The sequence below is a fragment of the Cryobacterium levicorallinum genome, from assembly GCF_004402405.1.
Classification (GTDB): domain Bacteria; phylum Actinomycetota; class Actinomycetes; order Actinomycetales; family Microbacteriaceae; genus Cryobacterium; species Cryobacterium levicorallinum.
Map to the genome: position 1 here is coordinate 1 of NZ_SOFE01000015.1, position 56,550 is coordinate 56,550.

A 56,550-nucleotide genomic window follows, 5' to 3' on the forward strand; every position below is an offset into this window, starting at 1 on the left:
GCCAGCGCCCTGACGGGGGTGATTCCCGTTCCCGAGCTCATTGCCGCATAATCAAATCAGCTGACCCGCACGGTGACGATGAATTACACCAACCGGCGGGACGTGACCCTCAGCCATCTACTGATCTGACCCGGCGACCATCGTTTCGCAAGTTTCACCGCGACGATGCTTCGAAGAGCTGGGACCTCCTCGAAGATGCGGATCTTCGGCCGCTTGCGCTGCAAATGGGCTTGGTTATGAGCGAACCACGGCTGGTAGGTGCCGTCCGCCTTGCGGTTGCGTGCAATCTCTCGATAGACGCTCTGGAAGCTTTTCCCAATCCGGACAGCGATCCCTTTCACGGCCTCGCCTGCGGCGAGGCCGTCTCCGATTTCGATTCGATCGTCCTGAGAGAAATAGCGAGAACTAATGGGGACGCGTTCGACGACAGTCATACTGCCAGCATCGATGAACCACAACGATCCGCAACTGAGCGACACTCCGACCTGTCGGGCCGCCTCAGACCCCGACAGGCCCTGTCGAATCAATACGAAGTAACGACGCTTAACCGCTGCCGGCATCTTGTTCGGTGCAAATCTGACCATTGGTTTCTCCCTGCTCGGGATTCGCAACGACCCCTAGAAACTGCCCGCTCTCCAGGGGGCGGGACTGCCACGTTTGCATCTCCTCGACCACTTTGTCCGTGATGCGGGAGATGGTCTCTTTCGAGACTTGGGCGCCATAGATCTGGTTGAAGTGCGCGCTGATTTCCCCGGTCGTGAGGCCGCGGGCATACAACGACAGCACGACCTCATCGACCCCGCTCAGGCGGCGATGTCGTTTCGGCACGATCACCGGAGTGAACGTCCCGTCCCGGTCACGAGGCACCTGGATCGTCACCGGCCCGGTCGTGGGGCTGATCACTGTTTTGGTGAGGGTCCCGTTGCGCACATTCGTGTCGTCACGTTCGTGCGGGGCATGATTCTTCTCATGGCCGAGGTGCTTGGTTATTTCCTCGTTCAGCGCGGTCTCGAGAAAGGTTTTGGTGAACTGGCCCAGCAGCCCATTGGGACCATCCAGGGTCAGGCCCTGCTCTTTCGCCGGGCGCACCCATTTCTTCGCCGCCACCGCCTCACGGGTCGGATCAGATTTCGTCTTCTTCGTCACAGCATCAAGAGTCTTCATCACGGCACCTTTCCCGCCAGACCCACGTTAGCGCGTCAGGCCGGAAACACGATTTAAGAGACAGTTCCTCTCAGAGCGCTGGTCGCGAACGAGAGGCCCTGAACTGTGGTGATAAATACACATCCCGGCAGTATGGCCTCAAAGTTCCGGAGCGCGACGGCCCTGGGGGTGAGTTGGTCCCATCGAACTACACGCCCTAGACGGGTTATTTGCTACTCGGTAGAATGGGACAATGGGGATTTTACGGTACGGCTCGTCTGCAACGGATATTGACTTCGATGACCGTGCCCTTCATCACTTACAGATTGTGATTGTGGCGAAGTTGCGCAGGCGAGAGAGTTTCATTTTCAGCTGGGTTGCAGATAAGAATACAGGGAGTGGTCGGACAAGTATTTGGTTGGATCCCAGTAGCACCCTCATTTTTCTTTTTTCTGGTAACCGAGCTTCCACAATAAACCGTGCCTGGATAGATATTCTGATGCTCTCAGCCAATAGCCCAGGTGGCATGTTTTTCAGCGCCGAACCAGACATGGCCAACACGACGCCGTTATCTGCAACTGTCCCGGCTGGACACCGGCGCTAACGGGTATGTTTGCATTTTCAAGCTGCACCAGCTTCAGGTGTTCACGATGTTCTTTGTCATCAACTCTGTGAAGAAATGCTTATGACTGACATGATTTCTGCCCCCTGGGAAGCTTCCCTGACCCAGGCTGAGCACTCGCTCATTTTTTACTTTCTGGCCCTCACCGGATCAGCTCTCTTGTTCGGGCTAGCTCGAACATGGCTAACTCGCGGGGAGGTTGGCGCCCGGTACCGGACCGCGGTGGTGGCGCGATCGGGTATCATGATCGTCGCGACGCTATCGTACGTTTTTATGGTGCTAGCGTTCACTTCCGGATATGACCACGTTGGGTCGTTGTGGGTTCCGAATTCGGAAGCGATCATGACTATCGCTCCCCGATATGTGGAATGGTCCATCGCTGTCCCACTGTTATCAATTGAACTGCTCTCCGTCGCAACTCTCAGTGGCGTATCAGCTCGCCGAACTCGCCTCGCAGCCGTTGCGGGAGCATTTCTCATGATCTTCACCGGATTTCTCGGCGCGGTCGTCATCGGCGACGGTCGCAGCGTGGGCTCTCTCATTATCTGGGGCGCTATCAGCACCGTGTTCTGGATCATCACAGCGGTAATACTCATTCGAGCTATTCGCCATTCGTTGCCTCAGCTCACCCCGGAAGCTGCAGCACTACTCAAAACAGCGACAATCTTCCTCATGTCCGGGTGGGCGGTATACCCGCTGGCCTACCTGATTCAGATTCTCTTTGCCGGCGGACTCTGGACAACGTCGATCCACATTATTCTTTGTACGGCCGATATCGTCGTGAAACTTGGCTTCTGTGGTCTCATCCACCGAATAGCCAAACTACGCACGGCAGAAGATGTCCGAGCGGGCGTAGATATCCACACAGAAGCAATCTGGATCTCGTCCGTCAAACAATCTGACGCCGGTATCCCCACCGTCGTGTATCTGCCCGAAGGCGAAACCATTCATCAGCGTCGCCCAAAACCTTCCGACAGCAATGCCACCGCCAGTTCCTCCGCACGTCAGTGGACTGACGATTTTCCCCCCACAGATCTCTAACCGACGAGGTACTACAGCACCGTCCAATTCAGACCGTCTTATTAGATACCCGCTCATATCGTAAGCACCCGCACTCGGGTAACGACCATTCACGCCCTACTCCGTGCGAACTACGCACGAATAAGCCGGTACGCCTCAGCGGTCATTCGAGAGAACCGTGACGACTCATGAGAAGACTTCACTCTGTCTGCACTACACAAATACGCCGCGCGCAGGGTACGAATAAAATAAATGGGGCATAACGGTAATTCGAACAAGTACCGTTTCGGGATACTCAGTTGCCCAGGAGCGGGACCTCGACACCCTTCTGAGTATTTGCAGGTTTGAGGGCCAGTCAAGATTGCTTCCGGGGGCCTGAGATATTGGCGCCCGGCGCCAGACTGTCGCGCGGTCGGCGGCCGCTGGCGCCCGACCGCGCGAGCGGTTATGCTGTAACCTTGCCGACGGTGTGTTCTCGCATATTGTGGCCGCCGGTCTCAACCCAGATGGTGTTGTGCACGATGTGGTCCATGATCGCATCGGCGTGAACCCCAAAGCCAAGGCGCTGGTGCCAATCCTTCTGGGTGTATCGGGTGCAGAACACCGTTGATGCCGACTGAAAACAGGGCCAAAAAAACGCCCGGTGCAGGGCACGGGTGGCCCGCCTTTTTCACCCAGTCAGGCGATACGGGATACCTCAACTCGGCGCATGCGCCCGTGCAACCGCCTGCTGGCGAGCGGCGTTTAGAAGCCAAGGAATGGTGTGAACCGCTGACTGTCAGGTAGCAATGATCGCAGCGGGGGTTTCTAGTTGCGGATCGTTCACGCACGCACCAATGGCATTAGGCACGGTGCAAGAAGCGTTTACTTCCGCCCCGCCGCCCGTATACGGGACGGCGACCGGGACACCCGCTCGGACGAAAAGCGCCAAAGACAATCCGCGTAGTTCCGCGGGCGCCTAATTCCCGTAAGCCCCGTCCGAGAAAATGCCCGGTGAAGGGGGGCTAAACGGTACACTCCTGAAGCATGACCAGCATGCTTATCGGGTACGCGCGCGTATCCACCAACGACCAAGACCTCACCGCCCAAAAGAACGCCCTCGCCGCCCTCGGAGTCTCGGTCGAGAAAACGTTCACCGATCAAGGCCTGACCGGAACGAATCGGGCCCGACCAGGTCTTCGCGAAGCATTAGCGGCATGCCGGGCCGGCGACACTCTCGTCGTGACCAAGCTCGACCGGCTGGCACGATCGCTTCGCGACGCGAAAGACATCGTCGACGACCTCACCCTTCGTGAAGTGAAACTCAGCATCGGTGGTTCCGTTCATGACCCCACCGACCCGGTCGGAAGGCTCCTCTTTAATGTGCTCGCCATGGTCGCTGAATTCGAAGCCGACCTTATCCGTGCCCGCACCCGGGAAGGCATGCAAGTCGCCAAAGCGGCCGGTCGCCTTAGAGGTAAACAACCGAAACTATCCAAGGCGCAGGAGAAGCACCTGGTCGAGGTCCACCAACGCGGCGAACACACCACCGCGCAAATCGCTGAACTTTTCAGCGTCGGAAGGTCCACGGTCTACCGAGCAATCCAGCGCGCCGGAGACACCGCCGCCTGAATGTGCGTCGTGCAGAGGAGTACGGAAAAGCCAGTGGTTACACTCGCCTGCACAATCCCGACCATGATTCGAAGGTGTCCCGGTCACCGTCCCCCTTACGGGCACCGGAACTGGAATCTCGATCACACAGTGTGGGGACTCAACTAGGCTCGCAGAACATGAGCTCCAATTACTACGTGTACGTCTACATCGATCCGCGCAGCTACGAAGAGTTCTACTACGGAAAAGGCAAGGGGTCTCGCAAAGACGCCCATCTCTCGGATGTCAGTGACTCCGCAAAGGCCGCTCGGATCAAAGACATCCAAAATGAGGGTGAGCGACCCATCATTCGCGTCATTGCTAGCGGCCTGACTGAACACGAGGCCTTGATGGTCGAGACGACCCTCATTTGGAAGCTAGGCCGGACCCTCGACAACATCGCCTCCGGACACTTCGTCTCACGCTTCCGGAAACCGAACACGTATCACAAGGAACTGGCTCACTTCGACTTCGAGAACGGCATCTACTACGTCAACGTTGGAGAGGGTGAGACCCGCAATTGGGATGACTGTCGGAAGTTTGGCTTCCTAACCGCTGGCGGCATTAACCCAACGTGGCGCAAGCAAATCAGTTCGCTTGTAGAGGGTGACATCGTGGCCGCCTACCTGAAGGGGCGTGGATACGTCGGCGTTGGTCGTGTGCGGCATCGCGCAGTTCCCTATTCACAGTTTCTGTACGGTGGCGTTCCCCTTGGAGCCCATGACCTCGTTCAGCCCAACCTTTCTCATGACGCCGCCGATTTGGAGACTTGCGAATACATCGTGTCGGTGGACTGGAGGGTGACTGTCCCACGTGAGGAGGCCAAGCGAATTAGCAAGAAGAAAGGGCACTACGCACCGCAAAGAATCCGCGCCTCGCTCGACGATCAGCCTGTCACCATCGCGTTTGTGGAAGAGACTTTCAACGTGGACCTTAGGAGTCTGGCCGATAACGGCTGACGTCAACTGACCTTCAGATGTACCCCGAGCAGGAATGTCAGACCTCGCGCATAGCGTTCCCCCTACGGGGATGGAGGTTCGTCGGTGGCTGGAGCGAGGCGTGCACGCGAGTACGAACATTTGTGCAGAAGACTTCGAAAAATGACACTGATCAGTTTCGTCATTTCTGCTCCCGGAGTGTCTCATAACCAATGGTGAGTACCACGGTTCAGGCATACGGTTATGCGACGTAGTTATGAGAATCGGCGCCGCCGCACAATTCCGGCGAACGCGCAGGGAGTCGAAACATGGGCGTGAGACGTCTTGTATCCCTAGGGTTTCGAGACAGCCGTTTCGTGGAATGGCGGAGTTTTCCAGGGCAGGGCAGTTGTCGCGACCGCAGTTGATGCCACGGTCGCGTTTACGCCGGCACGACAGTGTGCTTATGGGCCGAGAAATATTTCCGTCGTGAGGGGGGTGTTCGATTAACTGGCTGCGGCCGGTGGCCACTATGCGATCGCGGACATCGCAGGATCGAATAGGCCGCTTTTTGGCCTCCGGGCGAGGCACATCAAGGGCGACTTCTTGGCAGGTTCCTCTGACGAGTCAGACTACGGTGCTGACCAACGGGTGATAGCGGCAGCTAGCATAATTCTGCCGCATCACCGTGGGTCAGCATCCGCAGCCTGACAGGTGTTGTTCGTATCGGGCTAGATGAAGCTGTGTCGCGCGAGGCAGTCGAGGTAGTAGACGAAGGCTTCGTCGTTTACGTCGCCAGTTTTCATCGAGTAGTAATTTTGGTCAGTTTCTGTTCCAGTCTCTCTGTATCCGGTCAGCGCGGTCATGTACGTCGTTAGGTGGTCAGACATCCCATAAACCTTGGCACCAGTGACGAGGCCGTCTTCTTGCTCGAGCACGATGGAGGTGCGTTGGCCCACCAAATGTTGAGTGTTTAGAAGGTTGTATGCCAGCCAAGACGCGTCTCCAAGAGGCGCCGTTCCAAGATCGTCAGTGTCACTGCCCGAAGTTTCTTGAAGGAAGAGTCCCCGCCAGCTTTCATCGTACGTATCAGGACCAACATCTTTCATTTCCTTCTCTTCTGCGCTGTACAGGCGGGATAGGACGTCCGGATGAGTGATCGTGTAGAGCGAGTAGATCAAGTCCTCGCGGACTTCTCCATCGTTCGAATAGTCAGTGCGTGTAATGGCCTCGAGCGGGATTTCATATGCACAAAAACCCTGTTTCAAGTGTTCTTCAACGGCGTCCGTTGTCCATCGCTGAGGATTGGTCTTCTTCCACCGTGCCAGGAGGTCTGAACGGTCGTCAGCTTCGTGATTGTCCATCAATTGGGTAGTCCGAAAAAGGCGTGCATTGCGGGGGTGCGGTTGCTCGGGTGGAAGTGTGCGAATTTTCCGCGACCGCCCGAATCGCGCTCAGGTCCGACTGGGGCCAGGCCGTTTTTGATTCCTTTCGCAACTGCAAGCGCGCCGGCCTGGCTGCGAGACCACGTGTCTTTCCCCCCGCGGCCCCATGTGATGGCCGCGGAAAGCGACATACCATTTGCAAGTACGAGTTTGCCGTTTAGAATCATCGCGCGGAAATGTTGGTAGCTTGATCCCTTTTTATTGAGGGCATCGATTGCGTTAGTGGCTGCGATCCACGTAACACCAGCGACGATGACAACTGCAGAAGCCACCAGGAGTGTTTTCAAGATCTCTAGAGCGATAGGTATTCCCAGAACCAGTACTGGCACGAAGGCGGCATAGCCCACGTCATCGGCATATGATTCTGTCTCACCAGTGGCCAGGTCTGTCATGGTGAACGAGGTGGCTTCGTCGTTCAACTCTTGTATCTGGATGGAGTAGTTGGCGTTGTAGTCGGTGTCGATGCTCCCTAGAGAAAAAAGAGCGCTACTGTCCTCAAACGACAACGTTGTCAGCGCCGTGACAGGTTCGCCAGATCCCAAATCCGATGTCGTCTCGACTGAGATTTTAGTGAGCGAGGCGTCCACGTCTTCCAGTGTCAATCCTGCGTCGTTGAAAGCGGATTCAAGCTTTTCCTCGTCAACCATCCCGCTGCCTGAAGCTTCTACCGGGGCAGAGCTGGTCTCTGCGAACGCGGGCGAGTAAGCGAATCCAGAGAGCAGCAGCGCCGCTACGACTCCGATGGCGATCTTTTTCATTGATTGTCTTCCTTTGATTGGTGAGCGATCAGTGCGGACAGGGTGGAATCGGGTTTAGCTACGCCGAGCAAGCATTTCAAGATTTGATTCGAGGTCATTGCTGCAGCCGCTGACGTCCCGGTGACAAGCTGCCGGACCCCCCGTGCGGTCGACCGCGGGAATGTCTTCACCGGGTGCGAAGTAATTCACATGGTCAATAGCCGAGAAGCTTGATGGATGGCCCGCGGCATCTAATGAGCCGACGGAAATAACTCCCGGGTATCGGGCGGGGTAGCCCGCCCCCATCCCTTGGTTGTTTCCAGCAGCCGCGACCACCACGATTCCCGATTCAACGGCGCGTTTCACCGAGTCACGTAAGGCCCGGGTGTCCGTCCCGATCGCGATGCTGACGTTAATGACGTCCACCTGGTCCCGGATAGCTTGCTCTATAGCGTCCGCAACGTCCTCCGCCGACGCGGTTCCTGCAGTGAAGACGGAGTAACTAATCCAAGTGACTCGATCGGCCCACGCAGGACAGCTATCCTCATCGATTCCTGCTGCGATCGATGCGACTAAAGTGCCGTGCCCTTGGTCGTCGGCGTCAGTATCGAAAACATGAAAACAGCTAAAGTCGACGTTTTCATCGTTGAGGCCGCTATCGACGAGAGCGATCGCGACTGTGTCTCGAACCGCCGGCGTGATCGATGCCGATGAGCAACCTATCAAGAGAAGTGCTGTGACGACAATGATTGACGTCGAAAGGAACGCGGGGCGTCTGCGGGGACCCCCTCGGAGAGAGGTCAAAACATGCGTTGCGTTGACTTCACGCGCGGAACGATTACCCCGGGCAGTGGTTCATTAAATGGCTGGTCTCGCTGGCGATACGATCCACCCGCCCATTTTCGAAACATCATTTTCCCCCCGATGCTCACGAACCAGATGTCGTGTGAAACTCAGATTGGCGGAGATAAAGTGCGGCGTCAACTCCATCCGGAAATAGTCAACGGAATTTTCATGTTGGCGACGATTAAGCGGCTATTTGAGTTCCGTCCTCGCCCAGCATGGGCATCTCTCTTTTTTCGATGTCGGTGAGTACTGAGTATTTGAGGACTTGAGCACCCACTCAATCGTTCGGTTCAGCACCTACCGGTATCAGTCCCTCGACCGTGTGCGACAGTCTGTCATTTACAGCCATGCCGACTTCTACAGATCCGACCATCTCGTCATTCAGTGGGCGAAACCCTGACGCCCGACGAGCGGGTCCAACTACTCCAAATCGTCAAAGGGACGGGGACGAGCAGCTCCGACTGAGAAGGTTCCACTCCGCGCTTGTGGGCACGCCGAGGGGCGCCGTCCCTTGGTTCGTCAGCTCGCGGAGGATCTCGATGTCGCTCCTGGCACCGTCGCTAAGGCGTACAAAGTGCTTGAATCCGAGGGCTACCTCACTGCCCGCACTGGCGGAGTAACCCGGGTCAGCCGGAGCACAACGACGTCGCTCCCAGTGTTGGAAGCCCCTCGCCAACTTGCCAAGACCAGCACCCGTGCAGGCACTGGCCTGGACGGCACCATCCGCATCCTCCGTGCGATCTCGCACGAAGAATACTCCGAACCGGGACCGACCTGATGCGCTCTCAAGGCTGCCCGCACCCATGGAGATCCCCTCTACTCTCGAGTCTTCCACACATAGAAATGCCTGTTCCAGGTCGACCAGGCTGCCCCAGTTCTCACGACTGTGGTGTCTCATAACTGACCTGTTTCGTATCGCATGGGTTTCGAGACGCAGGAGCTCAGACCATGTGCGCTCACGCCAGGCTCCATGTGCGCAAGGATCGCTAGATAATGACTGCGCATTCCAGCCCAATCGACCGAGCACAAATGCCATATTCGCGGGGCCACCGGGAGCTCCGTCGGCGGATTCATTCACCCAACTGCCCGAGGTTAATGAGCGCGGCGACCGCCCACACGCAACCGTTGGAGTTGACGTGTCGGCGCGTGGGCGCAGCCTCCCCGGTTAGCGCTCAACCGACGCATAAGCGTGGGCCGTCTGCGGCACCGGCAAGGCCCGGTGTACGAGGCCTAACACTGGATCGGCCGTGACGGGGATCGGGTCGCTCAAGACGCCGACGAATTCGCCGTCCACGATGTTGATGAAGCCGAGCAGCACCCAACCACCGTCGGTATCCTGCAGCAGTCGGGAGGCGTAGAGGTCGGTTCGGTCAAACAGGACTGCGGCCGAGAAGTCCACGCGTTCGAGTCGGGCATCGACGGGGAGGCTGTATATGCCGCCGAGCTCGCCGGCTGCTCGTCGTTCTGGTGACAGTTCCGCGACCCCGCAACAAAACAGGAGGATCGGTACGCCGTCGACGATCTCGAATTGGAATACTTCTTGTTGTCCGAATCCTTGGTCGGGCTGGCTGAGAGGCGGTTGCACCGTCCAGGTATGAAGGTCCTCGCTGGTGGCGTGGCCCAGCACTCCGCGCACTCGCGGGTCACCGACGTTCGCTCGTGCGGTGATCAGCATCTGCCAAGTTCGCTCCCCGGGGAACCGGAATACCCACGGGTCGCGCCAAGCCTGATCGTGCCAGAGCGTCAGATCCAGTTGCTCGTAATAGGAGGGATCGGCTTCCACGAGCGCGTTGGTGGAGACTTTCGTCCAGGTGAGCAGGTCAGGAGAAGTCGCTGCGCCCACGCGTTGAACCTGCGTATCCTCCGCGCGGGAGGTGCCGGTGTAGAACATCCACCAGAGCCCGTCGTCGGCCTGCACGACGGAGCCTGTCCAGGTGGTGCCGTCGTCGAAGGCGGGGGAGTCGGAGACAATCAGGGCGTCTTGGACGACAGTCCACGTGGTGAGGTCCGTACTGATGGCGTGGCCCACGATTGGGTGCCGGTGCCTTCGGTCGGGATCGCCGAGCGCTTTGCTGGCGTGCAAATAGAAAGCGTGCGTGAGCCCGTTGACCTGCACGTACCAGGAATCCCAGATCCATTTATCGGGTAGTTGGAGCGACATGGAATAGACCTAACCTTTCACACCGCTGGAGGCGATGCTGTTGACGAATGAACGTTGGAAAGCGATGAATAGTGCTACCACGGGCAAGGTGATCAGCGTGGAGTACGCCATCACTTCACCCCAGGACACGTTGAGTTGGAAGAAGTACTGCACGCCGACCATGACCGGGCGTAGTTCCTCGGTTTGCACCACCATGAGCGGCCATAGATAGGAGTTCCAGGCGGGTAGGAAAGTGAGGATCGCGACCGTGGCGATGGCCGGGCCGGAGAGCGGCATGATTACCTGTCGGTAGATGCGGAACCAGCCGGCGCCGTCCATCCGTGCGGCCTCGTCGAGTTCCTTCGGGATGGATTCGAAGTACTGGTGAAACAGGTAGATCGAGAAGGCGTTGGCGATGAAGGGGATGATCTGAACGTGGTAGGTGTCGATCCAGCCCGTGGTGAAGTAAAAGCCCAATTCGCTGAGCTCGAATGAGGGCAGTTGGTTGACCCACCAGACCAGCGGCAGGGCGAGGGTCTCGAAGGGGACAATCAGCGTGGCGATGATAAGCGTGAGGATCACGGATTTGCCTCGCACACGCATCCGGCTCAGCGCGAAGGCCGCCAGGCTGTTCACCAGAATTCCCGCAATTACGGTGATCGCCGAGATGCCAATCGAGTTGACCAGGAATCTGGCTGCTGGTACACGGTCAAAGACGGCAGCATAGTTGTCCATCGAGATGTTGCCGACGGGAAGGAACGCCGCGATAGAGGATAGGTCACCAAATATTTGCTGGTCGGGCTTGAGCGATGACACGAACATGAACAGGATGGGAAAGAGAAACAGGACGGCCAGACCGACCCGCAGGAGCCAGCCGCCGAGGTCGAGCGAGCGTTTCTTCTTTGTCGTGGACCGGCCCAGCACGGCGTGAGGGGTGACCGCCGTGGCCACTTCTGCGATGGCCACGATTAAATCTTCTCTCTGCTTAAGAAGCGCTGCGCGACCGAGATCAGCAGCACGATGATGAAGAATACGAGCGAGATCGCGGATGCATAGCCGGTCTCCTGTTGGGCGAAGCCGGATTCGACGGCTTCGTAGACCACTGTGGTGGTGGAGTTGAGCGGCCCGCCTTGGGTCATCACGCTGATTTGGGTGAAAAGGCTGAGCGCTTGGATGGTGATGGTGACGAGGATGAGGCTACGGGTGGCGGATAGGCCCGGCCAGGTGATGTACCGAAACCGCTGCCACCGAGAGACTCCATCAAGGTCGGCGGCCTCATAGAGGTCGGCGGGAATGGTCTGTAGCCCGGAGAGCCAGATGATCATGTGGAACCCGACGCCCTGCCAGACCGACATCAAAATGATTGCTGGCATCGATGTTGAGGTGTCGTTGAGCCAATCCGGCCCCGTGACCAGCCCGAAGGTGACCCGGTCGAGGATGACGTTGATGAGACCGTCTTGGCGGTACATGAACAGCCAGAGCAGAGAGACGACCACCATCGAGGTGACCACCGGCAGGAAATACACCGTGCGAAAGAAGGTGGTGCCCTTGACTTGCTTATTTATCAGGATCGCCATCACCAGTGCAAGGCCGGCCTGCATAGGCACGACCACGAGGGCGAAGTAGCCCACGTTGAGCAGCGCCCTAAAGAAGGTGGGGTCCGTGAGTAGCCGGGCAAAGTTGTTGAACCCCACGAAGGTGGCCGGGTAGGGCGAGATAAGCCGGGCGTTGGTGAAAGCAAGCCCGAAGGCGAGGATGGCGGGGACGAAGATAAACAGGGCGAGCAGGATGACGGCGGGGGCTAGCATCGCCAGTCCCGCTCGTTCTTCGCTCTTGCTCGTGCGGTCGCGCTTCACGTTTCGTGTTCGCGTCGGTACCGAGACCGCTGTCGCTGGCGGTCGTACGATCGTGGGGGTCATAGGGGGCTTCCTGAGCGAAAGGGGGCGCGTCGAAAGGACGCGCCCCCGCGGTCGACTTACTTCTGCGTGTAACCGCCGTTGGACTTGATGTTGGCGTCGATGGCTTTGACCGCCGCTTCAAGGGTCTGCTGTGGGTCACCGCCGTTGATGATGTCCTGCGTGGCCTTGGTGAATTCCGTCGCTATGAACGGGTATGCCGGGGTTTCTGGACGTAGCACTGCGGACTTCGCCGAGAATTCGCGGAAGATGGCGAGGTTGCCGCCTTCTTCGAATCCGGGCACCAGCGCGGCGGCGGCATCCGTGGCTGGGATGGTGGCTGTGGCCACAGAGATGGCTGCGATGTTCTCGGGGGAGAGCGAGTAGGAGAGATAGTCCATGGCTGCCTCCGGGTTGGCGCAGCCGGTGGTCACGCCCCACTGCCAGGAGCCGCCGCCAACTTTGCTGCCTTCACCCAGGTCAATGGAGGGCATCACGGCTAGGTCGTCGCCGATCGCTTCCGTGTTATTGGTGGCGGCCCAGCTGCCGCCGTACTGGATGGCGGTGACGTTGTTCTGGAAGTCGAGAGCCGGATCCGCTCCGCTCTTGGTGGCGATGTAGTCGTTGGTCGCGAGCGACTGCATCCACTCAGCCCAAGCGAGGGCTTCGGGCCCGTTGAGCACACCGTCGGCGGACTGGTACTCACCGCGGTCGATGAGGTCGCCTCCAAAGGACTGCAGCAGCGGAGAAAACGCGTAGGGGTACCACTCGCCGACGTCGCCGGTGCCAATGTCGAGCGGGTTTTTCCAGTTGCCTGTGGCCTTCAGTGTTTTCAACGCGTCGGAAAACTCTTCCTGAGTCCACGGCTGATCGATCGTAGCCACGCGGATACCGGCATCAGCGAGCACCGACTTACGGGCGAACATCGCCAGAGCCACGTCGTAGTGACCCACCGAATAGGTCTCGCCGTTCCAGATGCCCAGAGTACTGGGCAGATTCTCGCTGAGGTCCACGCTCAAGTCGAGCGGTGTGAGGTATTTGGCCCACGCCCAGTTCGGAACGTTCGGACCGTCGATATCGACGATGCAGGGCAATTTGCTGGCGGCAGCGGCGGCCACCACCGAGTCGTTGTACGACGCCTGCGGGAACGCCTGCAGCTTCACGGTCGTCTCGTCCTGGCTCCCGTTGTAGCCGTCGACGACGGCCTGCACCGCAGCGAGTTCCGCAGTGTTACCGCCGTTGTGGGTCCAGATAGTTAACTCTCCGTTATTACCGTCCGAGCCGCCGGTGGGGCCGCTTGCGCAGCCGGTCAACGCGGCGACGAGACCCGTGACGAGTACACTCGCAACGACCAGGCGCTTCTTTGCGTGTCGCATTTTCATTCCTTCTTGTTGGTGGGTGGGGAGTGCATCGACGCAGGCGCCGATCAACGCGACCGTTACAGCGGCCGCGAAAAATAGGAGGTTGGCTCGCCGCCGCGTTACCGCAGGGGCGGGCCCACCGACTGCCTTAAAACGAGCGGGCAGTGCATACGAATCTGTTCCGGCGGCGAGTCTGCCTCGCCCGCCAGCTCGGCCGCGAGCCGCTCAGCGGCCCAGCGGCCCATCTCGTAATGTGGCAGCGCGATAGACGTGAGGCCGGGCAGGAGAGCATCGGCCAAGACCTCGAAATTGTCGATGCTCACGATGCTCAGGTCGTGGGGGATAGCCAGGCGTGCGAGGTGCGCCGCTTGGTAGGCACCCATGGCGATCCGGTCGTTGAAGCAGAACAGCGCAGTGGGTCGGTCGGGGCGTGCGAGCAGCCGGCTTGCGGCGTCGCGCCCGGGACCCGTCATGGACTCGCTCAAGGCAATCAGAGACTCATCGAACGGGATGCCATGCTTCGCGAGAGCGGCCCGGTATCCAGCCAAGCGACCGCGGGTGGCCGGAATATCGTCAATATTGTTCAAGTAGCCGATACGCCGGTGTCCCGCCTCGATGAGGTGATCCATAGCAGTGAGGGCCGCGCCCTCTTCGTCGGGCACAACCGAGGACAGATCGCTACTCTCGTTCGAGGCGTCAAGAAAAACCGTGGGAACGCCGCTAAGCGCCGCGGGCAGCTCGACGGCTTGGTGATACATGCGGGCATAAATGATGCCGTCCACCCGGTGCTGCAGCAACGCATCAATGCCGCGAGCTTCGAGCTGGGCATTGCGGTTGGAGTTGACGACCATAAGCACCTGATCATGCGCCGCGGCCGCGTCTTGAGCGCCGAGCAGCATATTGCCCGCGTACGGCGTGGTGGAAATCTCATCGCTAACGAAACCAATGATTTGTGAGCGCTTGCTGCGCAGACCGCTGGCGAGGCGGTTGGGCGTGTAGTTGAGGCTCTCAGCCACCGAACGCACGCGCTTGCGGGTAGCGTCACTGAGCTGCCCACCGCCGCTGAGCGAGTGTGACACGGTCGTCACAGAGACACCGGCCGCGGCCGCGACCTCTCGAATACCCACACGTTTGCTCATCGTTGAACCAATCCAAAAAACGTTTTTGTCGACGGTGGATTGAGCTTACATAAACGTTTTTGTTATTGTCAAGTGCTGCGAAAGAACGCATGCGCCTGTAGAAGCGCATGGCGCTCTTGCTCAGATCGGCTGCTGTGCAGAATTTGCCGATCGACTAATTGCGGTTACCGTGGCGACCTCACCAGGGCTCGGGCCATTTGGCCTGACCACGGTCCAAGCTGACATAATCACCACTATCGGCCGTGGTGCAAAGCGCGGACGTGTTCATTGACAGCCACAAGTGAAATACCGCACGGCCTCAAGGGGCAGTCGGTCTCATAACCTATGCGTATTAACTTGCGGGTCGCGAGACGGCAGGATGATGCGCTCGTGACGCCCTATCGCCGCCCGAAAACCGAGGCTGCCCTGCCCACATTTTGCCCACAACTCTCCAAAATCATTGTGATTCTAGAGCCCCGCCGATGATCATAGATCGTTGATTTTATGCGGGAATTGGGCCGTTGCCGGGCGCTGATTGGGACGGAGATTGGGTTCAAATCCCACCGGTACCGCCACGAAAAACCCCCTACATCCCAGTGTTTCACTGGGGAGTAGGGGGTTCAGTTTTGCCCAAATGGCCGTTTGCCCACACGGTGCCCGACGTGCGGCTTAACGGGGTCTTCGAGATGAGTGCGCCCGGATTGGGTAGTCGCTACGCCCGTTACCGTAGCGACTACCTAATCCGGACGCGGGCACCGTGATGCGGCGTGACACAGGGACATCGTCGCGGTCAGTGACCCGGCCGTCGATTTCGTCGTCCATTCCGCGCAGAGCGGCGAACCCTCCGTTTCATGTCGCCACACACTACAGCTCGAACGCTCGCTGACCAGTGTCTTCAAGAGCATGACGGCCTCCAGAAGTTCTGGAACCTTGCTGTTCCATTGCTGAGTTTCTTAGTGCTACGGAACAACTGCATCCCATTCAAAAGGCATGGAACGCCCTTATTCCATTGAGGTCGATATGCTCATCAATGACCTGGTCGAGCTCATCCGCCTGCGCCGAGCCGAACTCAGTCTTTCGCAGACCGACGCTGCCGAGCAGACCGGCACCACCAGGCAGTGGATATCGCGCCTGGAGAAGGGCAAGAACGACATCGGCACCGCCCGCCTGCTCGCGGTCCTCGACGGCTTAGAACTAAACCTCGAGATCCGGCCGCCGCGGCTCGACAGCGCGCCGAAGCTTGTCGGTGAAGGCATCTGGCGGCAGTCGCTGATCGCCTCGGATACGGTCGGCGTGATTCTTCAGATGCGCGAAGACTCCACGGGCGGATTTGCTCGCACAGCCAGCGTCGATCCCGAAGGGTTGGCAGCAGGGCGTCGACGCATCCTCAAGGCAAGCCTGAAACTTACGCAGCGTCGTGCCGCCGCGAACACGATTCCAAATACTCACACCAACACGAAGCCAGACCCCGACAATGCCTAGCCTCGACGTGTATCTTTACGGCGCCCACGTAGCCGAGCTCGAGATGCTCGCCCCCTTGCAGTACCGCCTCACCTACAACGCAGCGTGGCTGGACGACCCAAACACGATGACGGTCAGTCTGTCGCTGCCGGTTGGAGCTGCGCCGTTCTCGGGAGCGACGCTCACGTCGTTCCCGACAACCTGCTCCCCGACAATGCCGACGTTTGTGAGCGGTGGGCTGTCCGGGCAGGGCTGGCCACAGCTGAGCCGTTCGAGCTGCTGCGCGCATATGGCACCGACGTGGCCGGAGCCATCCAATTCGCCGACCCGGGCAGTGATCCAAACCAGAGCAGCACTAGCACCGGTGAACCGATCAGCGATGCCGAGATCGCTGCGCGAATCCGCGCGATCTGAGAGGACGACACCAGCTGGCAAGATCCGGACCGGGATACCGGCTATTTCCCGCTCGGCGGCGCCCAGGGAAAGTTCTCGCTCGGCAACGCCGGGCGGGGCTGGTACGAGCCGACTGGCAGCCACCCGACCACCCACATTTTCAAGCCCCTGGTACGTGGCCAGAAAGAGGGCGAGCTTGTCGAGTTCATCACCATGACAGTCGCCCGGATGGCCGAGATCAACACTGCCACTGTGGAACTCGGCATGTTCGACGGTGAGCACTCCCTCGTCGTTGAACGCTTCGACCGGCTGGCTGTCGATGCTGGTGCTAGCCCGGGCGCAGTCCCGACTATCGTCCGCGTTCATCAGGAGGATCTCGTCCAGGCTACGGGTGTCACCCGACTACAGAAGCACGAGAACCGCGGCGGCCCCGCGTACAGGGACGTGCTGCGTCTCCTTGATGCGCACGTGCCGGACGAACGCAAAGCCGCCTCGAAGCTGACATTCGTCCAAGCCCTCGTGTTCTCCTGGATGGTTTTGAATACCGACGCCCACTCCAAGAACTATTCCGTCTTCATCGGCCCTGACGGTGTCGACCTCACTCCGTTGTACGACGTGAGCAGCTTCATCCCGTATGCCCGGCGAGCAGATGACGGACGCCCCCGGACCGACTCGGCCTTCCGCAACACGAACCTCTCGATGCGCATTGTTGCGGACTATCCCGCTGGTCGGCAATCCTGGTTCGAGTGGGGCTCCGTCGCCCGTGAAGCCGACCTCAGCCGTGTACTGGTTACTGACTGGGCGAGCGCGGTCGCGGATTCCGTACCACAACTGATCGCCGCTGCTGCGTCGTCGTTGCTGTCGCATCTGCAGACCGACATCGTCGCGCGGTTCGTCGAACGCACGCCCATCCGTGCAGCCCAGGTGGTCGCGGCCATCGCTCGCTGAGCCGCCTCTGGGAAAATGAGAGGTCGCGACTGTTATGTTTGCACGCTAAGGCGTGCTGTTTGCCCACAATTCACCGAAATCATGGTGATTGACGGCCAGCCATCGGACCGCGATCCTTCTTCGGGTAGCATCCAAGCGATGGCCATTTGTTGGCACCGCTCGGCTCACGTTCTCGCGGCTCACGTAATCGGCGCGGCGAATCTACATGCCCGATGCTTCGTCCCGGCATCGTCTCTCACCTGCGAGATCGCAGATGGATGTGTCTACCCCTCGATGATGTCGAGCGTGCTACGACGATGCCGGCATTGTGGCGTTCGACGATGAGTTGGCGTTCATGCCTCCGCGTTCATCGTCCGCGACACCCGCGGGTAGCGCCGCAACCGGGAATCTAAGTCGAGTCTCGAAGCCTTCACCGCATCAAACGTTCCTGTATTGCCCGCTGAACCGCGAGATGAGCCTAATCGAGCGGGATGACCGGCGCGCCTCAAACCAGCATCTTCCTTGCTTCGCTCAAACATTCCTCGGCTTGCCCAGTTGACGTGAAGCTCACGCTCCTGTTGAATGACTTCAGAAGAGGAGTAATCCTCGCTTCGCATCGTCAATACGTTCCCGCCGCGGGTTCCGGTGCGCAGGGCCGCAAGGTAGATAAGACCTTCACGAAAATTTCGTGGAGGTCTTTGTCATGACTGTCCCCCTGTGGGCGTGGTTCGCTGTTCTGGGTGTGATCCTGCTGATGCTCGCCGTCGACCTGGTCGCCCACCGCAAAGCTCACGTGATCGGTGTGCGGGAAGCCGCCGTCTGGTCGATCGTGTGGGTGACTCTCGGTGTCGCGTTCGGCGTGCTGGTGTGGATGCTGTGGGGGGCGGAAATCGGGCAGCAGTACTTCGCTGGCTACCTGATCGAGAAATCCCTCGCGGTGGACAACGTGTTCGTCTGGGCGATTATCTTCGCCGCTTTCGCGGTCCCGCGTGAGTACCAGCACCGAGTGCTGTTCCTCGGCGTCCTGGGCGCCCTGATCTTCCGCGGGATTTTCATCGCCGCCGGCGCCGCGCTGATCGAGAACTTCTCTTGGATCCTGTACGTATTCGCCGCGTTCCTGATCTACACCGGGTGGCGGATGTTCCACTCCCGTAACGACCACGTCCACCCCGAGAAATCCCGCATCCTCAAGGTGTTTCGTCGGTTCGTGCCGACGACCGACGCATACCACGGGCAGAAGTTCCTGATCCGCAAGGCAGGAATGCTGGTGGCGACCCCGCTGCTGGCCGTGCTGGTGCTGGTGGAAATCACGGACATCATTTTCGCCGTTGACTCGATCCCGGCTATCTTCGCCGTCACGAGCGAACCCTTCCTGGTCTTCACCGCGAACGCGTTTGCCATCCTGGGCCTTCGGGCTATGTACTTCTTGCTGGCGGACCTGATCCATCGGTTCATTTACCTCAAGATCGGACTGGCGTTCGTTCTGATCTGGGTGGGTATCAAGATGCTGCTCCTGGATGTCTTCTATATCCTGACCACGATGAGCCTGGCAGTGGTCGTGACCATCATTACGGTGTCCATCGTGGCCAGCCTCCGCGCTACCCGCGGTCAAGGCCGACGCGAAGTGCATGCCGAGGCGGCAGGGGTGTTCCGGATCGCCACCGACGAGGAACTTGCCGCGGCCGAGCTGGTCTTCCGCCGCAGTGGACGAGTGCCTGTCGGTAGCACAAAGGATCGCTCCGATGAGTGACGTGGATCCCGCGGTGGGCATGGCCCCTAGCTAGCGATCGCCGGGATGATGGCACCCGAGAAGACTTGCCAGGCCAGCACGGTCTTCGCCACCAGGCTCAAGGTGATGTAAGTGCGTTCGCCTTGGAGGTAACTTTTCCATTTGCCGACCTGCTTGTACTGCAGCCACTGGTTAACAGCGAAGGTATTGAAAAACAGGAACAGCGAAATCACGATGCCGACGACGAAGCCGGGGGCCGCGACGTCACTGACGCTGCCTGGACGCAGGAAGTAGATCAGAATCAGGATCCACGGCACGATGCCGACCATCGACCCGAAGATGAAGGGCAGCCGCCCGCCCGAGCCGGGCTGTTCGTATTTCTCCTGCAGCGCACCGAACAGGATCATGGCCGCGTTGACGGCGAAAACGGCGAACAACGCACCGATGTCGGTGGCCCCGTTGATTGCCAGGATCAGCCAGATCATGATCGACGAGCTGAGGGAGTACTCGACCCATCGAAAGTAGTTGTGGTTGTTCTGCAACCCATTCTTGTAGCGCGCAAAGAACCAGGGACTTGAGATGAGGAAGTGGAAGAAGGCACTGAGGGCCAAGAACGCGACGACGCCGACACCGATGTTCACTTCGAAGAGCGTGACCCGTTCCGGTGGAATCGGAACTCCGGGAGGGCCAGCCAGGTAGTCCGCCGTCACGGCGAACAGAACCTGCGAGCTCAGCATGGTGAGAATCACCGCAAATCCGGCGGCTTGGAGCAGGTGCAGACTTCCGGCAACAACGTTATAGATCCGCAGCCGATCGATTTGCTCGTTCGGTGAGTAGACCCTTTTGGACATGAGACGGCTCCTTCGTTCGTGGGGGCTAGTGCCCTTGAGGACATCTTGGCACCGCCGAATCCACTATCGGGTTCGAAGAGAAAAAACCGGGATGAGGCTGGCCATTTCTCCAGCTGTGGCGTGCGTCCTGTCTCGCGAACGATTGTTCAGAACCACCGAGAGGGATTGCCCATGATTTCAGCATGAGAACGATGTGGCGGCCGCGGAACGCGACGGCGTGCAGCACCTGATCTGCACCAGCGTTGCCACGGACAGGGATCACCTGGGCTTTGCCCTGGCACATCGGTGGACAGATCGACGTATTCAGGGCTACGCACTGCGTTGGACGATTTTGCGCCATGGCCTTTACGCCGAGTTCTTCGGATCGCTGCTGGCGCCGGCCGAAGGTGTGATCACGGCGCCATTTGGTTCCGGTGCCGCGGCTGTGGTGACTCGCGCTGACTTGGCGGAGGCAGCGGCCAATGTGGCATCCGACCCGGATCGCCACATCAATCGTGTGTACAACCTGGTCGGGCCGCGCGACGTCACGGCCGACCAGATCGCCAGGGCGGCCGGTCTGGTCTATAAGCCAGCTTCTCTTGGTCGTTACCGCGCGCTGCTTTTGACGAGAGCGGACTGCGGCCCTTCCAACCGGCGATGCTCCTATCGATCTACTCGAGCGCGGCGTACGGTTTTCTCTCTCGCACGAGCACCGACCTTGGAGGTCTCTTCGGCCGTAGCCCGAGCGACCCCGAACACACCATCGTGCGCGGGCTGGAACAGTCGACTATTGTTTGACGCCCAGTGCGTCCCGCTGAGGGTTCCCCTGACAGGCTGAAGGCGGGCGCTGCAGGCAGTCCGCCACTCTGGTCGCGCGCGATCTGAACATGTCGCGCGCAACTCTGTATCGCAGAATCTCCGAACTCGGAGCGTGAAGTTCGAGCAAACCAGTTGAAATTTGAGAGCGATGGTTGAAAATCAAGCCCACCGGGATGCGGCGTGCGGTGCTACTACAGCAGTAGTGCGGGCAGAATGCACCTCATACATTGCTGCTGTCACACCGCCACGGGCACTGGTCGACTCCGGGGGGGGGGGGGGGGGGGGGGGGGGGGGGGGGGGGGGGGGGGGGGGGGGGGGGGGGGGGGGGGGGGGGGGGGGGGGGGGGGGGGGGGGGGGGGGGGGGGGGGGGGGGGGGGGGGGGGGGGGGGGGGGGGGGGGGGGGGGGGGGGGNGGCATTCGGCTGCCGAAACACGTGTACGCCAACGGGACACCGGAGTGCGCGGGATGTGGCGGAATAATGGACGCTGACGTGGTCACGACTACCACGTTGGAAGGCACCAAGTCCGAGTTGCGGGCTGTCAGCCGGGCCGTCCCTCGTTCATTCGACCCTATGATTCCGCCGGCAGAGACTTCGAGGTGTCCAGGCCTAGAAAAATGAGTCCACGTTCTCACCGCTACTTGCAACTCTTTGCAAGAGGGTAGATGAGCGGACAATTTCAGACTGATTTAGGGCAGTACCTACTGGGGCATTTTTTTTCAAACGATCCACCCATCTGGGTTACAAAATATATGGGCAATTGGGTTCCAAACGGGGCGGCGAACTTTACTATAAACATATGAGCGACCTACCTCTGCGGGGTTTTACGAGATCCTCCGCGCGTATTGCCCTGCCCTTTGGCCTGATCATTGCTCTGGTGAGCCTGCTCGTGTTCGTACCGGTGACGCCGGTCTTTGCAGCCGGGTCGCCCACGGGCGCTGTTGCGGATGCGTGGCCCGCTAGTTGGAACAGCTATCGCTTCAGCGACGGTACGTCTGTTCGCGATACGAACACCGACCAAAACCCTCCTTACACTGATCTTGCCAGCGGAGCGTGCACTGGTGCCTGCGTGGGGTCTGAAGCAACGGTGCAGTATGCCGCGACGGGCACGACAGCTTTCTTTCGCACCCGACTGGCGACCAATCCCGCCGACAACACCAAAGGCGGCCTGTTTGGCGGAGCCTTCCTGACTGTCCTGGCCGTCAACGACGTCGTCAAGGCCGTCGTCGGCGTGAACGGCAAGGAATCAGCAAAGGACTTCGTGTATGTCACGGACTCGGTTGGAGGAACAATCTCGACCATCTACACCTACCCCTTCGACAATGCCGGGGGGCAAACCTCCGGCGGGATGCGCGTGGTCCCGGCGGGAGACGGCTCAGGACAGTATTTCCTCGACTACCAGGTACCGTTGAGCTATATCACGGCGATCTCGGGCAACACCATCACGGCGTCGACGCCGATTAAACTCTTTTACGGCTCCTCGGCGGCAGCAAACCTCTCGGTCATCAATAAGGACTTCATGACCGGAAGTGCAGTCAACTTTGCAAACCTGTCGACGGTGTCGTTTTCGCCCGCTTCACTGGCCGTGTCCGCGGGAGCAGTAATTGCATCTGGCAGCAACCCGCCCACTGAGGGTGCCACCAGCTCATACTCCGTGACCGTGTCCGCCTCGAACCCCGGCGGAGGAGCGCTCAGCAATGCTGCTGTGACGATTCCTGTTCCATCAGGGGTGACCGTGACCTCGCCGTCGACAGGAGTCGGATCAATCACAGGCTCGCCGCTCGTCTGGACGATAGGTAGCCTTCTGCCCGGACAGACCGTCACTGCGACGTTCACCGCATCGGTAACGCCGAGCGCCGGTGACGTTGGAGCAAACTACACACTCGTATCAGCGCAGTCTGGAAGCGGCACCGACACTCCTTTCTCCGCGACCCGCACAGCAACGGGCGGGGCGATTCTGGTGGGTCCTGTCGCAGCTGCGCCGGCTCCGGTGGGCAGCTACACGGTGAGTTTCAGCTCTGCTGTGGGTAGCCCGGTTGCGGATGAGACTGTGGTTGAGGGTGACCTGGCGACGAACCCGGGGGAGCCTTCGCGCGCCGGCTATACCTTCGATGGGTGGTTCACGGCTGCTGCGGGTGGCAGTGAGTGGGATTTCACGACTCCGATCACGGGTGACACCACTCTGTTCGCGCAGTGGACGGTGGTCTCGATCGTCGATCCGCCTGCAACTTTCACCGCAATGTTCAATTCGAACGACGGCATCGGGTCGATGACAGCACAGTCGGGGTCGGCTTCGGGCACGCTCATGCTGAACACGTTCACGCGTGCCGGATACCTTTTTAGCGGCTGGAATACGGCGGCCGACGGGTCTGGTGTCCCCTTCGCCGACGGCACCCACTTCCCCTTCACCTCGAACACCACTTTGTACGCACAGTGGACCCCTGCTTCAGGGCCGGTCGATGAGAGTCCTGATATCAAGATCTCGCTGAATTTGGATCTCGTGGCGGGTGACCGTGTCGGAGGAGCGCCGGCATATGTCTCCGGATACGACTTGCTTGAAGGATCTACGTACACCGTGACTTTGCGGTCAAATCCTGTCGTGCTTCTTCGAGGCACTGTCGGCAGCTCAGGGATGTTCAACACGACCGTGTTTATGCCTGCAGGCGTGACCCCAGGTCAGCACACGCTCACGCTTGACGCAGTTGGTGTCGATGGGGTTGCGCGTAGCCGCGTCGTCTACATCACCGTCGGTGCCGAAGGAACAGCGATCTACGTCTCAACCATCGAGGCCGAGACTGGTGACCTTGCAGCCACTGGTGTGGATGCAGGACCGCTTGGACTTCTCGCACTGATACTGCTTGGGCTCGGTGCCGTCTTGATCCGCCGCCGAAACCGGACCGTCTGCTAGTGGAGGTCCCGCAGCCGCAGACGCGGCTGCGGGACCTCTTCTCGAACAAGACGATTCGAAATCTTGAAACGCGACGCCGGTGCGTGGCAACATAAACGGTCTGCAACGGCGTCAAGGTCGTCATCGAAGAGGTCTGCGGACGTGTCGAGGGTCATCGCCGCGGCGGCATGACCGAGCATTCGTTGCACCGCTTTGATCCGCGTGCCGCGGCTTACCCGGGTGCCCATGAGGTGGAGGAGCTGGAAGACCACCTGCGTGAGCAGATCGAAGACCCGCTAGCCAACGGGCTCGACCACGACCACGACCACGCGTTCCTCGTGGCGATCAAGCGGCTGGGCAACCTCGACGCCATCTCCCGGGAATTCGCCCGGGAACACTCCGATCGGCTCGGGACGCAGCTAGTGCTCGTGCCAGACGACGCCGACGCCACCCGCGCGCCGGCCTGGCGCGAACTTGCCGTGGTGCGCGGCATCGCCCTGGGGTCGGGGCTGGCCGTCAAGGCCGGCCTGACGGTTTACGGGGTGTGGGCTGCTGTCGTCCTGGTGATATTCGCGCCGGTGTTCGGCTTCGCGTGAGCGCTGCAGACTGATCGAAGCGGATGCCCGGGTCAGCCCAGCTTCGTCAGTGCGGTCATTGACATCGACGAGGATTGACCGTTCTGGCAGGTCTGGTACAGCAGGTCGAAGCCGCGCGGCAGATCGGTGGTGGTGGCGGTGGCCTGGTTGAGCATCGCCACGATGCCCTCGACCCGGTAGGTGCCCGCGCGCAGCCCGGTCAGGGTGATGAGTGTGCCCGGCTCTTCGGGAAAGTCGCGCCCGCCGCACGACCAGTGTTCGGCGATCGTAGCCACACCGTAGCTGGCGGTGAGGTCCACGGAGCCGAGGCATGCGTCAAGTTCCGGGTACCAACCGGCGGCGTGCACGTGGTTCGTGTACCGATCGCGGATGATGCGCTCCTGTTCGATGCTCCAGGCTGCGACGGCGTCGGTAACGACCTGCCTGGCTTCGGCCAGGTCCTGGTCGACGCTCGTTAGCGTGTCGGCGGCCGGGAAGCCGAGCGCGGCGAGCCGAGCTGCGGCCTGGCGCAGTGCGATGCCCGCCGACAGCAGGTCGTCGTTCGGAGCGTGAGCCGCAGCATCCGTCGCCACTTTCAGCGCTTCGGTGGTGGGGCGGATGCGCACGGTCGCGTTTTCGATGGCCGTGCGAAGCGCAACGCGCGGCTCCTCGGTGAGTACCTTCCCGGCGCTGTCCGCGAGCAGGCGCCGAGCGTCAACGATCGCCGTCTCGGTCGCGCCAGCCAGGTCAGCGGTGGCCGCCTGGCGGGTGGCGAGGGAGGCAGAGGTCGACGTGTAGTCGGCCCAAGCGGTGGCACGGAGGGTGAACAGCGTGCCGCCGCAAATCAGGAGGGCTGCCGCAGCGAGGCCGGTCGCGCGGAGCATCCGTCGACGAAGCTTGCTGTCGCTGACCGCAGGGTTGGTCGGAGGAGTCCCCATCGCTTACTGCGTGACCATGATTTGTTTGCCGAGGGGCATGAGTGCGACCGGGATGGCGATGATGAGCGCGGCCAGCAGATAACCGAGGAGCAGCCAGATGACTGGGAGCACGAGCCAGACGACGTTGAGGAACATCATAATCGGTCCCCATTCTCGCAGGCTGCGTCTCGGACTCGTTCGACGGCAGGGCCGAGCACGCTCAGCGTTACCAGCGACTCGAACAGCGCATCGAGCATCGGTCCGTCCCTCAGCTCAGCAGGGCCTATATCGGCTCTGCTGACGAGTGCGCCAGCTGAAACGCGCGACCGCGCTCGAAGTGGGTAGCCGCTACGGTAACGCACGGGCGCAGCTGCCACCCGGATCGGGCGCGCTTATATCGTCCTCGTTACCGTGTCTGGAGCTCATACCTTGCTGTTTCGGGTGCGACGCGTTCCGCGGTCGGGTATCAGGAGGGCTCTTCCTTGTTGGTGACCGTCTCGATCCAGTCGACGGCGTCAGCTTGGGCCACCACAGTTCGATATTCATACGGCGCAGTCTGCCATGCTGCCGCCGATGTGCGGTAGGCCGTAGCATCCGCTGGCAGCATCGGTGAATGGTCACGGACCGGCGACCACGCCCGCGCCTGATCGATAAACTTTGGATATGTCAGACCAGCACTACGAGCAGGATGAAACCCTGCGCCTTCCCACCCTTCAGTTTCGCGTCGTTCTCGATCTGGGCGCCCGGCTCGCTGCAGCGATCACGCTGCCGCCGAAGCTGGCCCATCCCGACCTGTTCGCCGACCGCGACGACGAGGGAGAGGCCCTCAACCTGTCGATCGATTACGACAGCGGTCAACTGCACGTGCTGCTCGATGAAGCCGGCCCCAGCTTTCACTATCACGGCACCGCCGACCCGTACGAGAGCCCGTGGCCGGAGGATCAAACCGCCATTCTGCTCGAATGGGCGCTCATTCTGGTGCAGGAGATCGATGGACTCGATGAGCTGCTCGACTCGATCTATGAGGCCGCCGAGTGGTTCGAGCAGGGCTTCACGCTCTATGTTCCCGAGACGGACCCGACCCAGCTCGAACTGATCGAGGTCGACATTATCGGCGAGCTGCTGACCTTGCCGTGGCTGGGGTCCGGGCGGGTCGACCACGAACACATCGACGGCGACAACCACCCGATCGCGCTGCTCTGGAACATGAACAACGCTGACACCGACGTGCCGATCGCGCGCGCCTGGCTCGACCCGCAAACCGGGGAGCCCCGCACCGCGGCGGAGCCCGGGGTGGATTGGACCGCCGTCGCCATGAGCGAAGACGAGGTGCTGCAGTGGCTCGTCGGCATCTACACCAACCACCACGTGGCCCCGACACCCGAGGCGCAGATCATGCGCGCGGCGCTCGAGCGCATGGGCGGCATCAGCTGAGTCAGCTCATTCGCGGCGCGCGGGTCAGCGCGGCGAGCAGACGCTCGAGCGGACCCTGGCCCAGAAGATAGCGCCACAGACTGGCCAGGATGAACGTGAGCAGCAGCATCCAGATCAGCAACGGCCAGCCGGGGTAGTCAACCTCCCGGCCGCCGGCGACCACGATGGCCAGGACCATAATCTGCAGGGTGTAGACGGTCAGGGCCATCGATCCGGTCGCTCCGACCGGCGAGAGGATGCCGCGCAGCATCCGACCCAGCTGGCCACGTTCCACCGCCGTGAGCCAGAGCAGCGCGCCGATCAGTGCGATGGCGAGCCCGCCAGAGCCGGTCACTTCGGCGATCGATCCGGAGTGCGCCTCGGCGCTGACCCCGGGGAGCACGGTGGCCGCGCCGTAACCGGCCACCGCCGCTGACGCGCCGACACCGACGAGGGCGACCTGGTTTTTCGCACGCCGCAGATCGGACCGTGCGACGATCAGGCCGGCCAGAAGAAACGGCATCCAGATCAGCACCGGGTAGGTGCCGTTGAGAAAGAAATAGTCGACGAAATAGGCGAGCGTGGGCTGGTCGACATCCACGTCGACCTGGGCGGCGCCGAGCATGGGCGCCCCCAGCAGAAACGCGACGCCGATCAGGCAGAGCAGCCACCGACGCAGAAACAACAGCGGCAGAAGCAGCAGGAACATCAGGGCGTAGAAGTGCAGAATGATGGCGATGCCGCTGTGCAGGCTGGACAGCACCAGGCCGAGCAGAAACAAAAACAGCGCGCGCACCACGATGCCGACGACGCGATCCGAACGTTGGCCGCGACCGAGCGGATGCGCCGATCCGGTCATGATTCCGAGCGATACCCCGGCCAGGGTCGCGAACAGAATGGAGGAGCGCCCATCGACGAGCAATTCGGCGTCACCCGCGCGCGGAATGGCATGGGCCACGAACATGCCGATGATCGCCAGCCCGCGGGTGATGTCGATGGCAACGACCCGTTCGCCCCGATCAGGCCTCGTCTGCATGAGAATAGGCTACGGGTTCTTGCGGCCTCACGCAGTCGGGTTCGCGCTTTCCGCCAGCGCGCCGGTCAGATCAAGTGCGAGCGACGTCGTCAGGTGCAGCCGGGCGAAGAACGCGTCGTCGTGTCTGACCACGATGAGCACTCCCCGGTAGCCGAGCAGGGCGTCGACGAGCTGGTCGACGCTCTACCGGTCGAGATTGTTGCTGGGTTCGTCGGTGCCGACCGGTCGGTCGAGGTCGGCGGCGCTGAATCCGAGGTCCTCAGAGGTGTTGAAGGCACTTGCACCGGAACCGAACTGGCGAGGGTCAGCGCAGGGACTGCGGCGCGAAAGCGACGAGAATCTTCACTGGTGCAACCTCACGTTGGGAACATGAACGACTCAAGCCTCAGACGCAGCTGTGCGCATACCACGCGTCACCAACCGGCGCTCACATGCGGGAGCGGTAGCCTGAAGTTGCAAGCAACTGGAGGAGTAATTATGCAGGTCATCGTGAATACCGACAGCAATATTGACGGCACCGATCGGGTTTCTGGCGCGCTCGAAACGATTGTCGAAGAGTCCCTTTCGCGCTACGGCGAACGCCTGACCCGGGTTGAGGTTCACCTCTCCGACGGCAGCGCCGGCCGCAGCAGCGCCGACGACATCAAGTGCACCCTCGAGGCCCGCCCAGCCGGCGGCACGCCCGTCGTCGTCACCGAAAACGCCAACGCCGTGGAGGAAGCCCTGACCGGTGCCCTGCACAAGATGAAGAGCCTGCTGGAGAGCCACTTCGGCAAGCTGGATGCCCGTAAGGGCAACCTCCCGATGGGCGAGGTCGTCTAACTCACCGCGCGGCGGTCGGGGCACCCTTTGTCGCTCGGGGCACCCCGAGGACTGGGTGCCCCGAGCGGCGCAGCGCGGCTGGCAACCTCATGCCAGAAGGTGTGGCACCGTTCGTGCAGCCCAGCGCCGATGGTAACGTCGCCTAGGTCTGCCCAGCGATTGGCAGCGGTGCCCCTCTGTTTGCTCCTCTGCTAGGAACTCCCCCATGCCCCAACGCCTGAACTTGACCAAGAACCTACCGCGCAGCCTGGCCGGGTTGTCGCGCGAGATCCTGCAGGACTTGCAGCAGTTGGCGCGCACGCCCTCCCTCCTCGTGGCCTGTAACTACGGTGGCACCCTGTCGTATCACGGCGCGTCGGATGTGCCCTCGAAGCTGCTCGTCGAGTCGGCGCTCGCACTGCGGGCGCTCGCCGCGTTGCCCAACACGCACACGGCCGTGATGAGCGGGCGCACCCTGCGCGACCTCGCCGCTGACTCCCGACTGCCCCGCGAGGTGCACCTGGTCGGCTCGAACGGCGCCGAGTTCGACTCGGAGTTCTTCGACACCGACGACGGTGACGCGAGCAGGCAGGATTCCGGCGCGGCCCTTGACCGCTTGCGCTCCCGACTGGGCGTCAGTGCCGCCTTCTTCGCCGGCGACGGTGCGAGCGACGAGATGGCGATGAACACCCTGCACGGCCCCGACCTGGGAATTCGCATCGGCGACGGCGAATCCGTCGCCGCGCACCGGGTCAGCGGCCCAGAGAAGCTCGCGCAACTGCTGGCCCTGCTCTTTGAACTGCGCAAGGACTGGCTGTTCGGCCAGCACGTCGTTGCCATCGAACGCCACTCCATGATCGGCGATGGCACGTCGACCGCCCTCGTGACGCCGGAAGCGCGCATCTGCTGGATGACGCATCCGCTGCCCGATTCTGGCTCGCTGTTCGCGAGCATTTTGGGCAGTGAAGAGGCCGGTCACTTCTCGATCGAACCGGTCAAGAAAAGCCGCGTTCTCGGCCAGCGTTATGTGGACAACACCATGATCGTCGAAACCCGCTGGGCCGACGTCACCGTGACCGACTACATCGAGCCCTCACCGCTCGGGATCACCAACCTCGTGCGCAAACTCACCGGTACCGGTCTGGCCCGCATCGTGTTCGCGCCCCGACCCGACTACGCCGTCGCCCACTTCAACATGCACGCGGCCGACGGGGTCGTCACCATCACCGGAACCCCGGACCCCATCGCGCTGTCGGCGCCGGGCGTCGAGTTCGAGGTGACCTCCGACGGCCGCAACGAAACGGCCACGGCCATCGTCGACCTGTCTGCCGGGGCTGTCATGCTTAACCTGCGCTGCGGCGACACCGAGCCCTATATTCCGGATGCTGCCGGCGAAGCAGCCAGACGCGGCGCGGTCATGAATGACTCCCGTGCTTGGGTGAACACACTCACCCTGCCGAGCGTCAAGCCGTCGCTCGTGAGCCGCTCCGCGCTCGTGCTGCGTGCCCTCTGCTACGAACCAACCGGTGCGGTGCTCGCCGCATCGACAACGTCCCTGCCCGAGGGCATCGGTGGAACCCGCAACTGGGACTATCGCTACTGCTGGCTGCGCGACGGATCGATGACGGTCAAGGCGCTCGTCGACCTCGGATCGACCGACGAAGCCGATGGCTTTTTGCACTGGCTGGCCGGAGTCGTGGCGGACAGTCCCGGCGCGCAGTGGCTGCATCCGCTCTATTCGGTCACCGGCTCGTCGCTGTCGACGGAGGCGAGCCTCGAATCTCTGCCCGGCTATGCCGGATCTCGCCCGGTGCGCATCGGAAACGCTGCCGACAACCAGGTGCAGATCGACGTGTTCGGACCGGTCGCCGAACTCATCGACACGCTCAGCGCCCGGCAGGGAACGCTCTCGGACTTTCAGTGGCACCTGCTCACCGAGATGGTTGAGGCTGTTACGAGTCGCTGGCAGGAACCCGACCACGGCATCTGGGAGGCCCGGCGCTCGCCGCGGCACCACACTTACACGAAGACGATGTGCTGGGTGACGGTGGATCGTGCCATTCGTACCGCGGAACGGCACGGTCGCGAGGTCGGTGCCGGGTGGCACGAGCTCGCCACCACGATTCGCGACGAAGTTCTGGTTGAGGGCTGGAGCGAGGAAGCCCAGTCCTACACCGTCGCCTACGACAGCCCGGATTTGGACGCCGCCGTGCTGCACATCGGGCTGTCCGGCCTGCTCGACGTCAACGACGAGCGCTTTCAGAAGACGGTCAGCGCCGTCGAGCGCGAGCTGCGCGTTGGTCCGACCGTGTTCCGCTACCGCTATGACGACGGGCTGCCCGGGCTCGAGGGTGGCTTCCACATTTGCACGACCTGGCTGATCGAGGCCTACGTCCTGGCTGGGCGTCTCGACGAGGCCGAGGCGCTGTTCAACCAGCTGGTCATCCTCGTGGGCCCGACCGGGCTGCTGTCGGAGGAATTTGACCCGGCCACCGAGAAGCACCTCGGCAATCACCCGCAGGCGTACTCACACCTCGGCTTCATCCGCTGCGCGCAGCTCCTCGACAAGTACCGCGGGCGGTAGCGTCGGCCGGTTTCCGCGAGTCCGCCGTGAGGACGCGCCCGGGTCTCGGACACGTGTCCGAAAAGTGCTATAGTAAAGGAATGACTTCGTTGACTGACCCCGGCCTCGTGGTCGAGGTGCCGGTCGACGTTGTCCCAGAGTTCAAGCTCACGCACGATCCGCGGGCCGAGCGCACCCGGGGGCTCATTCTCACGGCGATCCGTACGCTGATTGCTCAGCCGGCGGCATCCGTTTCAGTGGCCGAAATCGTGCGCCTGGCCGGAATCAGCCGCAGCTCCTTCTACGCGCATTTCGCGAGCCTCGACGTTCTCGCCGCCGAGCTGCTGCAGGCCCAGTTTGCCGACATTGGCTCGGCCGGCCTGGATCTGCGCCCATTAAGAGCGGGCGAGAGCGCTGCCCGATTCGGGTACGGCCGGCTCGTCGCGCATATGGTCGAGAATTTTCCCCTCTACGCGAGCGTGCTCGAGCTGCCGTTGACCCGCAGCGCGCACGACCAGATCATCGAGGCCTACGCCATTCGCATGCTTGAGTCGGTGCTCGTCTTCGACGAGACCGTGAACGCCGAACTGGTGACGACCTATGTGGCTGGCGGTGCGCTCACCCTGATCGGCTCCTGGATGCGCGGCCACCTCGACGTATCCGACGACGAACTTGTCGACCAGCTCGTGGCGCTCCTGCCCGGTTGGCTGCAGGACCCCCAGACCTCAAGCGCAACGCCCTTACGCGTTGCATCACCCACACAACACTGAAGGCGCATTCCATGAAGATTGAAATCGGCGAAACTCTGGTCTACCCGCACCACGGAGCGGTCACCATCACGGCCCTCGCAACCCGCACCATCAAGGGCGTCGAAAAGCAGTTCATGACCCTCAACGTGCACACCAGCGCGCTGACCATTCAGCTGCCGGTCGACAACGTCGAGCTCGTCGGGGTGCGCGACGTCATCGACGCCGCCGGGGTGAGCGCCGTCTACGAAATTCTGCAGAACGCCTTCACCGAGGAGCCGGGCAACTGGTCACGCCGCTACAAGGCCAACCAGGAGAAGATGGCCAGCGGCAGTGTCTACCGGGTCAGCGAGGTCGTGCGCGACCTGTGGCGTCGCGACCAAGACAAGGGCGTTTCGGCCGGCGAAAAGCGGATGCTCGAAAAGGCTCGTCAGATCCTCGTCTCCGAGCTCGCTCTGGCCCAAGGCCTGACCGACCAGGAAGCCGGCGACCTGCTGCTCATCGAAATTCAGAACTACGTCGTCAGCGACGAGCCGGTTGAAGTAGCCGTCTAGTCTGCCTGACCGTGCACCCTCGTTCGCCGCGCGAACGAGGGTGCACACCTGTTTAACCCAGCCGCGCCGGGCGTCCGCTTGAGCGCGCCCGGTACTGGCGCGCGCTACGGTAACCGGCGTAGCGGCCACCAGTACCGGCGCGCTCGTGCGCCGGTGGGGCAGGGGACCGCGCACTGGCGTTCGCCCCGCGCATCGTCCAGGCGCTAGACTGAGGCGGCACACAGCAGCAGGGCCGGCCACGACGCGACGAGCACGACAGCCAGATAGACCAGATTGCGGCGGGTGAGCGCAACGCTATCGATGCTGTAGCGCGAGCTGAGCAGCATGGTCAGCCCGGTGATCGGTCCCACAGCGGTCGAGACTCCCCAGCCGATGCAGGCGGCCAGCACAAACAGGGTCGGGTCGGGTCCCAGCGGATGCATGAGGGCCGCGACCACCGCGACCGACACGACCGGGTGCACGCCCACGAGCGCGAGCAGAATCATCGCCAGCATCATGGCCCAGGCGACGGGAACGGTGAACTCGCTGACCGGGAGCTGCAGCTCGAACAGGGGAAACAGCATCCGCAGACCGACCGCGAGGACCCCGGCTGAGGCGAAGAGCGTGACCTCACCCCGCAGTTGCGGCAGGTCGTGTTTGGCATGCCGGGCCAGCGACCGCACCGCACCGCGACCGTTGACGATGAGCAAGCCGAGCAGCGTCACGCCAAGGCCGGCGATCAGCACAATGCGCGGCACCGGCACGGCCGAAAAGAGCTGGTGGGCGATGATCACGAGAGCGACCAGGGCGAGCGGAACCCGCACGAGCGCCCAGCTCAGCGAGTAGCCGGTATAGGCCGGCAGGTCGCGGCCCCAGAGCCGAAAAATGTCCCAGACACTCAGCCCGATCGCCGCGAGCGCGAGGCCCAAGCCGACGAGCAGCAACACGAGCGAGTTGGCGCCGGGCACGAGCGTGGTCGCCGCGGCGGCGGCCGCCCAGAACGGTGACCAGAACGCCGCAGCCGAAAACGACCGGGACAACAGCGCGGCATCGGGTAGTCGCAGCGCGGTGCGACCGCGCAGGTGGTCGCCGACGATTCCAACCGCACCGATATTGATGATGGCGCCGAGCGCGTGGGTGGCGAGCGCGGTGCGCAGCACTGCGAGCCGGCCGTGCAAGCGGGTGCGGGTCGTCGGTTCGCTGGGTGTGATGAGCCGCAGAAACGACACGGCCGTGAGCATGCCGATGAGGTCTTGATTGACAGAGAGCAGGTCCCGGCCGTTGACTGTGCCTCCGAGTGCAACCCCGATCAGAACGGATGCGATCCCAAGACCGATCAGCAGCATTGCAATGATGCGCTGGGTGCGGTTGACCAGAACCAGCCCGACCGCCGCCGCGGCGATGGTGAGCCCGCCCGCCACGAGCGTCGCGTCTGGCAGCGCGACCGACAGTCCCACAAACAGGATCACCCCGCTCAGGAGCAGCGCATAGAGCAGTCGCACTCGTGGCCTCCCAAACGGTTCGCCCAACTCGTCGGTCGGCACGTGCTTCCTATCCAACCAGCATCGTGTCCCGGTAGTGCGCGGGCGAACCCCCGAGGGTGGCGGCCGCGGTGCCTGGTCGGGGATCCGCGTGAGCGCGCCCGATCTGGGTGCGCGCTACGGTAACGGCGTAGCGCGCACCAGTATCGGGCGCGCTCGTGCGCTGACCGGGGCCCGGGCCCGGACCAGATAGCGGGCGAGCTCGGGCGCGGGTTGCGGGGCGGCGTGTGCCCTGCGGATACGTCGGCCGTCGGCGACGGTCTGCATCTGTTTCAGGGCGGCCTTCTGGCTCTTGGTGGTTCCACGCGCCCGACATCGAAATGTGGCGCGGCTTCGGGGTGTTCCCGCCCGAGGTGCCGGTGCCCGCGGGCGCCAACCACGAGGTTCAGCTTCTCGGCAGGGCCGGTTACTGGCGCGCACAGCTTCGCTATACCCCGAAGGCCATCCGCACCCCGAGGGCGATCATGACCACGGCAATGAAGCCGTCGAGTACTCGCCAGGACGAGCGTTTGGCAAACAGGGGCCGCAGCATCCGGGCGCCAAAGCCGAGCGCGAAGAACCAGACGAAGCTTCCCGTGATCGCGCCGACGCCCCACCACCAGCGTTCGTTCGCGCCCTGTTGATTGGCCACCGAGCCGAGAAAAATGAGGGTGTCGAGGTAGACATGCGGGTTGAGCCAGGTCAGCGCGAGGGTCGTCGCGACGGCGGCCCTGGTGCTCACCTGGGTGGTGGCCGCGGCGACGAGCACGCCGGGGCGAAAAGCGCGCACGGCGGCGAACACGCCGTAGCTCAGCAGAAAGCCGACGCCGAGCACCTGCACGACGACGAGCGCGGCCGGGGCGGCCTGAATGAGCACGCCGATTCCGACGATTCCGGCGAAGATGAGCACGGCGTCGGACAGGGAGCAGATCAGCACGGCCGCGAGCACGGTGCGGTTTTTGCCCGCGATGCCGAGCCGCAGAATATACGCATTCTGGGCGCCGATCGCGATGATCAGGGCGAGTCCGGTGCCGAAGCCGAACAGGGCGGGCAGGAGCGTATCGGCGAGGTTCATTTCCTGCTCAGTTTAGGGCGCACTATTCGGGGGCGACACCGTTGTAGAAGTGCTCGAACACCATGCTCGTGCGGGTTGACGCCACGGCCGGATTGGCGGAGAGATGCTCAAGCACGAAATCGCGGACATCGTCGGTGTCGCGGGCCGCCAGATGAATAATGAAGTCCTCGGAGCCGCCGAGAAAGAACAGCTGGACGACCCGGGGCATCACCCGGATCGAGTCGCGAAATGCCGGAATGTGCGTGCGGGCCCCGGCGCGAATGCTGACGCTGATCAGTGCCTGCAGCCCGAGGCCGATCGCCTTGGGATCGACCATGGCCGTGAAATCGGTGACGATTCCGCGGCTGACCAGTGAGCGCACCCGGGAAACACAAGTGGACTCGGCGATTCCGGCCGCCGCAGCCAGACGGCTGTTGGTGGTGCGGGAATCCGCCTGCAGCGCCGCGACCAGAATGCGATCGACCTCGTCAAGGGGTTCGAGCGATCGAATCCTCTTCGCTTCGGCCATGTTGCTTCTCCTCGTCACCGCATAATTCGTGAAATATTTTTGAAGTCTGGCAGATTCCACGGATTTTACCTAGCGGAAACGAATCAATAGCAGTCTAACTCCTATCAAAGCCGATGCATTCGGCACTGGCGACTGCGAAACGGAGCCCCTATGTTGGTCGGCATTCCCACCGAGATTAAGAACAATGAGAACCGCGTCGCGATCACGCCGGCCGGTGTGAATGAGCTCACCCGTCGCGGTCACGAGGTCATCATCGAGCAGGGTGCCGGGCTCGGCTCTGGCATCACCGATGACACTTTTCGCCTCGCCGGGGCATCCATCGTTGCCACCGCCGCCGACGTCTGGGCGGCGGCCGAATTGCTGCTCAAGGTCAAGGAGCCCATCGCGAGCGAATACCCGCTGATGCGCCAGGGGCAGGTGCTGTTCACCTATCTGCACCTGGCGGCATCCGCTGCCTGCACTGAAGCACTGATCGAGTCGGGCACCACCGCGATCGCCTACGAGACCGTGCAGCTGAGTGACCGCACGCTGCCGCTGCTCTCGCCGATGAGCGAGGTGGCCGGCCGGCTCTCGGTGCAGGTTGGCGCCTACCACCTGCTGAGCGCCAACGGCGGCAGCGGGATTCTGCTCGGCGGCGTTCCTGGAACCCCCAAGGCCAAGGTCGTCGTGATCGGCGGCGGCGTCGCCGGCGAGCATGCCGCGGCCAACGCCCTCGGTATGGGCGCCGACGTGACCATCATCGACCTGTCTCTGGCCCGCCTGCGCCAGCTCGAGGCGCGGTTCAACGGCGAAATTCAGACGCGTGCGTCGACCCAGTACGAGATCGCCGAGCAGGTTCGGGAAGCCGACCTCGTGATCGGCTCCGTGCTGATTCCGGGAGCGCAGGCACCCAAACTCGTCACCGACGCCATGGTCGCGTCGATGAAGCCGGGTTCCGTACTGGTGGATATCGCGATCGATCAGGGCGGCTGCTTCGAGGGCTCGCACGCCACGACGCACGACAACCCCACCTTCGCCGTGCACGACAGCGTCTACTACTGCGTCGCCAACATGCCCGGCGCCGTGCCGGCCACCTCGACCCGTGCGCTGACCAACGCGACCCTGCCCTACGTGATCGCGCTGGCCCAGAAGGGCTGGAAGAAGGCCATTGCCGAAGACGCCGCCCTCGCCCAGGGCCTCAATGTGCACAACGGGCGCATCACCAACGCGCACGTCGCTGCGGCGTTTCAGGCCGAGCTGCTGAGCGTCGCCGACGCGATCGCCTGAGCGGTCGCGGGCTGGTCAGTACACTAAGAGTTGTGACACACGGTAAGGACTCCCAACCGCGAATCAAGGGACCTGGCGGAATGACGGCCTGGCTCAACGGTCGTCTGTTTCCCATTCTGGGACCGCCGCCGGTCGGATTAAACGGGTCGGATCTGTTGCCTGCCGTTCCCGCGCCGGTTCGGGGCTGCCCAGTCTGCGCCCAGCCGATGGATCAGCACGAGATCGATCGAACCGGCGAGCGTACCCAGCTGCACTGCCCCGTCGTCGTACCCTGAACTGCAGCACTAGGCTGGTCGGCAATCAGGGGAGATCAATGACGGCGGATCAGGCTGGGCTCGACCTCTCCATCGCAGCGCTGGCACGGGGGAGCGAGGGGTGGGCGGCGACCACCTTAGCGGCGCGAGCCGATCTGCTGGCGAGTGTCGCAGCATCCGTCGCCGCCGAAGCCGAGCGCTGGGTGCTCACTGCCGCGCACGCCAAGGGGCTCGACCAGGCGTCGCCGCTGATCGGGGAGGAATGGCTGACCGGGCCGTACGGCGTGCTCACGTCACTGACCGCGCTGCAGCGCACACTTCGGGTGCTCGACGCGGGACACAGCCCGCTCGCCGGCCGGCGGCTGGGGAGGGCACCGGGCGGTCGGGTCACGGTTTCCGTGCTTCCACACAACGCCTGGGACGGGCTCCTGCTGCACGGATTCACCGCCCAGGCCTGGCTGCGACCAGGCGTCACAGCGGCGCAGGCCCGATCCCGGGCCGGACTGGGGCAGCACGTTTCCGGCAGGGCACCCAGTGAGGACTCTGGGCCCAGGCCCGACCGTGGAATAGGCCTCGTGCTCGGCGCCGGAAACATCAGTTCGATCGCGCCGCTCGACGTGCTCTACGAACTCGTGGCACACAATCGGGTCTCCATCCTCAAGCTCAACCCCACCTTCGACGGCCTGCTGCCGGTCTATCGCGCGGCGCTCGCCCCACTCATCGAGGCCGGCCTGCTCTGCATCGTCACCGGCGGCGCCGATGTGGGCGACTATCTCGCGCACCACGCCGGCATCGGCCACGTGCACATTACCGGCAGCGCGGCCACCCACGACGCCATCGTGTTCGCCGGCTCGAAAACGGATGCCCCGCGCCTCACCAAACCGATCACCAGCGAACTCGGCGGTGTCTCACCGATCATCGTGCTGCCGGGCCGGTGGAGTACCCGCGACCTGCGCTATCAGGCCGAACACGTCGCCACCATGCGGCTGCACAACGGCGGCTACAACTGCATCGCCGGGCAGGTACTCGTGCTCAGCGCCACCTGGCCGCAGAAGCGCGTGTTTCTGGACGCGGTCGCGGCGGCCCTCGCGTCCGCACCGGCTCGGCCAGCCTGGTACCCCGGCAGCGATGAGCGGATGCGCGCGGCCCGCGCCGCCTACCCGGTCGCGCGTTCGATTCCCGGCGGGCGCCTGCTCGTGCCAGCCGGGGCGAGTCGTGAAGCGCCGCAAACGGGCGGTGTGGACTCGCCCGAGGCGTGGGCATCCGCTGTGCCGGAAGATATGCTCAGAACGGAATACTTCGCGCCGGTGCTCGGCGTTGTCGAACTTCCCGGCACCGGCCTGGCGTTTCTCGACGCAGCCGTCGAGACGGTAAACCGCGATTTTCTCGGCACGCTCGGCGCGAATATTCTCGGAGTGCCGAGCACGATCCGCCGGCTCGGTGCCGGGTTCGAGCAGGCAGTGGCGCGCCTGCGCTATGGAACCATCGCGATCAACGCCTGGACCGGCGTCGGGTTTCTCTCAGCGGCGGCGCCGTGGGGCGCGTTCCCGGGGCATTCCCTCAGCGACGTGCAGAGCGGCATCGGCGTGGTGCACAACGCCCTGCTGCTCGACGACGTGGAGCGCACCGTCGTGCGGGGGCCCTTTCGGCCGTTTCCACGCTCGGTCGTGCACGGGGAGTGGGCGCTGCTGCCGAAGCCTCCGTGGTTCGTCTCGGCCCGACGTGGCGCCCTGACCGCTCGCCTGCTGACCGAATTCGCCGCGCGTCCCTCAGTGCGCAGGCTGCCGGGCATCCTTGCCGCCGCCTTTCGCGCCTGACCCTGTTCCTTCGGCCACTTCGTGACTGCAGTCCGGGTGCTTGGCGCGCATAACTCCTGCAATTTGGAATCGGTGAATAAAAGTTGGGCGTATTTTCGGGCTTTGGAGGAATTGCTGACACAGATTGCAGGAGTTATGCGCGGACGGTTCTGGAGAGATGCCGGGCACCTCGCCGGGAGGGGTTAGGGGAGCGGGTGCAATAGTGTGGCAGCACACCCAACAATGCGAGGTTCACGATGACTGGCTGGCGACTGCGCGATTTTCACTCCGACGATCTGGACGGCATTCTGCGCCTGTGGGACGAGATCAAGGCCGCCGACACCGAGCCGGTTTACGGCCTGTCGGAGGTGCTCACCTCCTGCCAGAAGGACCATGCCATCGTGGCCCTGCACGGAGATGAGGTGATCGGTGCCGCCGTCGGCCGCGCCGCGCACGCTCAGGGCTGGATCGTCTTTCTGGCGACCGCGGAAAAGTGGCAGAGTCAGGGCATCGGTACGGCAATGCTCGCCGCGCTCGAGGCCCGCATGGCCCCGCACGGCATGACCAAGCTGTCGGCGCTCATGCCCGAATCCGAGACCAAGGTCGACGCTTTTATCAACCGCGGCTTCGAGGTCAAGAAGAACCTGCGCTACTTCGAACGGCACATTCCCGTGCAACGCGAGGAACTCAAGCTGCTCGGCGAACTCGGCGGCCGGGTGCTGCCGCGCGACCTCTGGCAGAAGGTCGGCGGCATGGCGCGCGAGAAGGAATTGCTCGAACGCCGCCTGGTTATGCCCCTGGCCAAGCCGGAACTGGCCGAGCAGTACGGTGTTTCTCCGCCCAAGGCGGTCGTTCTGTTCGGCCCTCCCGGCACGGGAAAGACCACCTTCGCCAAGGCGATCGCTTCTCGCCTGGAATGGTCATTCATCGAGGTGTTCCCGTCGCGCCTGGCTGCCGACCCGCAAGGTCTGGCCGGGGCGCTGCGCGAAACCTTCCTCAAGATTTCCGAATTGGAACACGCGGTGGTGTTCATTGACGAGGTCGAAGAGATCGCGTCCCAGCGCTCGGGCGAACCGCCGTCGGCGATGCAGGGCGTGACCAACGAACTGCTCAAGATCATCCCGGCGTTCCGTGACCAGCCCGGGCGCCTGCTGGTCTGTGCGACCAACTTCATTCGTGCGCTCGACTCCGCCTTTCTCCGCCACGGCCGCTTCGACTACGTCGTGCCGATCGGGCTGCCGGATATTGCCGCTCGCCAAGCTATCTGGGAGCGGTACATTCCGCAAGGCGTGACGGACGAGGTCGACCTCGCGGTGCTGGTCGAAAAGAGCGAGGGATTCTCGCCCGCTGACGTTGAGTATGCCGCGCATCGGGCGTCCCAGCATGCCCTGGAAAAGGCGTTGTACCAGACCGGTGACGGACCGGTCATCAACGGACCCAGTACCGCAGACTATGCCCTCGCGATCTCCGAAACCCGCCGCACCGTATCCGCCGAGGTCGCCGCCGAGTTCCTCGAAGACATCGAGCGGCTCGCCCGGCTCTAGTCAAGCGGATGCGCCGGCCCGGAACGGATTGCGGGGTCAGGCTACGGAGTCGGTGATCTCGTCGTTCAGATCGGTGGATGAGTCCTCGGGGATCAACACGGCAAGGGGCGCGCGCCCGGCTCGCGGGCTCTGCCCGGTCTTGACTCGCGCCTGGTAGAGGTGGGACTCAACCGTGCGCACCGAGACATACAGTGCAGTCGCGATCTGTCGGTTGGTCAGGCCTCGCTCGGCCAGTATGGTGATTTCCTTCTCCCTCCCGGTCAACAGGTAAGCGCCGGCGAAGGCCACGAACGACTCAGCGCGTTCCCCGCTGTCGGTTGGAACTGAAGCCGGCTGGGTCGCTGCGCCGTTCGGAATGCTCGAGCCCACGTGTGAAACGCTCGTCGTACCAACCGGAGCGTCCGAGACCGCAGCACCCGTGACCGGCGTTCCCCCAACGTGAGCAGTCGCGACCGGAGCGGACGAGATCGACGCGTCGCGGGCATCCGTTTCACCGTCTCGCTCGGCGAGCAGTCGCGTCACGTGGCCGGCGGGCTGCCCAAGCTGCACGAGGATTTCGATCAGCCAGGAGCGAATCACAGGGGAACGATTACCGGCGGTTTCGTACAGGTAGACGGCCAGCAGCTGGGCGCTGTCGGTGCCGGAGCTCAGTAGAAACCCTAGATCGAAGCGGTCGGCGCTCGACCGGCGGGCAGCGGATGCCGCTGCCATCAGACCCAGCCGGGCGAGCGAACTCGCGCGCAGGCACTGCAGCCAGGGCTGCCAGCGATTCGGCTGCGCCGAACCATTGCCGGCCGGCCGGTCCAATTCCCCGCCGACGAAGCCCAGCAGGGCCAGGCTGCCGAGGTCCCCCATCTGGATGGCGCTGGCGATCCACTCGTTCACCTCGCCGAGGGCCACGGTCCGGTCTGACCCGGTCAGGCAACGGATGGCGGCACCGGTATGGAAAATCTCCAGGGCCAGCCCCTCGGCGGAATACACGTCTGATGCGCGCGGCACCCGGTCGCGCTCATTGAGGCTGGTGGCGAGATCGACCAGGCGCAGCGCGTCAGCGGGACGCCCCTGGTGGGCCAGGCTCAGACCGGTGAGGCAGGCCGCGTGAATGCGGGTGACGGTGTCGTAGTCGGCCGTGCGGGCGAGGCGCTCGCCGCGCGCGGCCGCGATCGCCCACTGCCGATTCTGCACCGTTTCGGTGAGTCCGATGAAGGCCAACTCGCCGACCATTATGGGGTCGCCGACAAACCAGCCAGCCGCCCTGGCACGCAATTTGGCAAAGTCGGCACCGGTCATGACGCCGAACGTGGCCAGTTCCCGCAACCAGCGCAGTAGCAGTGCGCCGTCGGCCGGCGTGCGCAGATACTGTTCCGCGTCGACCAATTCTGCCCGCGCTGCGGCCGGACGACCATCGCCGGCCAGTGCCCGGGAGTACTCGATCATCGACGATAGCGCCGGTTCGAGCTGCCGGGCAAGTCCCGCCAACAGCAACGACTGGTCGGTGAGCCCCCGCGTGCGGCTGCGCCGGGCCGCAACGAGCAGAATGTCGGCGACGGTTTCGGCGGGCACCGCGTCGAGCACTTCGGGACGCAGGGCGACTGAGGTCGTCCAGCTATCGGCGATGACGAGGCTCTCGGCCGGGGTCGTCACGCCGCCGTGCGTGCGATCCAACAGCAGCAGGTCGACGATCTGGGCCGTCATGTTCCGCAGCAGGTCGGGTTCACAGTCGGCCAGCGCTCCGTCGGAGAACATGGTTGGGGCATGCAGCAGACCGGCCGGCAGCCGATGCAGAAACCCCCGACGCAGCAGGTCTCGCAGGGCTACCGGGCGGCACAGCAGGGTCGCGTGCGAGTAGGAAATGCCGTCCAGCCGGCCGATTAGGGCGAGCACGGCGAATTGGTGGGGTGTCAGACCGCGCAACTGATGCGACACCACATCGAGAATTCGCCGCGACGGCGGGAATCGCGAGAAGGAGACCAGTTCCTGGTCGTCGGGCGGCTGCTGCTGGCGCATGACTTCGGCCGTGAGCTCCCGCAGCAGCATTCGAGACCCGCCGCTGCGTGCGTGCAGCAGCGCACGAGCGCCGCGTTCGAATTGACCGGTCGGAGCGAAGTGGGTCACGAGAGCCGACGATTCAGCGGGGGTGAGTGCCTCCATATCGACGCGGTCGGCGCAGCCCTTGACCCAGAGCTCGTCGACCAACCGAACCGTGATGCTGTCGGTTTCGGTGGTCAAGCCGGTCGCCAGCAGATCGCTCGCCACGAGCAAGACCACTTCGCCCCCGGCGGCCAGCAGGTAGAGGCAGTCCATGGTCTGGGCATCCAGCAGGTGCGCATCGTCCACGCTGATCACCGGCCGCTCACACTGGCCGTGATCGCGGGCGTACTTCAGCAGCCGAGTAGCGGTGACCGGCTCGGTTCCGCCGAGCGCGAGGGCCAGACGAAGGTTGGAGCCGTTACTGATCGACCCGAACGGCACCGTGTGTGAGAGCGCGGTGGCCGCGATCTCGACCGGGTCGCCGCCATCCGTGCGCAGAATCGTTGTCACCGACCCGAGCAACTGGGATTTGCCGTAACCGGGCGGCCCGAAGATGACGACGCTGCGCCCCGACTGCACGATGTCGGCGATTCCCCGAGCATTGCGACCAACAGTCGCGGGAGCGTCGACCGGCATCCGCTGCCCATCCTGGTGCTTTTGGCCGTCCACGTCTCCCCCGGTTCGGCCGATGCATACCGCCTTGCGCCAAGACCTGTCAAAAATGATGTTGAATGTCATGGTAGCCACTTTCGAGGGGTATCGACCCGGCGGTGACTCCGTGGGCTACTGGGATCGATAAACCGACTACTGGGATTCCTGCGCATCAGGGATGAGATGTGCTCATGTCGCACTACTGGCACTGGTAATGCCGCAGAGCCGATCATCAACGCGGTGAGTGGATGCCGCCGTGGCGGCCTCAGCCCCCGCTACACGCTCGTGAGGTCTCCGCGAGAGTTTTGCCCGGTCTTGATGCGCGCCTGGTAGAGGTGCGATTCGACCGTGCGCACCGAGAGAAACAGACTCTTGGCGATGTCCCGGTTACTCAGGCCCTGGGTGGCGAGCGACGTGACTTCCCGCTCGCGCTCGGTCAGCAGCACCGGCTCGATCAGGAGCGACGCCGGCACGTTCACCGGCAGCTGGCGGCTGGCCAGCGAGAAGCCGTCGGCCCGTAAGCGGCTGAGGTCGGCGGAGTCGCTCTGGCCGTGCAGCTCGTGCAACGCTGCGGCCTCGTTGCTCGCCGTCATGGCAATTCCGTAGGCGCCGAGGTCGGCCAACTGTCCGGCCGCGAGGTCGAGTGCTGCGGCGTCCTGGGCGGCCACAGCGCGCGTGCGCTGGGCCAGTGCGGCGACTATCGGCGCGTCGTTCGTTGCCACCGCGCGGTCTAGAATGTGCACAAGATCATTGGGGGGCTCGCCGAGCCCCACGAGAACGTCGAGCAGCCAGGCCCGCATCACGGGAGTCTGCGCCTCCGCCGATTCATACAGCTGAGAGGCGACCAGGCGAGCACCATCCGTGCTGCCCGCGGTCAGCAGGCCCTGGAGGGTCGAGCGGGCGGCCTCGAATTGATAGCGGGTAGTCATTTCTTCAGGCAGCACGCGTATTTTTGAAATCTTGGCGCGGGCGGCATTCATTAAACCCATTCGGGCCAGGGAACTGGCGTGCAGGCACTGAATCCACGTGCGCCACGCGTCGGGGTCCGAGCGCGCGAAGTGAGCGTCGGCGGCACGCAGGTCGGCTTCGGTGCCGGCCACGTCACCACGAAATTGCGAGAGCTCGGCCGCGACGAAGCCGAGAAAGCCGAGGTTGCCGAGATCGTGATTGATGATCGATCGGCTGATCCACTCGTCAAGCTCGTCAGCGACGACCGGCACCCCGAACCCGCTCAGGCAACGCACGGCGGCGTTGCAGTAGAAGATCTCGAGCGCCAGCCCCTCACCGGAATAGATGTCGGCGTCGCGCTGCGCTAGGTCGCGCCGATTGAGGGTGGTCGCGAGGTCAAACATGCCGAGCCCCTGCGCCGTGCGGCCGTCGTAGGCGTGGCCTACACCACTCAGGCAGGCGGCACGAATGCGTGTGATGACGTCGTAGTCCTCATTGCGCGCAATGCTTTCCCCGTCAACGGCCACGCGTGGCCAGTCCACGTCCTGCACAGACTGGGTCAGACGAACGAAATCCACCTCACCGTGCATCATCGTGCTGGTGGGAAACCAACTGGCGGCCCGGGTGCGCAACGCGGTGAAATCATCCGCTGTCATGGTGGTGAACTTGGCCAGCGACATGTGCCAGCGCGCGAGCTTGACGCCATCGGCGGGGGTATGCAGCAACTCCTCGGTGTTCGCGAGAACGGCCAGCGCGGCCGAATAGCGCTCGTTGCTGGCGAGAGCACGCGAATACTCGATCGTGGCCTTGAGGCCGGGTTCCAGGCACAGGGTGATCGCCGAATAGAGGAGAGCCTTCTCGGTCAGGCCGAGACGACGGCTGCGCCGCGCCGCCACCAGCAACACGTCGGCAACGACGCTGCTTCCCCACTCGTCGACCACGCTCGGAGGCAGATTTCCTGACGCCGTCCAGCTGTCGGCAATGGTCATGCACTCGGCCGGGGTGGTGGTGAAGCCGTAGTGTCGGTCGGTCAGCAAAATCGACACGACCAGGGCTTGCTGGGTGCGCAGCTGCTCGGCATCGCAGATAGTCAGTGCCACGTCGGCGAGCAGTGTGCGCGCCTGCAACTGACCGGAACGTTCGACACACGGATACACGTATCCGCGACGAATCAAGTCGCGGAGTTCACCGGCGCCACAGATCATTGACGCACGGCCGGTGGAGATGCCGGTCAGGGAGCCGATCAGAGCGAGAGTGACCAGCTGGTTCGCGGTCAGGCCGCGCAGCTGATGCGCGAGGAGGTCGAGGATGCGCTGCGACGGTGTGTGCAGGGCAAAGGCGGTGCGATCGCGGTCATCGGGCAGGGGCTGCTGGCGCACGGCCTCGCTGGTCAATTCCCTCAGTAGCAGCCGGGATCCACCGCTGCGGGAATGCAGCAACGCCAGCGTGACCCGATCGAACTGAGTCGTCGGGGCGAATTCCCGCACGAGCTGCCCGGTTTGCACGGGGCTGAGCGGCTCGAGGTCGATGCGTTCGGCGCCGCCCCTGATCCAGAGCTCGTCCAGCAGACGAATGGTGGCTGCGTCGGTCGCGGGGGTATCGATCGCGGGTACCAGATCGCTAGTGACGAGCAAGACGACCGACCGCGCGGCGGCAAGCTGGTACAGGCTGTCCATCGATTGCGGGTCGACCAGGTGGGCATCGTCGACCATGATGACCGGGTGGCTGCTCCCGGTTTGGGCCTGGGCCGAGCTCAGCAGAGTCGCCGTGCTGAACTCGCCATCGGTGGGGGACATTGCGAGGCCGAGCTGTGACCGGATCGACCCGAACGGAACGGAGTGCACGAGGGGATTTACCGCAATATTGAAGGGTTCCGTGCCGAGCGCGCGCAGGGTGAGGGCGATGGACTCGAACAGCACGCTTTTTCCGTAGCCGAGCGGGGCGAAGATCACCACACTCTGGTTGCCGCTGAGGGTTTCAACAATGCCGTGGGCTGTTCGGCCGATCAGGCGGGGGGTAGCGGCAGCGCGTTGTCTACTTCCGAGCGTTCGTTCCAATCGTGCACACCCTCGTTTGTACTGGCACATTTAGCCGTTAGACCTTTTATACGGCAAATGCCACAATGTTTACATCGTTTAGGGGTGCGTGGTAGGGATTGCCAATGAATCCCAGTGCTCTGCCGAGACCTACTGGGGCCCACTGACACGACACTGGGTCGATACGAACTTGCTATCGAACCGCACACCCGGAACTACTGGCCTTGAGGTCAACGACACTTGAAGCGCACCGGTGTAGGGCAGGAGGCCCTGTTTGGCTCGTGGTAACCGCTGAGCACTTTCACGAAGCGTCCATTGAGTCCGCCCAAAAGTGCGACACGATCGCGCCGATATATAGGAGTGCCACCATGGCGCACCAGGCACCGGAGCAGTTCGTCGACAGCCGCCAAAAGCGCAACCGCCGAATTCGCGCCGTTCTGGCCGGAGGCCTCGTACTGGGCCTCGGCGCCGCCGTCACTCTGGCGGCCTGGAACGACTCGGAGTTCGCTCGGGGCAGCTTCGCCGCCAGCGGCTTCAACCTGGTCGGCAGCTCGTTCCCGCCACGACCCCGCTCGGCGCAAACCCCGCCACGACGACCTCGTTCGCTCTCGTCTCCGGAGCGGATGCCGCCGCCGGCGCGCCCGGCTCTAGCCGAGCGGACACCCGGAACCATTGAACGCGGGCCCAGTTTTTAGACTGGGCCCGCGTTCGGGGATGGACCGGGGGCGGAGTACGAGCCCTGGACGGCTGCGAAACGAGGCGTTCAGCGTGCCCGGCGGTGGTAAACCAGAGCGGCGACGAGCGCTTGCCAGATGGCGAAAAACTCGACGACGAGTGACAGCAGACCGAGCGGTTCCAGCCAGTTTCCGATGTCGCCCATGGCCATCGGCATGCCGACGGTGCGATTGATGACGAAGCCGACGATGACGGCCGCAGACAGCGCAGCAGCGCCGAGGAAGTCGATTCTCGATCCGACGACGAGAACGCGTTCGATCAATACGGCCACAGCGATGATGATGCCGATGTACGCGAAGGCCAGATATGGAGTCTCGGCGAATTTGCCGGGGAGGTCGAGGATGTGAATCGCCCCGATGACGGCGAGCGACAATGCAACGGTGATGCGGCGTGTGAGCAGGTGCTGGTCGATGAGGCGCGCGGCCGTGCTGCTCGGATGTGCAGCAGGGGGCTGCATCGGTTCGTCAGGCGATCGCGTGGCGGTCGTAGTCATAAATACCTCTCCATAGGGTGTTTCCCCGCATGAATAGTGGCAGGCATGTGACGCGCACGGGCGATTCATCGGCAGTGCACAGCACACTCCGTGTTCGCTGCCAGCCACGTTCCTGAGATCTTCAGAGCAGGGAGCCGATCGCGTCTTCCAATGCCGGGAGACACCGCGGGTATAGCCCTATCGGGGCATGAAGCGAACCGCATCAGTGAATTTGCAGCCCGAAGCTCTCGACCCCGCGCGGTGCGTACTGTCGGTGGCGGTTACCGACGGCAACGATGTGGGTGAGACTGACCTGGGAACCTGAGCCGTGTTTATAAGCCGGGCCCTGCCCAAGATTGGGCGAGCGGTTGTCGATGTCTGAGGGGGTTACTAGCATGGAATCGAACCTGATTGCACCACCCGATCGGCTAGGAAATCCCGTGATCATTGAGGCCCAGGGCTTGACCAAGACCTACCAGTCCAAGAGCGGTCCGGTGCACGCGCTCGCCGGGCTCGACCTGCAGGTTCCGCGCGGTACGGTCAAGGCGCTCCTCGGCCCGAACGGCGCCGGAAAGACCACCGTCGTCAAAATGCTGACAACATTGATTCGACCGGATGCCGGCACCGCCGTTATCGACGGAATCGACGTCGTGCGCCACCCCAAATCGGTGCGGCGCATCATCGGGGTGTCCGGCCAGTACGCCGCCGTCGACGAGAACCTTACCGGGTTCGAAAACTTGGAAATGGTCGGCCGGCTGTATCACCTTGGTGGCCCGGCGGCCCGCAAACGGGCGCAGGAGCTGATCGACCTGTTCGAGCTCACCGCCGCCGGCAATAGGCCAGTCAAGGGGTTTTCCGGCGGCATGCGGCGCCGCATCGACCTCGCGGGGGCGCTCGTGATCAACCCGAAGGTGCTCTTTCTCGACGAACCGACGACCGGGCTCGACCCGCGCAGTCGCATCGCCCTGTGGGACGTGATCAAACGCCTCGTCGCCGACGGCACAACCGTGCTGCTGACCACGCAGTATCTCGAAGAGGCCGACCAACTCGCCGATGACATCGTCGTGATCGACGACGGCCGGGTCATCGCGGAGGGCACCTCCGATCAACTCAAGGCTCAGATCGGCGGGCACCGCGTGGTGGTCGCCCTCGTCGATGCCGCCGACGGCGCGGCCGCCCGCGACATTCTCGCCCGGCACGGATCGGGTGTCCCCTCGATCTCCACCGATGGTCGGGGAGTCGAAGTCGCCGTCACCGACGGCCCCACCGCCCTGCAGAACATGCTCGCCGACCTGCGCGCCGCAGAGGTCACTCTGCACGATGCCGGCATGCGCCGCCCCACCCTGGACGACGTCTTCCTCAAGCTCACCGGTCACAAGGCCGACCTCAACACGGCCGACGATGACGATTCCAGCGGGCCCAAGCTCTCCAAACGGGCAAAGGACAAACGCGACCAGGCGCGGGCAGCGGATGCCTTAGCTGCAGATTTGGAGAGCGTCAAATGAATGCGCGCCACGTCGATACCCCGGCTGAGTCCGTTCCGGCTCAGCCCACCCCGTCTGCGTCCACTCCCACCGCGTTTGCGATCGCGGACTCTGCCACGACGGAAGTCGCACCAGCCGTGGCCGACGCAAACGGTGAGCGGGCCAGCGCTCGGGTGGCCACTCTGCCCCCGCTCCCCACCTGGAACCCGTTTTCCCTGTGGTATTCCGACGGTTGGACCGTCACCAAGCGCAACATGATCAAGATCAAGCGCTCGCCGGACATGCTCGTGTTCGCCGTGATCCAGCCGATCATGTTCGTGTTGCTGTTCAGCCAGGTCTATGGCGGGGCCATTGCGGTTGCGGGCAGCGACTATACCCAGTTCCTGATGGCCGGCATTTTTGCGCAGACCGTCGTGTTCGGCGCCACCTTCTCGGGTGCAGCAATGGCGCTCGACCTGAAAGAGGGCATTATCGACCGCTTTCGGAGCTTGCCGATGAACGCATCCGCTGTGCTGATTGGGCGCACCAACGGCGACCTGGTGCTGAATACCATCTCCATGGTGATCATGATGGCCACCGGGCTCGCGGTCGGTTGGCGGGTCAACACCTCCCCGCCCGAATTTCTGGCGGGAGTCGGGCTGCTGCTGCTGTTCGGCTACGCGTTCAGCTGGGTGATGGCGCTGCTCGGCATGAGCGTGAAGAGCCCTGAGGTCATCAACAATGCGTCGTTTCTGATTCTGTTCCCGCTGACCTTCGTCTCGAACGCGTTCGTGCCGAGTGAAACCCTGCCGACCGCGCTGCGCGTCTTCGCCGAGTGGAACCCGGTGTCCTCGCTCGTGCAGGCCGTGCGGCAGTTGTTCGGCAACCTCGGCACGGCGCCGGTTCCCGATATCTGGACCATGCAAAATCCGGTGCTGACCGTGTTGATCGGCATTACCGTGATGCTGCTCGTGTTCGTGCCCCTGTGCATCCGTAAGTTCGCGTCGATCAGCTCCCGCTGACCCGGCCAAACCCGCACGACTCTAGAGGGAGTTACCCATGACCGAACATGCCGTAGGTATTATCGCCGGCTTCAGTGGATTCGCGGTCGAAGATCTCGACGCCGCGCGAACCTTCTACGCCGAGACGCTGGGCCTCGAGGTCACGGTGGGCGAGATGGGGATGCTGCGCATTTCACTGCCCGATGGCGCCACCGTGATCGTGTACCCCAAGCCCGATTTCGTGCCGGCCACGTACACGATTCTGAACTTCGCGGTGACCGACCTCGATGCCACCGTCGATGAGCTCACCGAGCGCGGCGTGGAGTTTCTCCGCTACGACGGCTTCGAGCAGAACGACAAAGGGATTGCGGCTGGCGGCGGGCAGGGGCCGGATATCGCCTGGTTCACCGACCCGTCCGGCAATATTTTGTCGGTGTTGAAGAACCCGTAGCAGCGAGGTCGCGCCCAACGCAACCGGTCTCTGGGCATCCGTTCTAGTGCCCGCGACCCTTGCCCTTGTTGGGGTTCTTGGTCGGACGGGTGCGGCCGGGGGCGCTCTCGGTTCTCTTGCGTACGGCCGGTTTGGCTTTCGCTGCGGCGACCCGGATGGCTTTGGCGGCGGCCTTGGCTTTGTCGGTCTTCTTGGGCTTGCGTGGCGGCTTGGCCGGGCGCCCGTCGCTGCGAAGCTCGGGCTGCGCTTCGTCTGCGAGAGCGGCCGCGTCGGCGGCACCGGCACCGGCATCCGTTCGTGAACTCGCCTTGGAACGACCACGCACGATGCCGATGAATTCCTCGATGTCCTCGGTGGTTTCGCGGGTGATCCAGGCGAGGGCGATCTGGGTGTCCGGGACGCCGGTAACCGGGCGGGAGACGACGTCTTTGCGGCCGTACAGCCGGGCGATCGAGTGCGGCACAATGATGATGCCGACGCCGGCGGCAACCTGCTCCATGGTTTCGTCCAGGTCGCGCATCGGCGGCAGGGGGCGGCGGGTGCCGTCGCGCACCTCGTCGGCGAGGTCGCGCCATTCGGGCACGTCGTCGGGGTCTTGCAGCAGATGCTCCCCGGCCAGATCGGCCAGCAGCACGGTCGCGGCCTGCTCGATCGTGTGATCCTTCGACGCGACTACGACCGGGATCTCGTTGTACAGGTTGATGACGCTCAGATTGGTTTCATCGATCGGCAGGCGCACCAGGCTGACCTCGGCCCGACCGTCGTGCAGCACCGAAATTTGCTCGTCAGTTTCGGTGCGAAACACGGTGAGGGGCACGTCGGGGCGGCGGTCGCCCCAGATCCGGGTCCATTTGGTGGGGGTGACACCGGCGACGAAGGCGATGGAAAAGCTCACCGGCATCCTTTCTAGTAGTAGTTGAGGGGCTATTTGCCCAAATGATGGCCCCCTCAGGCTATACGCTTGAACAATGAGTTCCGAGAAGAAGCCCCAGACCATGAAGCCCGCCACGGCGGCCCAGAAACTCGGGATTCTGCTCGACGCGGCACCGGCCGAGTTCCAGACCGAATTTGTCAGCCGCACCGAGCTCGCCGAGCTCATGGCGAACCCGCCGGAGTGGCTGGCGCTGCTGCGCACCAACGGTCCGCACCCGCGCCAGGTCGTCGCCGCCAAGCTCGGCGTCTCGATTTCCGGCCTGGCCCGCAGCGAGATCACCGACCCGCTGACCACCGCCGAGATTTCCGCCCTGCTGCAGCAGCCGCCAGCCTGGCTCGTGCTAGAGCGTTCCACCCAGGCTGGCGTGCGCGCCGACCAGATCGCGGTGAAAGACCGCGACGCCCACCGCGCGGCTAAGAAGGCGCACGTCGAGCGCCAGGCTTCGCAGGAGCAGGCCAAGCGCGACCGCTCATAGCGCTTGAGCGTTGCGGGGGCGTAAATCGTCCGGTTGGGGACGGTTGTAGGACGATTTGCGATCCCTCACCCGGGCTTCCACATCGGCTGGCGTCTGGCACGTCCGCTCCTTTCGGTACGGGCGCGGCGCGGCGGTGACCGCCTGCTGTCGTGACTGAGCGTGGATGCCGCGCTGCGGCATCCACTCGGCTGAGCGTTTCTAGGCGGCCGGCCTGGACGCGGCGTCGGAGTACTGTGTGCGCAGAAAGTTGACGACGTCGCCGAGCTCGACCTGCGAGATCGAGTGCGGCAGACCCTCGTAGATGCGCTCGGTGAGGGTGCTGTGCCCGGGCAGCCAGGCCTGGGTGCGTTCGATCGCGCTGGTCGGAATCACGGTGTCGGCGGTTCCGCGACCCCAGAACACGGGGACCGGCCGCTCGGCCAGCTCGGCGTCGCTGTGCTGCGGTCCGCTGGCGAGGAATCCGGAGAGGTTCACCGCGAAGCTGAAGCGGTCGGGCGCGGCGCGCAGCAGCTCGAGCGCCATTGCTCCCCCCTGCGAGAACCCGAGCAGACCGATCGACGGCGGCTGCTGCGGCAGGGCGTCGAGCCAGTCGAGCACCGCGGTTACGGCCGCCGCGACGGGGGCCGGGTCGGGGCTGCCCGGCTCCGCGATCGGAAACCAGGCCCAGCCGTCGGTGACCGGCGCCGGTGCCTGCAGGGGCGCGCGCAGGGCCGCGATCACCGGCTCAAGCGGCAGGTGCGGTGCGAGGGAGAACAGGTCGCCCTCGTGCGAGCCGTAGCCGTGCAGGATGAGCAACAAGGGGCGGTCAGCCTGGTCGGCGCCGGTGGCCGACCAGAGAACGGCGGCGTTATCGATGGTGGTCATAGCTTCCTCCAAATAGCTCGCGACTCGTGGACGCCGCGCACTCCCATACTTCCATTGCCGTGCCGTCCAGACGTGCCGCGTCGATGATCATCTCGAACTATGTCAGCCGGTTGCTCGGCATAACTCCTGCAGAAAATTGACGTGCGCGACCCGATGGCAGCAAATCATTGGAGAGGCGGCCGAGCACCGCGCGAATTGCAGGAGTTATGCGCGTGGTGCGAGAGGGGACCGGCCCACGGCAGTCCGGGCGGAGCGGCTCGCGAGTGCGCGCGCGGAGCCCACGTAGGAGAGAATGGCATCATGAGCGTGCGAACCCCTGACCCAGACCCGGACTGGACGCCGAAGCCCCCCGCAGGAGCCCCGAACACGAATCCGGGCTGGCTGAAGGACGTTGAACTGGCGGAGATTCGTCGTCGCCTGCCGATTCTCTACATTGAGGCCGTGCCCGTGCGGGTTGACGGTCTCGGCCAGGTCGTCGAGGTCGGTGTGCTGCTCCGTGCCCGTTCAACCGGCGAGATGACCCGCACCCTCGTTTCCGGCCGGGTGCTCTATGGCGAGACCTTGCGCGATGCGCTTTTTCGTCACCTCGAGAAGGACCTCGGCCCGATGGCCTTCCCGCAGCTTCCGGTCAGCCCGGTGCCGTTCACCGTTGCGGAGTACTTTCCGCTGCCGGGAATTACCGCCTACACGGATGACCGCCAGCACGCCGTCTCGCTGGCCTACGTCGTTCCCGTCACCGGTACCTGCGACCCGCGACAGGATGCCCTCGAACTCACCTGGATGACGCCGACCGAGGCCGTGTCACCGGGAGTGTCGGCCGAGATGGAAGGCGGTCGCGGCGCCCTGCTGCGCGCCGCGATGGCGTCGGTCGGCCTGCTCTACTGAGCCGGGCGGCAGCATCCGCTCACCGCTAGGCAGGCTGCGGCAGCGCCGAACCGAGGCCGAGCGTGTCGAGGAACAGGCGCGCGTAGCGGTCGACATCGACGTCGAGGGCGACCTCAGCGACCTCCCAGTCGCCGGCCAGGCCGTGCATGATGTCTTCCCCCGGATGCGTGCGCTTGTCGACCAGGGTCTGCCCGCGGCCGTAACCCGCAAGCTGCACGCGTAACGGCAGCATCTGGGTGGTTAACGCGCCCGGATCGACGAGGGCGCAGATCGCCCCGGCATCACCGATCAGGCCGGTGTATTCGGCGTTGCGCCCCGAGCCGAGGGCGATCCTGTTGCTGAGCAGCCGGCCGACGACCTGGGCGAGATTTGACTCGCTGCGCACGAGTGACAGAGCGACCTGCTCGCCGATCGCGACCTGATTGAACACGTCGAGCCCATACATGAAGGTGGGCACCCCGGAATCGAGCACGATGGCCGCGGCCTCCGGGTCGTGCCAGACGTTGAACTCGGCGACCGCGGTGGCGTTGCCGACCGTCGTGGAACCGCCCATGAAGACGATGCGCTCAATATTTTTGACCAGATCGGGGTACTGGCGCAGCAGCAGGGCAAGGTTTGTCTGCGGAGCGAGCCCGACCAGGGTGACCGGGCGGGGGCTGTCCAAAATCAGCCGGCGCATGAGCTCGATCGAGCTGATGGACTCGGCCGTGCGGTCGGTCGGCGGCAACTGCAGTGTGCCGAGGCCGCTCTCGCCGTGCACGTGCGAGGCCGATCTGGCCGGTTCCAGTAGGGGGCGGCGGGCGCCGGCCGCGACCGGAATGGACGGCGCGTCGGCGACGTCGAGCACGCGCAGGGTGTTCTCGACGACGCGGTCGAGTGAGGCATTTCCGGCCACGCAACTGATGCCGAGCACGTTGATGCCGGGGTGCTTGACCGCGAACAGGATGGCCAGGGCGTCGTCAACGCCGGTGTCAACGTCGAGGATGACGGGGATTGCCGCCGTGGAATTAGTCATCAGATCACCCTATTGGGTATGGTGTGCCCCAGATCCCCGTAGGTGGGTTTGCTCCCCTTATCGGCTCATTCTGCACTCCTGAGCAGACCCTCAGCGAACCAGACGCACCTCGTGCAGCATTTCGCCGAGAACCTCTTCGGTCTTCTCCCGACCGTCAGCCGTGTAGCCGTTGCGCGCGTAGAAAGCGTGGGCGCGCGGGTTATCGGCGGCCACCCAGAGCACCGACGGGCCGGCATCGACGACGGCGTCGAACAGCAGTCGGCCGACGCCGACGCCGTGGTGCGCATTGAGCAGGTACATGACCTTCAATTCGCGAGTGGATGCCGGCAGGTCGTCTTCCTGACCCGGGGCGCTCGCAGCGAAACCGATGATCTCGCCGCTGCCGTCGACGGCGACGACCTGTCGGTACTCGTGACCGAGCTTGGTGATGCCGTGCCACATCGTGGCGAGACGCTCCGGTCGCAGGTGGGACAACGCGGCCTGGCTGAGTAGGTGATCATAGGTTTCATGCCAGCAGGCGGCGTGTACGCGGCCCAGGCTTTCGGCATCCGCTTCTTCTACGGGTCGAACGACAACTGTGGTGTTCATGATTCGACACTATCCGTCTTTGCGGGCGGTCCCGGACACACGAATGGGCCGGCCTCCGAAGAGACCGGCCCAATTGTTTCAAGGGGATGCTGCTGGCCGTTTATCCCTGCGAGCGGCGGGGAGCGGAGCGGCCTGCTCCGCCCGAGCCGGGTCCGCGAACGAGTCCGCCGACCTGGAGGCTGCCGACGCGAGCGCCGCCCGAGCGGCCAGCGGCCGAACCCGAGCGGGGAGCGCTGGAGGCAGCGCCGGCCGGACGGCCGGTGCGCTCGCGACGAGCGCCACCGGCGGGAGCCGAGTCGCGGCTGCGGCCGCCGTCGTTACGGTCGGTGCGGGCACCGCCCTGGCTTGCGCCGGAGCGGCCGGCGCCGGCATCGCGGCCGCCCTCTGAACGGCCACCCTGTGAGCGACCGCCTTCGGAACGGCCACCCTGTGAACGACCGCCTTCGGAACGGCCACCCTGTGAACGTCCGCCCTGCGACTGGCGCTGCTGCTGCGGCGCTTCGACGCGGGGAGCTGGCTTGACATAGGCAGCAACATCGCCGACGAGGGCGTCGACGGCGGGGGAGGAAGCATCCACGCGCTGCGGGGTCACCTTGATGGCGGCCTTGCGCAGCAGAGCGTCGGTGTCGCGCTTCTGCTCGGGCAGCACGACGGTGACGACGTCACCGGCGCTGCCGGCGCGGGCGGTACGGCCCGAACGGTGCAGGTACGCCTTGTGCTCGGCCGGCGGGTCGACGTGGATGACGAGTTCGATGTCGTCGACGTGCACGCCGCGAGCGGCGACATCCGTTGCGACGAGAACCTTGACCGTGCCGGCGCTGAATGCGGCGAGGTTGCGGTCACGGGCCACCTGTGAGAGGTTTCCGTGCAGGTCGACGGACGGGATGCCAGCGTCGGTGAGGCTTTTGGCGAGCTTCTTGGCCTGGTGCTTGGTGCGCATAAAGAGGATGCGACGGCCTGAGCCGCTCGCCAGCTTCTGCACGAGGTCCTTCTTGGCATCGACGCCGGCGACCTCGAACACGTGGTGGGTCATGGCCGAGACGTGGCTGTTGGCCTCGTCGACGGAGTGCATCACGGGGTCGTGCAGGAAGCGCTTGACGATCTTGTCCACGCCGTTATCGAGGGTGGCGGAGAACAGCATGCGCTGGCCGTTGCCGGGAGTCTTGTCGAGGATGCGGGTGACGACGGGCAGAAAGCCGAGGTCGGCCATGTGGTCGGCCTCGTCGAGCACAGTGATCTCAACCGAGTCGAGGTTCACGAAGCCCTGCTTCATGAGGTCTTCGAGGCGGCCGGGGCAGGCCACGACGATGTCGACGCCGGCCTTGAGCGCGGTGACCTGGCGGCCCTGCGAGACGCCACCGAAGATCGTGGTGGTGTTGAGGCCGTAGGCCTCGGCGAGCGGGGTGATGGCGTTGGTGATCTGCGTGGCGAGCTCGCGGGTCGGCGCGAGGATCAGGCCGAGCGGGCGGCCCGGGCGACGCTTGCCGCCGGCTAGGGTGCCGCCGAGGCGCGAGACCATCGGAATGGAGAAGGCCAG

49 protein-coding genes and 5 pseudogenes (1 of these 54 only partly in view) are annotated in these 56,550 nt (G+C 63.4%); 26 read left to right on the forward strand and 28 right to left on the reverse strand.

Going from position 1 to position 56,550, the window contains the following annotated elements:
* Window positions 1-83: 83 nt before the first annotated feature.
* Together E3O11_RS09150 and E3O11_RS09155 are read right to left on the reverse strand one after the other, a co-directional pair.
* Window positions 84-434: a helix-turn-helix domain-containing protein gene (locus E3O11_RS09150; RefSeq protein ID WP_198415583.1), complete on the reverse strand. Its 351-nt coding sequence runs from the start codon at window positions 432-434 to the stop codon at window positions 84-86.
* Window positions 435-633: 199 nt separating this feature from the next.
* A pseudogene (locus tag E3O11_RS09155) lies at window positions 634-1,164 on the reverse strand (transposase); the annotation flags it as partial.
* Window positions 1,165-1,396: 232 nt separating this feature from the next.
* On the opposite strand from E3O11_RS09155, the gene E3O11_RS09160 reads away from it, so the two are divergent.
* Both E3O11_RS09160 and E3O11_RS09165 read left to right on the forward strand, forming a co-directional pair.
* The gene (locus tag E3O11_RS09160) at window positions 1,397-1,747 is read left to right on the forward strand and encodes a DUF7882 family protein (protein ID WP_241994684.1); all 351 of its coding nucleotides are present in this window, start codon (window positions 1,397-1,399) and stop codon (window positions 1,745-1,747) included.
* 81 nt (window positions 1,748-1,828) lie between these two features.
* Entirely contained in the window at window positions 1,829-2,806 is a 978-nt protein-coding gene (locus tag E3O11_RS09165; protein ID WP_166787544.1) for a bacteriorhodopsin, read from the forward strand.
* Window positions 2,807-3,230: 424 nt separating this feature from the next.
* Here E3O11_RS09165 and E3O11_RS17610 read toward each other — a convergent pair.
* Window positions 3,231-3,407, reverse strand: a pseudogene (locus tag E3O11_RS17610) (ATP-binding protein); the annotation flags it as partial.
* 404 nt (window positions 3,408-3,811) lie between these two features.
* Here E3O11_RS17610 and E3O11_RS09170 point away from each other — a divergent pair.
* The gene (locus E3O11_RS09170; RefSeq protein WP_092452076.1) at window positions 3,812-4,396 is read left to right on the forward strand and encodes a recombinase family protein; all 585 of its coding nucleotides are present in this window, start codon (window positions 3,812-3,814) and stop codon (window positions 4,394-4,396) included.
* 158 nt (window positions 4,397-4,554) lie between these two features.
* Complete coding sequence (locus E3O11_RS09175; protein ID WP_092452094.1) at window positions 4,555-5,373, forward strand: GIY-YIG nuclease family protein; 819 nt, start codon at window positions 4,555-4,557, stop codon at window positions 5,371-5,373.
* Between the two features lie 689 nt (window positions 5,374-6,062).
* On the opposite strand, the gene E3O11_RS09180 is transcribed toward E3O11_RS09175, so the two are convergent.
* The 3 genes from E3O11_RS09180 to E3O11_RS18725 are packed head-to-tail and all read right to left on the reverse strand — an operon-like array spanning window position 6,063 to window position 8,317.
* Window positions 6,063-6,698 carry a hypothetical protein gene (locus E3O11_RS09180; RefSeq protein ID WP_134379357.1) on the reverse strand — a complete coding sequence of 212 codons (636 nt, stop codon included), beginning with the start codon at window positions 6,696-6,698 and terminating at the stop codon, window positions 6,063-6,065.
* Window positions 6,695-7,534, reverse strand: a complete 840-nt coding sequence (locus tag E3O11_RS09185) for a hypothetical protein (protein WP_092452071.1) — start codon at window positions 7,532-7,534, stop codon at window positions 6,695-6,697. The genes E3O11_RS09180 and E3O11_RS09185 overlap by 4 nt, the downstream gene beginning before the upstream one ends.
* Before the next feature lie 54 nt (window positions 7,535-7,588).
* Window positions 7,589-8,317 carry a S8 family peptidase gene (locus tag E3O11_RS18725; RefSeq protein WP_092452069.1) on the reverse strand — a complete coding sequence of 243 codons (729 nt, stop codon included), beginning with the start codon at window positions 8,315-8,317 and terminating at the stop codon, window positions 7,589-7,591.
* A gap of 616 nt (window positions 8,318-8,933) precedes the next feature.
* Here E3O11_RS18725 and E3O11_RS09195 point away from each other — a divergent pair.
* Window positions 8,934-9,137 (forward strand): hypothetical protein, encoded by a 204-nt coding sequence (locus E3O11_RS09195; protein WP_241977958.1) that lies wholly within the window; start codon window positions 8,934-8,936, stop codon window positions 9,135-9,137.
* A 387-nt stretch (window positions 9,138-9,524) separates the two neighbouring features.
* On the opposite strand, the gene E3O11_RS09200 is transcribed toward E3O11_RS09195, so the two are convergent.
* From E3O11_RS09200 to E3O11_RS09220, 5 genes are all read right to left on the reverse strand, one after another.
* The gene (locus E3O11_RS09200; protein WP_092452065.1) at window positions 9,525-10,520 is read right to left on the reverse strand and encodes a glycoside hydrolase family protein; all 996 of its coding nucleotides are present in this window, start codon (window positions 10,518-10,520) and stop codon (window positions 9,525-9,527) included.
* 9 nt (window positions 10,521-10,529) lie between these two features.
* Window positions 10,530-11,321, reverse strand: coding sequence for a carbohydrate ABC transporter permease (locus E3O11_RS09205; RefSeq protein WP_092452092.1), 792 nt, complete (start codon window positions 11,319-11,321; stop codon window positions 10,530-10,532).
* A gap of 146 nt (window positions 11,322-11,467) precedes the next feature.
* Entirely contained in the window at window positions 11,468-12,418 is a 951-nt protein-coding gene (locus E3O11_RS09210) for a carbohydrate ABC transporter permease (RefSeq protein ID WP_092452063.1), read from the reverse strand.
* A gap of 56 nt (window positions 12,419-12,474) precedes the next feature.
* On the reverse strand, window positions 12,475-13,770 hold the full coding sequence (locus E3O11_RS09215; RefSeq protein WP_092452090.1) for a sugar ABC transporter substrate-binding protein: 1,296 nt from the start codon (window positions 13,768-13,770) through the stop codon (window positions 12,475-12,477).
* A gap of 104 nt (window positions 13,771-13,874) precedes the next feature.
* Window positions 13,875-14,894 (reverse strand): LacI family DNA-binding transcriptional regulator, encoded by a 1,020-nt coding sequence (locus E3O11_RS09220; RefSeq protein ID WP_092452061.1) that lies wholly within the window; start codon window positions 14,892-14,894, stop codon window positions 13,875-13,877.
* A gap of 999 nt (window positions 14,895-15,893) precedes the next feature.
* On the opposite strand from E3O11_RS09220, the gene E3O11_RS09225 reads away from it, so the two are divergent.
* From E3O11_RS09225 to E3O11_RS09245, 4 genes and pseudogenes are all read left to right on the forward strand, one after another.
* Entirely contained in the window at window positions 15,894-16,355 is a 462-nt protein-coding gene (locus tag E3O11_RS09225) for a helix-turn-helix domain-containing protein (protein WP_166787547.1), read from the forward strand.
* Window positions 16,356-16,398: 43 nt separating this feature from the next.
* Window positions 16,399-16,748, forward strand: a pseudogene (locus E3O11_RS18730) (HipA N-terminal domain-containing protein).
* A gap of 111 nt (window positions 16,749-16,859) precedes the next feature.
* Window positions 16,860-17,675: pseudogene (locus tag E3O11_RS09240) on the forward strand (HipA domain-containing protein); the annotation flags it as partial.
* Window positions 17,676-18,357: 682 nt separating this feature from the next.
* The gene (locus E3O11_RS09245) at window positions 18,358-19,404 is read left to right on the forward strand and encodes a TerC family protein (protein ID WP_092452088.1); all 1,047 of its coding nucleotides are present in this window, start codon (window positions 18,358-18,360) and stop codon (window positions 19,402-19,404) included.
* A 26-nt stretch (window positions 19,405-19,430) separates the two neighbouring features.
* On the opposite strand, the gene heR is transcribed toward E3O11_RS09245, so the two are convergent.
* Window positions 19,431-20,234: a heliorhodopsin HeR gene (heR, locus tag E3O11_RS09250; RefSeq protein ID WP_092452052.1), complete on the reverse strand. Its 804-nt coding sequence runs from the start codon at window positions 20,232-20,234 to the stop codon at window positions 19,431-19,433.
* Window positions 20,235-20,870: 636 nt separating this feature from the next.
* Between heR and E3O11_RS17615 the strand changes: the two genes are divergently transcribed.
* Complete coding sequence (locus E3O11_RS17615; protein WP_166787548.1) at window positions 20,871-21,011, forward strand: hypothetical protein; 141 nt, start codon at window positions 20,871-20,873, stop codon at window positions 21,009-21,011.
* A gap of 779 nt (window positions 21,012-21,790) precedes the next feature.
* Window positions 21,791-23,938 carry an InlB B-repeat-containing protein gene (locus E3O11_RS09260; protein ID WP_139226671.1) on the forward strand — a complete coding sequence of 716 codons (2,148 nt, stop codon included), beginning with the start codon at window positions 21,791-21,793 and terminating at the stop codon, window positions 23,936-23,938.
* Here E3O11_RS09260 and E3O11_RS18150 read toward each other — a convergent pair.
* A pseudogene (locus E3O11_RS18150) lies at window positions 23,935-24,144 on the reverse strand (hypothetical protein); the annotation flags it as partial. The gene E3O11_RS09260 and the pseudogene E3O11_RS18150 overlap by 4 nt on opposite strands.
* Here E3O11_RS18150 and E3O11_RS09270 point away from each other — a divergent pair.
* Window positions 24,106-24,513: a permease prefix domain 1-containing protein gene (locus E3O11_RS09270; RefSeq protein ID WP_166787549.1), complete on the forward strand. Its 408-nt coding sequence runs from the start codon at window positions 24,106-24,108 to the stop codon at window positions 24,511-24,513. The pseudogene E3O11_RS18150 and the gene E3O11_RS09270 sit on opposite strands and share 39 nt — an antisense overlap.
* Window positions 24,514-24,545: 32 nt before the next feature.
* Here E3O11_RS09270 and E3O11_RS09275 read toward each other — a convergent pair whose 3' ends face one another.
* The 3 genes from E3O11_RS09275 to E3O11_RS17620 form a co-directional block, all read right to left on the reverse strand.
* The gene (locus tag E3O11_RS09275) at window positions 24,546-25,430 is read right to left on the reverse strand and encodes a hypothetical protein (RefSeq protein WP_134495489.1); all 885 of its coding nucleotides are present in this window, start codon (window positions 25,428-25,430) and stop codon (window positions 24,546-24,548) included.
* Between the two features lie 3 nt (window positions 25,431-25,433).
* The gene (locus E3O11_RS18435; protein WP_277871269.1) at window positions 25,434-25,568 is read right to left on the reverse strand and encodes a hypothetical protein; all 135 of its coding nucleotides are present in this window, start codon (window positions 25,566-25,568) and stop codon (window positions 25,434-25,436) included.
* 307 nt (window positions 25,569-25,875) lie between these two features.
* Window positions 25,876-26,016 (reverse strand): hypothetical protein, encoded by a 141-nt coding sequence (locus E3O11_RS17620; protein ID WP_158251619.1) that lies wholly within the window; start codon window positions 26,014-26,016, stop codon window positions 25,876-25,878.
* A gap of 56 nt (window positions 26,017-26,072) precedes the next feature.
* Between E3O11_RS17620 and E3O11_RS09280 the strand changes: the two genes are divergently transcribed.
* The gene (locus E3O11_RS09280) at window positions 26,073-26,843 is read left to right on the forward strand and encodes a hypothetical protein (protein WP_092452042.1); all 771 of its coding nucleotides are present in this window, start codon (window positions 26,073-26,075) and stop codon (window positions 26,841-26,843) included.
* Window position 26,844: 1 nt separating this feature from the next.
* Here the strand turns inward: E3O11_RS09280 and E3O11_RS09285 are convergent, their stop codons facing one another.
* On the reverse strand, window positions 26,845-27,858 hold the full coding sequence (locus tag E3O11_RS09285) for an acyltransferase family protein (RefSeq protein WP_092452040.1): 1,014 nt from the start codon (window positions 27,856-27,858) through the stop codon (window positions 26,845-26,847).
* A 477-nt stretch (window positions 27,859-28,335) separates the two neighbouring features.
* Here E3O11_RS09285 and E3O11_RS09295 point away from each other — a divergent pair, with 477 nt between their 5' ends.
* The 4 genes from E3O11_RS09295 (at window position 28,336) to E3O11_RS09310 (ending at window position 32,522) form a co-directional block, all read left to right on the forward strand.
* On the forward strand, window positions 28,336-28,680 hold the full coding sequence (locus E3O11_RS09295) for an HPF/RaiA family ribosome-associated protein (RefSeq protein WP_092452039.1): 345 nt from the start codon (window positions 28,336-28,338) through the stop codon (window positions 28,678-28,680).
* A gap of 205 nt (window positions 28,681-28,885) precedes the next feature.
* Window positions 28,886-31,243 carry a trehalase-like domain-containing protein gene (locus E3O11_RS09300; protein ID WP_092452037.1) on the forward strand — a complete coding sequence of 786 codons (2,358 nt, stop codon included), beginning with the start codon at window positions 28,886-28,888 and terminating at the stop codon, window positions 31,241-31,243.
* Between the two features lie 80 nt (window positions 31,244-31,323).
* Window positions 31,324-31,992 carry a TetR/AcrR family transcriptional regulator gene (locus tag E3O11_RS09305; protein ID WP_092452034.1) on the forward strand — a complete coding sequence of 223 codons (669 nt, stop codon included), beginning with the start codon at window positions 31,324-31,326 and terminating at the stop codon, window positions 31,990-31,992.
* A gap of 11 nt (window positions 31,993-32,003) precedes the next feature.
* Window positions 32,004-32,522, forward strand: a complete 519-nt coding sequence (locus tag E3O11_RS09310; protein WP_092107039.1) for a CarD family transcriptional regulator — start codon at window positions 32,004-32,006, stop codon at window positions 32,520-32,522.
* Between the two features lie 203 nt (window positions 32,523-32,725).
* Here E3O11_RS09310 and E3O11_RS09315 read toward each other — a convergent pair whose 3' ends face one another.
* From E3O11_RS09315 to E3O11_RS09325, 3 genes are all read right to left on the reverse strand, one after another.
* Window positions 32,726-34,003: a hypothetical protein gene (locus E3O11_RS09315; protein WP_092452031.1), complete on the reverse strand. Its 1,278-nt coding sequence runs from the start codon at window positions 34,001-34,003 to the stop codon at window positions 32,726-32,728.
* A 466-nt stretch (window positions 34,004-34,469) separates the two neighbouring features.
* Window positions 34,470-35,096 (reverse strand): LysE/ArgO family amino acid transporter, encoded by a 627-nt coding sequence (locus tag E3O11_RS09320; protein ID WP_092452029.1) that lies wholly within the window; start codon window positions 35,094-35,096, stop codon window positions 34,470-34,472.
* 22 nt (window positions 35,097-35,118) lie between these two features.
* A complete protein-coding gene (locus E3O11_RS09325; RefSeq protein ID WP_092452027.1) occupies window positions 35,119-35,604 on the reverse strand; it encodes an Lrp/AsnC family transcriptional regulator in 486 nt (161 codons plus the stop codon).
* A gap of 150 nt (window positions 35,605-35,754) precedes the next feature.
* Between E3O11_RS09325 and ald the strand changes: the two genes are divergently transcribed.
* The 3 genes from ald to E3O11_RS09345 all read left to right on the forward strand — a co-directional run bounded on the left by ald (window position 35,755) and on the right by E3O11_RS09345 (window position 40,464).
* Window positions 35,755-36,870 (forward strand): alanine dehydrogenase, encoded by a 1,116-nt coding sequence (gene ald / locus E3O11_RS09330; protein WP_092452025.1) that lies wholly within the window; start codon window positions 35,755-35,757, stop codon window positions 36,868-36,870.
* Window positions 36,871-37,183: 313 nt separating this feature from the next.
* On the forward strand, window positions 37,184-38,941 hold the full coding sequence (locus E3O11_RS09340; protein WP_092452021.1) for an aldehyde dehydrogenase family protein: 1,758 nt from the start codon (window positions 37,184-37,186) through the stop codon (window positions 38,939-38,941).
* Window positions 38,942-39,177: 236 nt separating this feature from the next.
* On the forward strand, window positions 39,178-40,464 hold the full coding sequence (locus E3O11_RS09345; protein ID WP_092452019.1) for an ATP-binding protein: 1,287 nt from the start codon (window positions 39,178-39,180) through the stop codon (window positions 40,462-40,464).
* A 36-nt stretch (window positions 40,465-40,500) separates the two neighbouring features.
* On the opposite strand, the gene E3O11_RS09350 is transcribed toward E3O11_RS09345, so the two are convergent.
* Both E3O11_RS09350 and E3O11_RS09355 read right to left on the reverse strand, forming a co-directional pair.
* The gene (locus tag E3O11_RS09350; protein ID WP_092452017.1) at window positions 40,501-43,233 is read right to left on the reverse strand and encodes a helix-turn-helix transcriptional regulator; all 2,733 of its coding nucleotides are present in this window, start codon (window positions 43,231-43,233) and stop codon (window positions 40,501-40,503) included.
* A gap of 188 nt (window positions 43,234-43,421) precedes the next feature.
* Window positions 43,422-46,151, reverse strand: coding sequence for a helix-turn-helix transcriptional regulator (locus tag E3O11_RS09355; RefSeq protein ID WP_166787550.1), 2,730 nt, complete (start codon window positions 46,149-46,151; stop codon window positions 43,422-43,424).
* A 347-nt stretch (window positions 46,152-46,498) separates the two neighbouring features.
* Between E3O11_RS09355 and E3O11_RS18550 the strand changes: the two genes are divergently transcribed.
* On the forward strand, window positions 46,499-46,825 hold the full coding sequence (locus E3O11_RS18550) for a SipW-dependent-type signal peptide-containing protein (protein WP_092452015.1): 327 nt from the start codon (window positions 46,499-46,501) through the stop codon (window positions 46,823-46,825).
* 68 nt (window positions 46,826-46,893) lie between these two features.
* Here E3O11_RS18550 and E3O11_RS09365 read toward each other — a convergent pair whose 3' ends face one another.
* Complete coding sequence (locus E3O11_RS09365) at window positions 46,894-47,358, reverse strand: hypothetical protein (protein ID WP_092452014.1); 465 nt, start codon at window positions 47,356-47,358, stop codon at window positions 46,894-46,896.
* Between the two features lie 374 nt (window positions 47,359-47,732).
* On the opposite strand from E3O11_RS09365, the gene E3O11_RS09370 reads away from it, so the two are divergent.
* From E3O11_RS09370 to E3O11_RS09380, 3 genes are read left to right on the forward strand one after another with little or no spacing between them, the layout of a single operon-like run.
* A complete protein-coding gene (locus E3O11_RS09370) occupies window positions 47,733-48,842 on the forward strand; it encodes an ATP-binding cassette domain-containing protein (protein WP_092452012.1) in 1,110 nt (369 codons plus the stop codon).
* Window positions 48,839-49,822 carry an ABC transporter permease gene (locus E3O11_RS09375; RefSeq protein ID WP_277871270.1) on the forward strand — a complete coding sequence of 328 codons (984 nt, stop codon included), beginning with the start codon at window positions 48,839-48,841 and terminating at the stop codon, window positions 49,820-49,822. Before E3O11_RS09370 ends, E3O11_RS09375 begins: the two co-directional genes overlap by 4 nt.
* 37 nt (window positions 49,823-49,859) lie before the next feature.
* Entirely contained in the window at window positions 49,860-50,252 is a 393-nt protein-coding gene (locus E3O11_RS09380) for a VOC family protein (protein ID WP_092452011.1), read from the forward strand.
* A gap of 43 nt (window positions 50,253-50,295) precedes the next feature.
* On the opposite strand, the gene E3O11_RS09385 is transcribed toward E3O11_RS09380, so the two are convergent.
* Window positions 50,296-51,147, reverse strand: a complete 852-nt coding sequence (locus E3O11_RS09385) for a LysR family substrate-binding domain-containing protein (RefSeq protein WP_166787551.1) — start codon at window positions 51,145-51,147, stop codon at window positions 50,296-50,298.
* 73 nt (window positions 51,148-51,220) lie between these two features.
* Here E3O11_RS09385 and E3O11_RS09390 point away from each other — a divergent pair, with 73 nt between their 5' ends.
* Entirely contained in the window at window positions 51,221-51,661 is a 441-nt protein-coding gene (locus E3O11_RS09390; RefSeq protein ID WP_092452082.1) for a DUF5997 family protein, read from the forward strand.
* Window positions 51,662-51,859: 198 nt separating this feature from the next.
* Here E3O11_RS09390 and E3O11_RS09395 read toward each other — a convergent pair whose 3' ends face one another.
* Entirely contained in the window at window positions 51,860-52,525 is a 666-nt protein-coding gene (locus E3O11_RS09395) for an alpha/beta hydrolase (RefSeq protein ID WP_092452007.1), read from the reverse strand.
* Window positions 52,526-52,825: 300 nt separating this feature from the next.
* Between E3O11_RS09395 and E3O11_RS09400 the strand changes: the two genes are divergently transcribed.
* Complete coding sequence (locus E3O11_RS09400) at window positions 52,826-53,410, forward strand: NUDIX hydrolase family protein (protein WP_092452005.1); 585 nt, start codon at window positions 52,826-52,828, stop codon at window positions 53,408-53,410.
* Window positions 53,411-53,435: 25 nt separating this feature from the next.
* On the opposite strand, the gene E3O11_RS09405 is transcribed toward E3O11_RS09400, so the two are convergent.
* The 3 genes from E3O11_RS09405 to E3O11_RS09415 all read right to left on the reverse strand — a co-directional run.
* Window positions 53,436-54,425 carry a nucleoside hydrolase gene (locus tag E3O11_RS09405; RefSeq protein WP_092452003.1) on the reverse strand — a complete coding sequence of 330 codons (990 nt, stop codon included), beginning with the start codon at window positions 54,423-54,425 and terminating at the stop codon, window positions 53,436-53,438.
* A 90-nt stretch (window positions 54,426-54,515) separates the two neighbouring features.
* Window positions 54,516-55,013 carry a GNAT family N-acetyltransferase gene (locus E3O11_RS09410; protein ID WP_092452001.1) on the reverse strand — a complete coding sequence of 166 codons (498 nt, stop codon included), beginning with the start codon at window positions 55,011-55,013 and terminating at the stop codon, window positions 54,516-54,518.
* A gap of 100 nt (window positions 55,014-55,113) precedes the next feature.
* Window positions 55,114-56,550, reverse strand: the 3' portion of a protein-coding gene (locus E3O11_RS09415) for a DEAD/DEAH box helicase (protein ID WP_241994685.1). 174 nt of this gene lie beyond the right edge of the window; only the last 1,437 of its 1,611 coding nucleotides appear in the window; its start codon lies beyond the right edge, outside the window; it ends in the stop codon at window positions 55,114-55,116.

What these genes read in the sequence shown, in the direction of transcription:
- E3O11_RS09270 (WP_166787549.1), top strand. Translation starts at nt 24,106, where the DNA reads ATGACCGAGCATTCGTTGCACCGCTTTGATCCGCGTGCCGCGGCTTAC.
- E3O11_RS09215 (WP_092452090.1), bottom strand. Translation starts at nt 13,770, where the DNA reads ATGCGACACGCAAAGAAGCGCCTGGTCGTTGCGAGTGTACTCGTCACG.
- E3O11_RS09185 (WP_092452071.1), bottom strand. Translation starts at nt 7,534, where the DNA reads ATGAAAAAGATCGCCATCGGAGTCGTAGCGGCGCTGCTGCTCTCTGGA.
- E3O11_RS09320 (WP_092452029.1), bottom strand. Translation starts at nt 35,096, where the DNA reads ATGAACCTCGCCGATACGCTCCTGCCCGCCCTGTTCGGCTTCGGCACC.
- E3O11_RS09370 (WP_092452012.1), top strand. Translation starts at nt 47,733, where the DNA reads ATGGAATCGAACCTGATTGCACCACCCGATCGGCTAGGAAATCCCGTG.
- E3O11_RS09210 (WP_092452063.1), bottom strand. Translation starts at nt 12,418, where the DNA reads ATGACCCCCACGATCGTACGACCGCCAGCGACAGCGGTCTCGGTACCG.
- E3O11_RS09340 (WP_092452021.1), top strand. Translation starts at nt 37,184, where the DNA reads ATGACGGCGGATCAGGCTGGGCTCGACCTCTCCATCGCAGCGCTGGCA.
- E3O11_RS17615 (WP_166787548.1), top strand. Translation starts at nt 20,871, where the DNA reads ATGCTCCTATCGATCTACTCGAGCGCGGCGTACGGTTTTCTCTCTCGC.
- E3O11_RS09165 (WP_166787544.1), top strand. Translation starts at nt 1,829, where the DNA reads ATGACTGACATGATTTCTGCCCCCTGGGAAGCTTCCCTGACCCAGGCT.
- E3O11_RS09305 (WP_092452034.1), top strand. Translation starts at nt 31,324, where the DNA reads ATGACTTCGTTGACTGACCCCGGCCTCGTGGTCGAGGTGCCGGTCGAC.
- E3O11_RS09225 (WP_166787547.1), top strand. Translation starts at nt 15,894, where the DNA reads ATGCTCATCAATGACCTGGTCGAGCTCATCCGCCTGCGCCGAGCCGAA.
- E3O11_RS18435 (WP_277871269.1), bottom strand. Translation starts at nt 25,568, where the DNA reads ATGATGTTCCTCAACGTCGTCTGGCTCGTGCTCCCAGTCATCTGGCTG.
- E3O11_RS09285 (WP_092452040.1), bottom strand. Translation starts at nt 27,858, where the DNA reads ATGCAGACGAGGCCTGATCGGGGCGAACGGGTCGTTGCCATCGACATC.
- E3O11_RS09380 (WP_092452011.1), top strand. Translation starts at nt 49,860, where the DNA reads ATGACCGAACATGCCGTAGGTATTATCGCCGGCTTCAGTGGATTCGCG.
- E3O11_RS09400 (WP_092452005.1), top strand. Translation starts at nt 52,826, where the DNA reads ATGAGCGTGCGAACCCCTGACCCAGACCCGGACTGGACGCCGAAGCCC.
- E3O11_RS09280 (WP_092452042.1), top strand. Translation starts at nt 26,073, where the DNA reads ATGTCAGACCAGCACTACGAGCAGGATGAAACCCTGCGCCTTCCCACC.
- E3O11_RS09300 (WP_092452037.1), top strand. Translation starts at nt 28,886, where the DNA reads ATGCCCCAACGCCTGAACTTGACCAAGAACCTACCGCGCAGCCTGGCC.
- ald (WP_092452025.1), top strand. Translation starts at nt 35,755, where the DNA reads ATGTTGGTCGGCATTCCCACCGAGATTAAGAACAATGAGAACCGCGTC.
- E3O11_RS09325 (WP_092452027.1), bottom strand. Translation starts at nt 35,604, where the DNA reads ATGGCCGAAGCGAAGAGGATTCGATCGCTCGAACCCCTTGACGAGGTC.
- E3O11_RS09205 (WP_092452092.1), bottom strand. Translation starts at nt 11,321, where the DNA reads ATGTTCGTGTCATCGCTCAAGCCCGACCAGCAAATATTTGGTGACCTA.
- E3O11_RS09200 (WP_092452065.1), bottom strand. Translation starts at nt 10,520, where the DNA reads ATGTCGCTCCAACTACCCGATAAATGGATCTGGGATTCCTGGTACGTG.
- E3O11_RS09350 (WP_092452017.1), bottom strand. Translation starts at nt 43,233, where the DNA reads ATGACATTCAACATCATTTTTGACAGGTCTTGGCGCAAGGCGGTATGC.
- E3O11_RS09150 (WP_198415583.1), bottom strand. Translation starts at nt 434, where the DNA reads ATGACTGTCGTCGAACGCGTCCCCATTAGTTCTCGCTATTTCTCTCAG.
- E3O11_RS09365 (WP_092452014.1), bottom strand. Translation starts at nt 47,358, where the DNA reads ATGACTACGACCGCCACGCGATCGCCTGACGAACCGATGCAGCCCCCT.
- E3O11_RS09395 (WP_092452007.1), bottom strand. Translation starts at nt 52,525, where the DNA reads ATGACCACCATCGATAACGCCGCCGTTCTCTGGTCGGCCACCGGCGCC.
- E3O11_RS09295 (WP_092452039.1), top strand. Translation starts at nt 28,336, where the DNA reads ATGCAGGTCATCGTGAATACCGACAGCAATATTGACGGCACCGATCGG.
- E3O11_RS18550 (WP_092452015.1), top strand. Translation starts at nt 46,499, where the DNA reads ATGGCGCACCAGGCACCGGAGCAGTTCGTCGACAGCCGCCAAAAGCGC.
- E3O11_RS09220 (WP_092452061.1), bottom strand. Translation starts at nt 14,894, where the DNA reads ATGAGCAAACGTGTGGGTATTCGAGAGGTCGCGGCCGCGGCCGGTGTC.
- E3O11_RS09170 (WP_092452076.1), top strand. Translation starts at nt 3,812, where the DNA reads ATGACCAGCATGCTTATCGGGTACGCGCGCGTATCCACCAACGACCAA.
- E3O11_RS17620 (WP_158251619.1), bottom strand. Translation starts at nt 26,016, where the DNA reads ATGCTGCCAGCGGATGCTACGGCCTACCGCACATCGGCGGCAGCATGG.
- E3O11_RS09390 (WP_092452082.1), top strand. Translation starts at nt 51,221, where the DNA reads ATGAGTTCCGAGAAGAAGCCCCAGACCATGAAGCCCGCCACGGCGGCC.
- E3O11_RS09345 (WP_092452019.1), top strand. Translation starts at nt 39,178, where the DNA reads ATGACTGGCTGGCGACTGCGCGATTTTCACTCCGACGATCTGGACGGC.
- E3O11_RS09175 (WP_092452094.1), top strand. Translation starts at nt 4,555, where the DNA reads ATGAGCTCCAATTACTACGTGTACGTCTACATCGATCCGCGCAGCTAC.
- heR (WP_092452052.1), bottom strand. Translation starts at nt 20,234, where the DNA reads ATGTCCAAAAGGGTCTACTCACCGAACGAGCAAATCGATCGGCTGCGG.
- E3O11_RS09410 (WP_092452001.1), bottom strand. Translation starts at nt 55,013, where the DNA reads ATGAACACCACAGTTGTCGTTCGACCCGTAGAAGAAGCGGATGCCGAA.
- E3O11_RS09405 (WP_092452003.1), bottom strand. Translation starts at nt 54,425, where the DNA reads ATGACTAATTCCACGGCGGCAATCCCCGTCATCCTCGACGTTGACACC.
- E3O11_RS09275 (WP_134495489.1), bottom strand. Translation starts at nt 25,430, where the DNA reads ATGGGGACTCCTCCGACCAACCCTGCGGTCAGCGACAGCAAGCTTCGT.
- E3O11_RS09245 (WP_092452088.1), top strand. Translation starts at nt 18,358, where the DNA reads ATGACTGTCCCCCTGTGGGCGTGGTTCGCTGTTCTGGGTGTGATCCTG.
- E3O11_RS09160 (WP_241994684.1), top strand. Translation starts at nt 1,397, where the DNA reads ATGGGGATTTTACGGTACGGCTCGTCTGCAACGGATATTGACTTCGAT.
- E3O11_RS09310 (WP_092107039.1), top strand. Translation starts at nt 32,004, where the DNA reads ATGAAGATTGAAATCGGCGAAACTCTGGTCTACCCGCACCACGGAGCG.
- E3O11_RS09375 (WP_277871270.1), top strand. Translation starts at nt 48,839, where the DNA reads ATGAATGCGCGCCACGTCGATACCCCGGCTGAGTCCGTTCCGGCTCAG.